At 65.6% G+C, this 57067-nt stretch carries 49 protein-coding genes and 1 pseudogene (2 of these 50 only partly in view); 22 read left to right on the top strand and 28 right to left on the bottom strand.

Features of this window, described 5'->3' with window-relative positions:
* Positions 1-945: the 5' portion of an ABC transporter substrate-binding protein gene (locus tag AC1ROK_RS25815; RefSeq protein ID WP_492852301.1), read on the bottom strand. Its footprint begins 813 nt before the window's first position; the window shows 945 of its 1758 coding nt (coding positions 1-945); it begins with the start codon at positions 943-945; its stop codon lies beyond the left edge, outside the window.
* Between the two features lie 205 nt (positions 946-1150).
* Between AC1ROK_RS25815 and AC1ROK_RS25810 the strand changes: the two genes are divergently transcribed.
* The 3 genes from AC1ROK_RS25810 (at position 1151) to AC1ROK_RS25800 (ending at position 4719) form a co-directional block, all read left to right on the top strand.
* Positions 1151-2065, top strand: a complete 915-nt coding sequence (locus AC1ROK_RS25810; RefSeq protein WP_492852299.1) for a dihydrodipicolinate synthase family protein — start codon at positions 1151-1153, stop codon at positions 2063-2065.
* Positions 2066-2067: 2 nt separating this feature from the next.
* Positions 2068-3837 carry a M24 family metallopeptidase gene (locus tag AC1ROK_RS25805; protein WP_492852297.1) on the top strand — a complete coding sequence of 590 codons (1770 nt, stop codon included), beginning with the start codon at positions 2068-2070 and terminating at the stop codon, positions 3835-3837.
* Between the two features lie 150 nt (positions 3838-3987).
* A complete protein-coding gene (locus AC1ROK_RS25800; protein ID WP_492852370.1) occupies positions 3988-4719 on the top strand; it encodes a GntR family transcriptional regulator in 732 nt (243 codons plus the stop codon).
* A gap of 70 nt (positions 4720-4789) precedes the next feature.
* Here the strand turns inward: AC1ROK_RS25800 and AC1ROK_RS25795 are convergent, their stop codons facing one another.
* Both AC1ROK_RS25795 and AC1ROK_RS25790 read right to left on the bottom strand, forming a co-directional pair.
* Entirely contained in the window at positions 4790-6154 is a 1365-nt protein-coding gene (locus AC1ROK_RS25795; RefSeq protein WP_492852295.1) for a sensor histidine kinase, read from the bottom strand.
* Positions 6151-6822 carry a response regulator transcription factor gene (locus AC1ROK_RS25790; RefSeq protein WP_492852368.1) on the bottom strand — a complete coding sequence of 224 codons (672 nt, stop codon included), beginning with the start codon at positions 6820-6822 and terminating at the stop codon, positions 6151-6153. Before AC1ROK_RS25790 ends, AC1ROK_RS25795 begins: the two co-directional genes overlap by 4 nt.
* 231 nt (positions 6823-7053) lie before the next feature.
* Here AC1ROK_RS25790 and AC1ROK_RS25785 point away from each other — a divergent pair, with 231 nt between their 5' ends.
* The 3 genes from AC1ROK_RS25785 to AC1ROK_RS25775 are packed head-to-tail and all read left to right on the top strand — an operon-like array spanning position 7054 to position 12844.
* Positions 7054-8277 carry an efflux RND transporter periplasmic adaptor subunit gene (locus AC1ROK_RS25785; RefSeq protein WP_492852293.1) on the top strand — a complete coding sequence of 408 codons (1224 nt, stop codon included), beginning with the start codon at positions 7054-7056 and terminating at the stop codon, positions 8275-8277.
* Positions 8278-8280: 3 nt separating this feature from the next.
* Entirely contained in the window at positions 8281-11415 is a 3135-nt protein-coding gene (locus AC1ROK_RS25780; protein ID WP_492852291.1) for an efflux RND transporter permease subunit, read from the top strand.
* Positions 11416-11437: 22 nt separating this feature from the next.
* Positions 11438-12844: an efflux transporter outer membrane subunit gene (locus AC1ROK_RS25775; RefSeq protein WP_492852289.1), complete on the top strand. Its 1407-nt coding sequence runs from the start codon at positions 11438-11440 to the stop codon at positions 12842-12844.
* A 183-nt stretch (positions 12845-13027) separates the two neighbouring features.
* On the opposite strand, the gene AC1ROK_RS25770 is transcribed toward AC1ROK_RS25775, so the two are convergent.
* Complete coding sequence (locus AC1ROK_RS25770; protein WP_492852287.1) at positions 13028-13387, bottom strand: c-type cytochrome domain-containing protein; 360 nt, start codon at positions 13385-13387, stop codon at positions 13028-13030.
* Positions 13388-13674: 287 nt separating this feature from the next.
* Here AC1ROK_RS25770 and AC1ROK_RS25765 point away from each other — a divergent pair, with 287 nt between their 5' ends.
* Entirely contained in the window at positions 13675-14214 is a 540-nt protein-coding gene (locus tag AC1ROK_RS25765; RefSeq protein ID WP_492852285.1) for a hypothetical protein, read from the top strand.
* 73 nt (positions 14215-14287) lie between these two features.
* On the opposite strand, the gene AC1ROK_RS25760 is transcribed toward AC1ROK_RS25765, so the two are convergent.
* From AC1ROK_RS25760 to AC1ROK_RS25710, 11 genes are all read right to left on the bottom strand, one after another.
* A complete protein-coding gene (locus tag AC1ROK_RS25760) occupies positions 14288-14653 on the bottom strand; it encodes a winged helix-turn-helix transcriptional regulator (protein WP_492852283.1) in 366 nt (121 codons plus the stop codon).
* 245 nt (positions 14654-14898) lie between these two features.
* Positions 14899-15243 carry a monovalent cation/H(+) antiporter subunit G gene (gene mnhG, locus AC1ROK_RS25755; RefSeq protein ID WP_492852281.1) on the bottom strand — a complete coding sequence of 115 codons (345 nt, stop codon included), beginning with the start codon at positions 15241-15243 and terminating at the stop codon, positions 14899-14901.
* Positions 15240-15521 carry a K+/H+ antiporter subunit F gene (locus AC1ROK_RS25750; protein WP_492852279.1) on the bottom strand — a complete coding sequence of 94 codons (282 nt, stop codon included), beginning with the start codon at positions 15519-15521 and terminating at the stop codon, positions 15240-15242. Before AC1ROK_RS25750 ends, mnhG begins: the two co-directional genes overlap by 4 nt.
* Positions 15518-16003, bottom strand: a complete 486-nt coding sequence (locus tag AC1ROK_RS25745) for a Na+/H+ antiporter subunit E (RefSeq protein WP_492852277.1) — start codon at positions 16001-16003, stop codon at positions 15518-15520. The genes AC1ROK_RS25750 and AC1ROK_RS25745 overlap by 4 nt, the downstream gene beginning before the upstream one ends.
* The gene (locus tag AC1ROK_RS25740; protein ID WP_492852275.1) at positions 16000-17589 is read right to left on the bottom strand and encodes a monovalent cation/H+ antiporter subunit D; all 1590 of its coding nucleotides are present in this window, start codon (positions 17587-17589) and stop codon (positions 16000-16002) included. Before AC1ROK_RS25740 ends, AC1ROK_RS25745 begins: the two co-directional genes overlap by 4 nt.
* Complete coding sequence (locus AC1ROK_RS25735) at positions 17589-17924, bottom strand: Na+/H+ antiporter subunit C (protein ID WP_055883493.1); 336 nt, start codon at positions 17922-17924, stop codon at positions 17589-17591. The genes AC1ROK_RS25740 and AC1ROK_RS25735 overlap by 1 nt, the downstream gene beginning before the upstream one ends.
* Positions 17915-20794: a monovalent cation/H+ antiporter subunit A gene (locus AC1ROK_RS25730; RefSeq protein ID WP_492852273.1), complete on the bottom strand. Its 2880-nt coding sequence runs from the start codon at positions 20792-20794 to the stop codon at positions 17915-17917. The genes AC1ROK_RS25735 and AC1ROK_RS25730 overlap by 10 nt, the downstream gene beginning before the upstream one ends.
* 188 nt (positions 20795-20982) lie before the next feature.
* Entirely contained in the window at positions 20983-21963 is a 981-nt protein-coding gene (locus AC1ROK_RS25725) for a sugar phosphate isomerase/epimerase family protein (protein ID WP_492852271.1), read from the bottom strand.
* A gap of 44 nt (positions 21964-22007) precedes the next feature.
* Positions 22008-23480 carry an FGGY family carbohydrate kinase gene (locus AC1ROK_RS25720; RefSeq protein WP_492852269.1) on the bottom strand — a complete coding sequence of 491 codons (1473 nt, stop codon included), beginning with the start codon at positions 23478-23480 and terminating at the stop codon, positions 22008-22010.
* Positions 23477-24430, bottom strand: a complete 954-nt coding sequence (locus AC1ROK_RS25715; protein WP_492852267.1) for a transketolase family protein — start codon at positions 24428-24430, stop codon at positions 23477-23479. The genes AC1ROK_RS25720 and AC1ROK_RS25715 overlap by 4 nt, the downstream gene beginning before the upstream one ends.
* Positions 24430-25182, bottom strand: a complete 753-nt coding sequence (locus AC1ROK_RS25710; RefSeq protein ID WP_492852367.1) for a transketolase — start codon at positions 25180-25182, stop codon at positions 24430-24432. The genes AC1ROK_RS25715 and AC1ROK_RS25710 overlap by 1 nt, the downstream gene beginning before the upstream one ends.
* A gap of 307 nt (positions 25183-25489) precedes the next feature.
* Between AC1ROK_RS25710 and AC1ROK_RS25705 the strand changes: the two genes are divergently transcribed.
* The 8 genes from AC1ROK_RS25705 (at position 25490) to AC1ROK_RS25670 (ending at position 35579) form a co-directional block, all read left to right on the top strand.
* A complete protein-coding gene (locus AC1ROK_RS25705) occupies positions 25490-26329 on the top strand; it encodes a DeoR/GlpR family DNA-binding transcription regulator (RefSeq protein ID WP_492852265.1) in 840 nt (279 codons plus the stop codon).
* A 404-nt stretch (positions 26330-26733) separates the two neighbouring features.
* Positions 26734-28641, top strand: coding sequence for an ABC transporter substrate-binding protein (locus AC1ROK_RS25700; protein WP_492852263.1), 1908 nt, complete (start codon positions 26734-26736; stop codon positions 28639-28641).
* 72 nt (positions 28642-28713) lie between these two features.
* The gene (locus tag AC1ROK_RS25695; protein WP_492852261.1) at positions 28714-29715 is read left to right on the top strand and encodes an ABC transporter permease; all 1002 of its coding nucleotides are present in this window, start codon (positions 28714-28716) and stop codon (positions 29713-29715) included.
* Entirely contained in the window at positions 29712-30617 is a 906-nt protein-coding gene (locus tag AC1ROK_RS25690; RefSeq protein WP_492852259.1) for an ABC transporter permease, read from the top strand. Before AC1ROK_RS25695 ends, AC1ROK_RS25690 begins: the two co-directional genes overlap by 4 nt.
* Positions 30614-31525: an ABC transporter ATP-binding protein gene (locus AC1ROK_RS25685; protein WP_492852257.1), complete on the top strand. Its 912-nt coding sequence runs from the start codon at positions 30614-30616 to the stop codon at positions 31523-31525. The genes AC1ROK_RS25690 and AC1ROK_RS25685 overlap by 4 nt, the downstream gene beginning before the upstream one ends.
* The gene (locus tag AC1ROK_RS25680; RefSeq protein ID WP_492852255.1) at positions 31522-32343 is read left to right on the top strand and encodes an ABC transporter ATP-binding protein; all 822 of its coding nucleotides are present in this window, start codon (positions 31522-31524) and stop codon (positions 32341-32343) included. The genes AC1ROK_RS25685 and AC1ROK_RS25680 overlap by 4 nt, the downstream gene beginning before the upstream one ends.
* A gap of 139 nt (positions 32344-32482) precedes the next feature.
* The gene (locus tag AC1ROK_RS25675; protein WP_492852253.1) at positions 32483-34066 is read left to right on the top strand and encodes a DUF5060 domain-containing protein; all 1584 of its coding nucleotides are present in this window, start codon (positions 32483-32485) and stop codon (positions 34064-34066) included.
* A gap of 10 nt (positions 34067-34076) precedes the next feature.
* Entirely contained in the window at positions 34077-35579 is a 1503-nt protein-coding gene (locus AC1ROK_RS25670) for a DUF5060 domain-containing protein (RefSeq protein ID WP_492852251.1), read from the top strand.
* Between the two features lie 261 nt (positions 35580-35840).
* Here AC1ROK_RS25670 and AC1ROK_RS25665 read toward each other — a convergent pair whose 3' ends face one another.
* Positions 35841-36875: an aldo/keto reductase gene (locus AC1ROK_RS25665; RefSeq protein ID WP_492852249.1), complete on the bottom strand. Its 1035-nt coding sequence runs from the start codon at positions 36873-36875 to the stop codon at positions 35841-35843.
* 452 nt (positions 36876-37327) lie between these two features.
* Positions 37328-38335, bottom strand: a complete 1008-nt coding sequence (locus AC1ROK_RS25660) for an N-acetylglucosamine kinase (RefSeq protein WP_492852247.1) — start codon at positions 38333-38335, stop codon at positions 37328-37330.
* Positions 38336-38443: 108 nt separating this feature from the next.
* Between AC1ROK_RS25660 and AC1ROK_RS25655 the strand changes: the two genes are divergently transcribed.
* The 4 genes from AC1ROK_RS25655 to AC1ROK_RS25640 all read left to right on the top strand — a co-directional run bounded on the left by AC1ROK_RS25655 (position 38444) and on the right by AC1ROK_RS25640 (position 43483).
* Positions 38444-39379 (top strand): MurR/RpiR family transcriptional regulator, encoded by a 936-nt coding sequence (locus AC1ROK_RS25655; protein WP_492852245.1) that lies wholly within the window; start codon positions 38444-38446, stop codon positions 39377-39379.
* A 15-nt stretch (positions 39380-39394) separates the two neighbouring features.
* Positions 39395-40144: a sugar isomerase domain-containing protein gene (locus AC1ROK_RS25650; protein WP_492852243.1), complete on the top strand. Its 750-nt coding sequence runs from the start codon at positions 39395-39397 to the stop codon at positions 40142-40144.
* Positions 40145-40208: 64 nt separating this feature from the next.
* Positions 40209-41582 carry an N-acetylglucosamine/diacetylchitobiose ABC transporter substrate-binding protein gene (gene ngcE, locus AC1ROK_RS25645; RefSeq protein WP_492852241.1) on the top strand — a complete coding sequence of 458 codons (1374 nt, stop codon included), beginning with the start codon at positions 40209-40211 and terminating at the stop codon, positions 41580-41582.
* Between the two features lie 11 nt (positions 41583-41593).
* Positions 41594-43483 (top strand): ABC transporter permease, encoded by a 1890-nt coding sequence (locus AC1ROK_RS25640; RefSeq protein WP_492852239.1) that lies wholly within the window; start codon positions 41594-41596, stop codon positions 43481-43483.
* Between the two features lie 124 nt (positions 43484-43607).
* Here AC1ROK_RS25640 and AC1ROK_RS25635 read toward each other — a convergent pair.
* A pseudogene (locus AC1ROK_RS25635) lies at positions 43608-43802 on the bottom strand (IS110 family transposase); the annotation flags it as partial.
* Positions 43803-44050: 248 nt separating this feature from the next.
* Here AC1ROK_RS25635 and AC1ROK_RS25630 point away from each other — a divergent pair.
* The gene (locus AC1ROK_RS25630) at positions 44051-44794 is read left to right on the top strand and encodes an outer membrane protein (RefSeq protein ID WP_492852237.1); all 744 of its coding nucleotides are present in this window, start codon (positions 44051-44053) and stop codon (positions 44792-44794) included.
* A gap of 45 nt (positions 44795-44839) precedes the next feature.
* Here AC1ROK_RS25630 and AC1ROK_RS25625 read toward each other — a convergent pair whose 3' ends face one another.
* The 5 genes from AC1ROK_RS25625 to AC1ROK_RS25605 all read right to left on the bottom strand — a co-directional run bounded on the left by AC1ROK_RS25625 (position 44840) and on the right by AC1ROK_RS25605 (position 50139).
* Positions 44840-45691: a carbohydrate ABC transporter permease gene (locus AC1ROK_RS25625; RefSeq protein WP_492852235.1), complete on the bottom strand. Its 852-nt coding sequence runs from the start codon at positions 45689-45691 to the stop codon at positions 44840-44842.
* Positions 45681-46616 carry a carbohydrate ABC transporter permease gene (locus AC1ROK_RS25620; protein ID WP_492852233.1) on the bottom strand — a complete coding sequence of 312 codons (936 nt, stop codon included), beginning with the start codon at positions 46614-46616 and terminating at the stop codon, positions 45681-45683. The genes AC1ROK_RS25625 and AC1ROK_RS25620 overlap by 11 nt, the downstream gene beginning before the upstream one ends.
* A gap of 87 nt (positions 46617-46703) precedes the next feature.
* The gene (locus tag AC1ROK_RS25615) at positions 46704-47918 is read right to left on the bottom strand and encodes an ABC transporter substrate-binding protein (protein WP_492852231.1); all 1215 of its coding nucleotides are present in this window, start codon (positions 47916-47918) and stop codon (positions 46704-46706) included.
* Positions 47919-48004: 86 nt separating this feature from the next.
* Positions 48005-48787 carry a DUF4037 domain-containing protein gene (locus tag AC1ROK_RS25610; RefSeq protein WP_492852229.1) on the bottom strand — a complete coding sequence of 261 codons (783 nt, stop codon included), beginning with the start codon at positions 48785-48787 and terminating at the stop codon, positions 48005-48007.
* Positions 48788-48816: 29 nt separating this feature from the next.
* Positions 48817-50139, bottom strand: a complete 1323-nt coding sequence (locus tag AC1ROK_RS25605) for an alpha-L-fucosidase (RefSeq protein ID WP_492852227.1) — start codon at positions 50137-50139, stop codon at positions 48817-48819.
* Positions 50140-50351: 212 nt separating this feature from the next.
* Between AC1ROK_RS25605 and AC1ROK_RS25600 the strand changes: the two genes are divergently transcribed.
* A complete protein-coding gene (locus AC1ROK_RS25600; protein WP_492852225.1) occupies positions 50352-51359 on the top strand; it encodes a LacI family DNA-binding transcriptional regulator in 1008 nt (335 codons plus the stop codon).
* A gap of 85 nt (positions 51360-51444) precedes the next feature.
* Here the strand turns inward: AC1ROK_RS25600 and AC1ROK_RS25595 are convergent, their stop codons facing one another.
* A complete protein-coding gene (locus AC1ROK_RS25595) occupies positions 51445-52059 on the bottom strand; it encodes a hypothetical protein (RefSeq protein WP_492852223.1) in 615 nt (204 codons plus the stop codon).
* Positions 52060-52109: 50 nt separating this feature from the next.
* Here AC1ROK_RS25595 and AC1ROK_RS25590 point away from each other — a divergent pair, with 50 nt between their 5' ends.
* Complete coding sequence (locus AC1ROK_RS25590) at positions 52110-53273, top strand: M20 aminoacylase family protein (RefSeq protein WP_492852221.1); 1164 nt, start codon at positions 52110-52112, stop codon at positions 53271-53273.
* Between the two features lie 171 nt (positions 53274-53444).
* Here AC1ROK_RS25590 and AC1ROK_RS25585 read toward each other — a convergent pair whose 3' ends face one another.
* The 4 genes from AC1ROK_RS25585 to AC1ROK_RS25570 all read right to left on the bottom strand — a co-directional run.
* Positions 53445-54200, bottom strand: a complete 756-nt coding sequence (locus AC1ROK_RS25585) for an amino acid ABC transporter ATP-binding protein (protein ID WP_492852219.1) — start codon at positions 54198-54200, stop codon at positions 53445-53447.
* Positions 54200-55036 carry an amino acid ABC transporter permease gene (locus AC1ROK_RS25580; RefSeq protein ID WP_492852217.1) on the bottom strand — a complete coding sequence of 279 codons (837 nt, stop codon included), beginning with the start codon at positions 55034-55036 and terminating at the stop codon, positions 54200-54202. The genes AC1ROK_RS25585 and AC1ROK_RS25580 overlap by 1 nt, the downstream gene beginning before the upstream one ends.
* Complete coding sequence (locus tag AC1ROK_RS25575) at positions 55033-55860, bottom strand: ABC transporter substrate-binding protein (protein ID WP_492852215.1); 828 nt, start codon at positions 55858-55860, stop codon at positions 55033-55035. The genes AC1ROK_RS25580 and AC1ROK_RS25575 overlap by 4 nt, the downstream gene beginning before the upstream one ends.
* A gap of 359 nt (positions 55861-56219) precedes the next feature.
* Positions 56220-57067: the 3' portion of an ABC transporter permease gene (locus AC1ROK_RS25570; RefSeq protein ID WP_492852213.1), read on the bottom strand. Its footprint extends 352 nt past the window's final position; 848 of the gene's 1200 nt are visible here — the last part of the coding sequence; the start codon falls outside the window, past its right edge — the gene reads right to left on this strand; the stop codon is at positions 56220-56222.

The following is a 57067-nucleotide window of genomic DNA, read 5'->3' as shown; positions in this document are numbered from 1 at the left end:
GCCCTGGGCAGTCAGCATCTGCAGGATCGCCGGCGGGATGGTGACGTCATAGGTCATGTCGCCGTCGCCCGATTGCAGCTGCTGCATGATGGCGTCGACGGTGAGGCCGAAGGTGATGTCGATCTGGTCGACATAGGCCTTGCGCAGCGGATCGCTGTCGGCGGTCCAGGCCGGGTTGCGCACCAGCTGCAGTGAGGAATCCGGGGTGTAGGCGCCCGGAGTGTAGGGGCCGCTGGCAATGAAATTGCTGCGGTAATCCGGACCATCCGGCATGTAGTCGAGCACTTCGATCGGCGCCGGGGCGGAGGTGGCGAGCGACAGCATGTAGATGAAGTCGCCGGCGCGCTGCGTCAGCTTGATCACCACGGTCTCATCGTCCGGCGTCTCGATGCCGGTGATGTCGTTGCCCTCGATATAGGCCTTCATCGCCTCGACGGTCGGCTCGACCTTGGAAAAGCCGTCGCAGAACTCGGCCATGCCGGCGACGAGGCTTGAGTAATAGGTCAGCGCCGCCGAGCCGAGCGCCGGGTTGCACATGCGCTTGAAGCCGCGCTCGAGGTCGGCCGAGGTGATCTGGCGCGCGCCCGAGGGGGCGTTCCACTGGGCGCCCTGGCGGATCTTGAAGGTGTAGGTGAGCCCGTCATCGGTCGGCTGCGGCACTTCGGTCGCGAGGTCGCCCTTGGGGGTGATGCGCACCGTTTCGTCGGTCGAAGCCTCGTAGGAGATAAGCTGGCGCGATACGGCGCGCAGGAAATTGTTGGTGGTGACCAAAGCCGCGGAGGTCGGGTCGAAATGGTCGAGATCCTCGGTGCCAAGGATGCGCAACGTGCCGCCGGGCTGGGCGTCCTGCGCCAGGCTTGGCAGGGTCGACAGAGCGGTCGCGACGAGGCCGGCGAGCGCCAGCCGCGGCAGCAGTTTCCGGCGTTTCGGTGTGGTATGCGCCATGGGTTCCCTCCTGATGTGGATGAGCGGCTGCAGAGGGCAGCCGCTCCCGTACCAGCGATAGTCGACAGCCTGTACGCAGCTTGTCAATAGGAATGTCGACAACTTGCCGACAGTCGCTTTTCATCTTATGAGACTGGCAAAGCCGGACGCCGCGCTGCGTCCCGAACGACGAGTGCGGCCGTTGCCCGCGAGACAGGACAAGACGATGCAAAAGAGCGATTTCCGTGGCGTGTTCCCGGCAATCACCACCAAGATGACGGCTGACCAGGAGGTCGATCTGAGCGCGGTGCGCGCGGATGTCGCCTACCAGATCGAATCCGGCGTCGACGGCGTCATCGTCTGTGGTTCGCTCGGTGAGGCCTCGAGCCTGACGCGCGAGGAAAAGCTCGCCATCGCCAAGGCGGCGATCGAAGAAGCAGCGGGCCGCAGGCCCATCCTTCTCACCATCGCCGAGGATTCGACCCGGGCCGGCGCTTCGCTCGCCGCCGAAGCCGAGAAACTCGGCATCGAGGGGCTGATGGTGCTGCCGGCGATGCGCTATCTCGCCGACGATCGCGAAGTGGTGGCGCATTACCGGGCCATCGCCGCCGCCTCGGGCCTGCCGATCATCATCTATAACAACCCGATCGCCTACGGCATCAACGTCACCGAGGCGATGCTGAAGGAAATGGCGGACGAGCCGAAATTCGTCGCCATCAAGGAATCGACCGGCGATACCCGCCGCATCAACGAGACGCTGCGGGCGCTCGGCGATCGCTATCAGCTGCTGACCGGCGTCGATGACCTGGCGCTCGAAAGCCTGATCCTCGGCTGTTCGGGCTGGATCGCCGGGCTGGTGGTGGCTTTCCCGCGGGAAACTGTGGCCATCTACAAGCTGGCGGCACAGGGGCGGATCCCCGAGGCGATGGAGATCTACCGCTGGTTCCTGCCGCTGCTCAGCATGGATATCGGGCCTAAGTTCGTACAGAACATCAAGCTGGTCGAGGCCATTGTCCGCGGCACCTCGCCGGTGACCCGGGCGCCGCGGCTGCCGCTGGTCGGTGCCGAGGAAGCACGAGTCCGTGCCATCACCGAGGCCGGGCTGAAGAGCCGGCCGGATCTCTCCAAGTACGGCTTCTGACCATGACCAGACTTCAGGCGCTTCGGGCCCATCTCGGGGCTCTTGGCATCGACGGGGTAATCGTGCCGCGTTTCGATGCCCATCAGGGCGAATATTGCGCGCCGCATGACGAGCGGTTGCGCTATCTCACCGGCTTCACCGGTTCGGCCGGCATCGCGCTGGTGACATCAGGTGAGGCGGTGATCTTCGTCGATGGCCGCTACCAGGTGCAGGTGCGCCAGGAAGTCGATCTCGAGGCGTTCGAGATCTCGCATTTTTTTGACTTTCCGCTGGAGCGCTGGCTCGGCGAAAAGCTGCCGCGCAACCGGAAGATCGGCTTCAACCCGATGCTGATTCCGTCCGACCTGCATCAGCGGCTCGCGGCAGCGATGCAGCAGGCAGGCGGCGAGCTGGTGCCGCTCGAGGCCGATCCTGTCGACGCGATCTGGCCGGATCAGCCCGAGCCGCCGACCGGGCGGATCAGCAGTTTCGCCAATGCCGGCGAGACGGCCTTGTCGAAGCGCCGCCGCATCGGGGCGCGGCTGGCCGAGCTCGGGGCGGATTTCCTGGTCGAGACGCAGCCGGACAATATCGCCTGGCTGCTCAATGTGCGGGGCAGCGATGTCAAATACACGCCACTGCCGCAGTCCTTCCTGTTGCTCGACAAGAGCGGGGACACCGAGTGGTTCGTCGATGAGCGCAAGCTCCCCAACGATCGGGAGGCCTATGAGCTCGAAGCGGTGACGACGCGTTCGCCGGCCGACCTGCTCGCCGGCATCGCGGCGCGCTCGGGTGGCAAGCGGGCGCTGGTCGATCCGCGTTTCGCCTCGGTGGCGACGGCGCTGGCGGTGACCGGGGCAGGGGGCACGGTGCTCTCGGAGACGAGCCCGATCACCATCGCCAAGGCGATCAAGAACACGACAGAGCTCGACGGCTTCCGCTCGTCACATGTGAGCGACGGCGTAGCGCTCACCGAGTTCCTGAGCTGGCTCGCCGCCAATGTCGCGGCCCGCGAGGCGGCCGGCAAGCCGATCACCGAACTCGAAGCCGAGGACAAGCTGCTGGAGTTCCGCTCCCGGGGCGAGGGCTTCGTCGAGCCGAGCTTCCGCTCGATCTCGGCCGCGGCGGCGAACGCCGCGATGTGCCACTACGCCTCGAGCGAAGCGACCAATGCGCCGCTCAGCACCAAAGGCGTCTACCTGATCGATTCCGGTGGGCAGTATCTCACCGGCACCACCGATGTCACCCGCACCACCGCCTTCGCTCCGGTGTCAAACGAGGTGCGCCGCACCTATACCGCCGTGCTCAAAGGCTTCGTGGCGCTGATGACGGCGCAGTTCCCGGTGACGGCGCGCGGCCACCACCTCGATGCACTGGCGCGACGGCCGCTGTGGGATCTCGGGCTCGACTACGACCACGGCACCGGGCACGGGGTGGGGCACTTCCTTTCGGTGCACGAACACCCGCAGCGCTTCGGCAAGGTGGTGAACAATTATGAGTTCGCCCCCGGCGTGATCATGACCATCGAGCCCGGCTATTACCGCGAAGGCGAGTTCGGGCTCAGGGTCGAGAACCAGGTGGAGACGGTCGGCGCGGCACCGGGGTTCCTGCGTTTCGAGACGCTGACGCTGGCGCCGATCGACCTGTCACTGGCGGATCTCAGTGCGCTGACCCGCGAGGAGGTGGCCTGGCTCGACGGCTATCATGCGCGGGTGCGTGAGGCGCTTTCGAACAAGCTGTCGCCATCGGCGCAGGCCTGGCTCGAGCGCATGACGGCGGCGATCGCTCTGTAGTTCTCGGACGCTGCTCCCCCCTGGAGGACGCAGTAGCGCCGCGGGGGGAGGGGAGCAGCAGGCATAGCCGGAAGCAGCCGTTGCAATCCCCCGTGGAACCGGCTTTCTAGCGCCGATAAGGCTGAATGCAGGAGAATCGTCGTGGCTGCAATGCGCGGGGCGACAAAGAGGGGCAAGGCGCCGCCGAGTGACGGCGAGCCGGTGCGGGTGCGCGGGCAGGGGGCGCAGACCGTCTATGAGAAGCTGCGCCAGTCGATCCTCGATCTGACGCTGGAGCCGGGTAGCGCGCTGGACGAAGTGGGCTTGTCGGCGCAGTTCGACATGTCGCGCACCCCGATCCGCGAAGCGCTGGTGCGACTCTCGGCCGAGGGGCTGGTGACGACGCTGCCCAACCGCAGCACCATCGTCTCCTCGATCGATTTCGTGCGGTTGCCGATCTATTTCGAGGCGCTGACCCTGATGTATCGGGTGACTACGCGCGGCGCCGCGGTACACCGGCGCGACAGCGACATGGTAGCGATCCGCAAGCTCCAGGCCGCCTATGCCGAGGCGGTGCAGCAGCGCGACGCGCTGAAGATGATCCAGTCCAACCGCGATTTCCACGTGGCGATCGCCGCGGCCGGCGGCAACAGCTATTTCACCGGACTGTTCACCCGGCTCTTGGACGAAGGGCGGCGGATTCTGCGGCTCTACTACCAGAGCTTCGACGACACCCTGCCGCGCCAATATGTCGACGAGCACGAGGCAATGGTGGCCGCGGTTGCCGCCGGCGACGCCGAGCTCGCGGATAAGCTGGCCGCCGAACACGCGGCCCAGATCGTGCGGCAGATCCAGAGCTACATCGCGCGGGACACGACCTCGCATATCAGTCTGGCGTCGTAGGGCGCACAAGGCCATCAATCGGGCGCCCTCCCCCGCAAGCGAGAGAGGGACGCCGACTGCAATGTCCGCGTTACCCCTCTGCCAGCGGCAGCGTCATCGAGAATTTTGCGCCGCCGGTGGAGGACTCCGTGACCGCCACGCGGCCTTTGTGGCGCTGGACGATCGAGGCGACGAGGTTGAGGCCGAGGCCGGCGCCGGTGGCCAGCGGCTTGATGCGGTAGAACGGCTCGAAAATGCGCTCGCGGTCGGCTGGGGCGATGCCGGGGCCGTCGTCCATCACCGAGATGGTGCCGTTGGTGCTGACCTCGACGACGATCTGGCCGTGGTTGGCGGCGTGGACGATCGCGTTCTGCACCACATTGGCGAGGGCGCGGGTGAGGCTGCCTTCGTCGCCGCGGATCGTCACCGGCGCATCCGGCGCGTTGAGCCCCAGTTCATAGCCGGCGTTGAGGGCGAGCGGCGCGAGATCGCTGACCACGGTGCCGGCGAGTTCGACCAGGTCGAGCGGCTCCATCGTGGTTTCACCCAGGTCCATGCGCTGCAGGTCGAGCAGCTGGTCGGCGAGGCTCGAGAGGCGGGCGACATCCATCAGCAAACGGGCCTTTTCGGGGAACGGCTCGGCGGTCTCCAGCCGGGTCTGGAGGATGGCGATCGGGGTGCGGAGTTCATGCGCGGAATCGGCGAGGAAGCGCTCGCGCTGCGCATAGGCCTTGTCGAGCCGCGCGAGTCCGCCATTGACCGCGTCGACCAGGGCGCGGACCTCCTGCGGCACGTTCTCCGTGGGCAGTTGCGTGCCACGCGCATCGATGTCGATCAGTTCGGCCTGTTCGGCCGCCTCCTTCAGGCCACGCAGCTCACGCCGGATCACCCGGGGGATGATGATGGCGGCGGCGATGGTGGTGATGGCGAGCAGGGACAGGCTGAACAGGGCCCAGAACCCGGCGACGAACGACACGACGCCGATGGTCCGCCCGCCACCCGACGCGACCATGACATCGCCGATCTGGCTGCGGTGCCGTTCGAGCTGCAGCGCATCCACCGGGGACCCGGCGCGCGGGCGAACGTCGACCGAAGCGAACTCCCAGAGCGCGGTGTTCAGCTCGTCGTAAAACACCGGAATCTTGCCGAGCGAAACCACGGTGCCAGCCTCGGTCGAGGCGAGGAACCAGACCCCGGGCTTGTCGGCGATCAGCTGCTTGAGCTTGGGTGTCATCTCCACCTGGGCGGCGCCGCCGGGAGTGGGGCGGATCGCTTCGGCGAAAATCTCGGGGTTGCCCGGATCGAGCGGCGGCGCCTCGATGTAGCGAAGCGCCGGATAGATGCCGAGCGGGAACACCACGAGGCCGAAGAACAGCAGCAGGGCGACAGCCTGCACCTGGATCATGCGGCGGGTGAGGCGCCGTTCGAGGCGGACGGGTTTGGCTTCGCGGATCATGATTGCCTGAGGAGGTAGCCGACGCCACGCACCGGATGGATTTCGACACTGCTGCCGGCCTCGGCAAGCTTGCGCCTGAGGCGCGAGATATGGGCTTCGAGCGAGTTGGACTGGATCTCGTCGTCCGAACCGTAGACGTCTTCCTCGAGCACGGCGCGGCGCACGGTGCGGCCGGACCGGCGCATCAGGCTTTCGAGCACCAGGTACTCACGGCGCGGCAGATTGACCTTTTCGCCATCGACGAACACATCGCCGTGGTTGAGATCGAGCGACAGGTTGCCCATGCTGAGCGGCGCGGTTTCCACCTGGCTGGGCCGGCGCAGCACGGCGCGCAGCCGTGCCACCAGTTCGTCGACGACGAAGGGTTTGGCCAGATAATCGTCGGCGCCGAGGTTCAGACCCTCGATGCGATGGTTGGCGCCACCCATGGCCGAGAGCACGACGATCGGGGTGTGGGGCCGGCGCTTCCTGATATGGGCGATCAGCGAGGCGCCGTCGCCATCGCCCAACTGCCGGTCAAGGATGACGAGGTCATGTGCCACCGTCTCGATCGCCTCGATGGCGAACTCGATCGAGGGCACGTGATCGGTGATGAAATCGTGCCTCGCGAGCGCGGTGCGCAGCAAGGCCGCCATGTCGGGCTCGTCTTCAACCAGCAATAGCCGCATCGGCACCTCCTTCGTCGTCATCGCCGATCAAGCTTGCCGAAAGCTTGCGCCGGGCGACGATGAGCTGTTGCGCCGGGGCATGGCGCCTGGCGCAACCGGCCCATGCGCGCTGCGCTGGGGCCACGCAAGGTTCATGCAAGCTTGGCGGCGGAAAAGCCATCCCCTCACGCTGCTCGGGTCATCCCGGGGCGACGAGACGTGTTTGGACCCATCACCCCTGAGGAATGCGCCATGGACGAGCCCGCAATCCAGCCCGCCCCGAAGCCCGAGTGGGCGCTGAGCCGGCGCGAACTGAAGAAGCGGGCGCTGCTGGCGGCCGGCATCCAGCCGGCGCGCTTCCCCTGGATGTGGGCCGGCGCCGCCGTGGTGGTGGTCGGCCTCGCGGTGTTCGTCTTGCCGCAGTTCCTTGCCCCGCAGGCCTCGACGCCGACCGAAACCGCCGCATCGGCCGCGGATGTGGTGAAGCGGCTGCTCCGCATCGACGTCGCGACGGTCCAGCCGTCGACCCTGTCGGAAACGCTGAAGGCGACGGGTTCGCTGATGCCGCGACGCTCCATCGCCATCGCCTCGCAGGTCAACGGCACGCTGAAGAGCGTCGACGTGCGGATCGGCGACCAGGTGAAATCAGGCGATGTGCTGGCTACGGTCGATGTCGAAACCTCCCAGATCCAGCTCAGCCAGCAGCGCAGCACTGCCGCGGCGACGCGGGCGCAGCTGGCGCAGGCCGAGAACCAGCTCGAGCGCACCTTGCGGCTCGCCGATAGCGGCCTCACCCCCAGCGCCACGGTGGAATCCGAGAAAGCCTCGATCGAGGCGCTGAAGGCCAACCTCGCAGCGCTCGAGGCGCAGGTCGCCGGCGCCGAGCTGGTGATCCGCAACGCCACCATCACCGCGCCGTTCGACGGCATCGTCGCGGCGCGCTCGATCGAACCCGGCCAGCTGATCACCTCGGGCGCCGCCTTGTTCGACCTCGTCGATCTCTCGATGATGGAAATGACCGCCTATGTGCCGGTGAGCGCCAGCCCGAAACTGTCGCCCGGCCAGCCTGTCACTCTCACGGTCGAGGGACTGCCGGGCCGGAGTTTTGCCGCGACGGTCGAGGGCGTCAGCCCGGTGGCGGCCAAGGGCACCCGCACCGTGCCGGTGCTGATCTCGGTGCCCAACCCCGGGGCAGAGCTGCGCGGCGGCATGTTTGCCTCGGGCAGCATCGTCATCGAGGAAGCGAAGGGAGCGTTTGCCGTGCCCGACGCCGCCCTGCGTGAGGATGCCGAAGGGCGCTATGTGTTGAAGATCGTCGACGGCGCCCTGCTGCGCCAGCCGGTCGAAGTGGCGCGCCAGTGGGCGTCGAGCCGGATGACCGAGCTCGCCTCGGGCCTAGCGGCCGGCGACAGCTATGTGGCCGCCCAGCTCGACGATCTGAAGCCCGGCATGCGCGTCACCGTGGTGGAGAACTGAGCCATGTTCCTCACCAAGATCAGCGTCCGCCACCCGGTTTTCGCCACCATGGTCATGGTGGCGCTGCTGGTGTTCGGCCTCTACTCCTACTCGCGCCTCTCCATCGAGCAGATGCCCAATATCGACCTGCCGGTCGTCGCGGTGGTGGTCAACTATCCCGGCGCCTCTGCGCAATCGGTCGAGAACGACATCATCAAGCCGATCGAAGACGCGGTGAACTCGATCAGCGGCATCGATACGCTGCAATCGATCGCGCAGCAGAACGCTGCGATGATCATCATGATGTTCGACATGGAGGTGAGCTCGGTCGACGCGGTGCAGGAGGTGCGCGACAAGATCGCCGGCATCGAAGCGAACCTGCCCGATAATGCCGACAAGCCGCGGGTGCTGCGGTTCGACCCCAACGCCATGCCGATCATGTCGCTGGCCATCCGCTCCGACACGCTCAGCGCGCGCGAGCTGACCCAGCTGGCCGATGATGTGGTGGTCAACCGGCTGCGCAATATCCCTGGCGTCGGCAGCGCCGATCTCGTCGGCGGTGTGCCGGCGCAGCTCGACGTGCTGGTCGATCCGGACCGGCTCGACGGCTTCGGCGTCAGCATGTCCGAGGTGATCTCGGCGATCCGCCAGAACAATCTCGACCTGCCGGCCGGCACCATCACCGAGGGCGCGGTGTCGCGCGCCATCCAGGTCGAGGGCCGGCTCGAGGATGTCGAGGATTTCCGCAACATCATCGTGTCGCGCACCGGCGGCCAGGCGGTACGGCTCGGCGATGTCGCGACTATCACCCAGGGGCAGGGCGACGAGAAGAGCCTCGCCTTCATCAATGGCGAACGGGCGCTGGCGATCAACATCATCAAGGTGCAGGGCGCCAACACCGTCGGCGTGGCCAAGGCCGTGCACCAGGAGATCGAACGGCTCGCGGAACGCGAGCTGCCCGAGAGCGTCAGCATCGACGTGGTGGCCGACAATGCCGTGCCGGTGGAGCAATCCTTCCACACGGTGCAGAACATGATCGTCGAGGGCGCGGGGCTCGCCGTGCTGATCGTGTTCCTGTTCCTCAACTCATGGCGCTCGACCGTCATCACCGCGCTGACGCTGCCGATCTCGATCATTGGCACCATGACGGTGTTGTTCGCGCTCGGCTTCACCCTCAACATGATGACGCTGATGGCGCTGTCGCTGTCGGTGGGCATCCTGATCGACGACGCGATCGTGGTGCGCGAGAACATCATGCGGCACCTGCATATGGGCAAGAACCATGTGCAGGCGGCGCTCGACGGCACCAACGAGATCGGCCTCGCGGTGCTGGCGACGACGCTCTCGATCGTCGCGGTGTTCCTCCCCGTCGCCTTCATGGACGGCATCATGGGGCGGTTCTTCCTGCAGTTCGGCGTCACCGTCTCGGTGGCGGTGCTGATCTCGCTGTTCGTCGCCTTCACGCTCGACCCGATGATGTCGTCGGTATGGCACGACCCGGATTCCGAACCGGGCGCCAGGCGCGGCCCGCTCGGTCGGGCGGTGGCGAAGTTCGACCATTTCTTCGAGTGGTGCGCCGGCGGCTATCGGGCGCTGCTGCGCTGGTGCCTGAGGCATCGGATGACGACGCTTGGTACGGCCGTGGTGCTGTTCTTCGCCAGTTTCGCTTTGGTGCCCCTGGTCGGCTTCGAGGTGACGCCGGCGACCGACAACAGCGAGTTCCAGGTCGAAGTGGAGACGCCGCAGGGCTCCTCGCTCGACTATACCGGCCAGAAGGTCCGGCAGGTGGAAGCGCTGCTGCGCACCCTGCCCGAAGTGAAGCGCACCTATGCCACCGTGGCCGGTGGGCAGGGCGTCTCGAGCAACAATGCCGGCACCGTCGTCGTCACCATGGTGCCGCCGGGCGAACGCCAGCTGATGCCGCACGAAATGACGGCGCCAGTTCGAGATCTTCTCGCTCAGGTGCCCGGGGTGAAGACCATTGTCGGCGTCTCGAGCGGCTTCGGCAGCCTGAGCAAGCCGATCCAGGTCACCGCCTATGGCGATAGCTTTGCGGTGCTGGGCGATCTGACCGACCAGCTGGCGGCAGAGCTTGCCGAGATCCCCGGCCTCACCGATATCGAAACCTCGCTCGATGCGGCGCAGCCGATCGTCGGCATCCGGGTCAACCGCGAGCTCGCCAGCGAAGCCGGCATCTCGCTGCAGCAGGTGGGCGCGGTGCTGCAGCCGATGCTATCAGGCGAAGAGGTCAGCGAATGGACCTCGCCGGCCGAGGAAACCTACAAGCTGGTGGTGCGGCTGCCGGAAGGCGAGCGCAACAGCGTCGAGCTGCTCTCCAACCTGCCGATCAGCCGCAATGACAGCGCGGTGATCCGGCTCGGCGACATTGCCGCTATCGAAACCTCGACCGGCCCGGCCGAGATCAACCGGCAGGACCTGTCGCGGCAGGTGACGGTCGACGCCAATATCAGCGGCGCCAATATCGGCGAGCTGATGCCCAAGATCCAGGCGGCGATCGACGCGATCGAGATGCCCGCGGGCTACCGGATGTCGATGGGCGGCGATGCCGAGCAACTGGGCGATATCGGCTCGTCCGCCGGTTCGGCGCTGCTGCTCGCGGTGGTGTTCATCTACCTGGTGCTGGCCAGCCAGTTCGGCAGTTTCGTCCAGCCCATCGCCATCATGATGGCGCTGCCGCTGTCGCTGATCGGCGTGCTGGTCGGGCTGCTGATCGGTGGTTCGACGCTCAACATGATGTCGATGATCGGCTTCATCATGCTGATGGGCCTCGTGGTGAAGAACGCCATCCTGCTGGTCGACAATGCCAACCAGCATGTGCGCGAAGGCTGGAACCTATATGATGCGCTGGTCGAGGCCGGGGGCACCCGCTTCCGCCCGATCATCATGACGACGCTCGCCATGGTGTTCGGCATGCTGCCCTTGGCGCTCAGCCTCCACGAGGGGTCGAGCCAGAACGCGCCGATGGCCCATGCAGTGATCGGCGGGCTGATCAGCTCGACGCTGCTGACGCTGGTCGTCGTTCCCGTGATGCTGACCTACACCGACTCGTTGAGCGGACTGGTCAAGCGTGTGCTGCGTCGGCGCAAGTCGGCGCAGCATTCCCCTACGCCCGAGGCGGCTGAGGTCGTCCCGCACTGATCCGATAACCCAAGGACTGATCATGATCACCGCACCGGCTTTGCGGGCGCGCTCCGCGCGCCTGCCCCGACTGCTCGTTGCCGTCAGCATCGCGGCGCTGCTGGCGGGCTGTTCCTCGCTCGCCTACCAGAAACCGCAGATGGCGGTGGCGACGAGCTTCAGCGCTTCGCCGAGCGCCAGGGCTTCGGTCGACAACAGCAACAAGGCGTGGTGGACGGCGTTCCGCGACCAGCGGCTGAGCCGGCTGATCGATCGCGGGCTTGCCCAGAACCTCTCGATCGCCCAGGCGGTGGAGCGGATCAACGAGGCCAATGCCGGGATGATCGCCGTCGGCGCCACCGTGCTGCCCTCGGCCTCGGGCAGCGTCACCGGGCGCGAAAGCGGTGGCTCGGGCGCTTCGAGTTCGTCGGTGACCTATGGTGCCACGGCGTCGTGGATGCTCGACCTGTTCGGGCAATACGGCAATTCGCGCCGCGCCGCCGAGGCCAATCTCGATGCGGCCTACCTCTCGGCCGACACCGCGCGGCTGACCTTCCTGTCGGAACTCACCAACGCCTATATCGACCTGCGCTACTATCAGGAATCGCTGGCGCTGACCCGCTCGAGCCTTGCCACCCGCCAGCAGACGCTCGAGCTGACGCAGTCGCTGCTCAAGAACGGGGCCGGCTCGCAGCTCGATGTGCTGCAGGCGCAGAGCGCGCTCGATGCGGCGTCGCTGCAGCTGCCGAGCCAGGAGCTCGGGTTCGTCCGCAGCCTCAACCGGCTGGCGACGCTCACCGCGCAATCAACGAGCGCGATCGAGAAGGACCTGATCAAGGGCGCGCCGCAGCCCTGGCCGCGGGCCAAGGTGAATGCCGGCGTTCCGGCCGACCTGATCCGGCAGCGCCCGGACATCCAGGCGGCCGAGCGGGCGCTGCTGGCGGCGACCGCCAATGCCGGGATCGCCGAGGCGCAGCTGTATCCGTCGATTACGCTCAGCGGCAATATCCAGCTGGCGGCGTTGGCCGGCGGCAACACCACCAGCTGGGGGTTCGGGCCGACGCTGAACCTGCCGTTCCTCGATGGCGGGCGGGCCAAGGCCAACCACCAGGCGGCGTTGTCGAAAGTGAACCAGGCCTATCTGAGCTGGCAGAGCGCGGTGCGTGGCGCCATCGAGGAGACCGAAAACGCGCTGGCCGCGGTGCGCCGCGACGGCCGCAGCATCGACGCGGCGAGCAAGGTGTCCGACAGCGCGCAGCGGCAGCTCGAGCTGGCGCGCAAAAGCTACCAGGAAGGGCAGGGGCAGATCCTCGACGTGCTCAATGCCGAACGCAGCCTGTTCGACGCCAAAGCCCAGCTGGCCACGTCGACGCGGCAGTATGCCAGCAATTATGTGGCGCTGAATGTCGCGATCGGCGGCGGGATCGGGGCGTTGCCGGCGGGAAAGTAAGGGGTTGGCACTAGCGGTGCGGCGATCCTTCCCCGCGTGGCGGGGGAGGGGGACCAGCGAAGCTGGTGGAGGGGGGAGCCCAAGCTGGCGACTCTTGCCGGGGGGGCCCCTCCACCGCCTCCGGCGGTCCCCCTCCCCCGCCACGCGGGGGAGGATTAGGAGAGGCCGGTGCACGTTCCCCGGCTACCGCTCCGGCATCCCCGCCTCCACCCAGCGGACGAACAGTGCGATCTCTTCATCCGCCAGCGGGTAGCTGAGGAACGGCATGCGTGGGGTGCTGATGCCCTTGAGCCGGCGGATCAGTTCGCTGCCTTCGGGGTCGCCCGGCAGCAGCACCGGGCCATCCTTGCTGCCGGCCATCGCTAGGGCATAGCTGTCGAGGCGGAGGCCGCGCCCGGCGCCCTGGGCGGAATGGCACATCACGCAGTGCTTGGTGACGATGGCGTTGATATCCGCCCAGGTCGGCGGCTGGCCTACGGTCTCTGCCGCTGGTGTCGCCTGGCTGAGGCAGGTCAGGAGTAGAGCGACAAAAGTCCGCTTCATGATGGCGACCAAAGTCAGTGTTCTGGCGGGATGTCGAAATCGAAAGCGCGAACAGCGGGTAGCACATCGTCAGTCGACATATGCGACTTGCAGCATGACGTACTCGGATGGTCTTGGCAAATACCTGCCTTGGCTGATGAATCCGGCCTCAGCTGTTACTGGTGGCGCGTGCTTGCGGCGTGATATGTTGGTCCGGCAGCCGCAGGCCGCACGCCTGTGGCGTCTCGCGTGGGAGGAAGAACATGAGAGGACTAGCTCTTTTTGCACTGGCTGCTTCGTTCTGCCCAATGGTTGCATTGGCCGCCGATGTCAGCCTCGACGACATGCGCAAGGCCGTGGACAAGTACAAGGACGTGAAGGTGGCGCTGGCCGATGGCTACATCCTGCCCGAAAATCACTGCGTGTCTGCCGCCAATTCCGGGTTGCCGGCCGAGCTTGGCGCCATGGGGCTCCACTACATTCACCCGGGCTTGCTCGAGATCACCGGCACCGCGCCCAAGGTCGACGGCAAGAGCACCCATACCGACTGGATGAAGCCGTCGGTGCTGATCTACGAGCCGCAGGCCGATGGCACGCTCGAGCTGGTGGCAGTGGAGAACCTGGTGTTTCAAGCGGCCTGGGATGCGTCGGGCAAGACCGAGGAGCTGGTGCTCAACGGCCGGCATTGGGACCATATGGCCGACGACCCGGCGACCGCCGGCGACGAGGCCCATGGCTTCATGCCGCATTACGACCAGCATGTCTGGCTCTACCGCACCAATCCGGCGGGCGACCTGATGCCGTTCAACCCGGCGGTCACGTGCGACAACGCTGAACACAAGATGTAGACGGAAGCGGAAATCGGCAGTCAGCGCGCCCTCCCCCGCAAGCGGGAGAGGGACGCCGACTGCGCCGGTGGTGCTAGATCCCTACAGAATTCTCCGCCCGTGCCGCAAACTCCCGTCGTGCCGTAACGATGCGGTCGCGGTTGTTCAGGGCGATCGAGCCGAGCCGCTTGACCCCGCCGACCAGTTCTTCGCCCAATTCCGTAAGTTCGTACTCGACCCGCGGCGGAATGGTGGCGAAGGCGGTGCGCTCGACGAAGCCGTCGCGTTCCAGTTCCCTGAGCGTCGCCGCCAACTGCTTCTGGGCCACGCCGCCGACATCGCGGGCGATTTCGCCGAAGCGCAGCCGGCCGGTTTCCAGCGCCACCAGCACCGGCACGGTCCAGCGCGCTCCGGTCAGGTCGAACACGTCGCGGACGATGGTCAGGTCTGGTTTGGTCATTCTGCGGCACCTCGATTCACACCGGAGCACCTTGCGCCAGCAAGCTTGCGACAGGCTTGCAGATGCGGGCAGGGCGGCCACTGATCCTCCGCTATCGCCCCACTCGAGGTGTCATCCCAGCGAAAGCTGGGACCCAACCATCAGTTGGAGCAGGCGGCGAGATGGGTCCCCTGAGGTGGGATGACATCCGGTGGTGCGGGAGGGTGAGTGCCAAAGCACGCCAAGTCGCGCACAGTTGTGGCGAGCTAGTCCTTGTCGGACGGCTTCGCCTCCTTAGCTTCCTCGATGCGATCGCGGAACAGCGTGGCCCGGGCCAGCAGCATGAGCGTCACCGGGGTCGTCACCGTGACGAACAGGAAGATCACCAGCTCGTGGATCACCAGCCGCTGCTGGGTCACCGTGAAGAAGATCGCCGAAGCGAGGAGGATCAGGCCGCCCCCCATGCTGGTGCCCATGGTGGGGGCATGGATGCGGCGGTAGAAATCGGTGAAGCGGACGAGGCCGAGGCACCCGGCCATGGTGAGCCCGGCGCCGACGACGACGCAAACCGAGACCAGGATGGAAAGCCAGAGCGGCAGCGCGTCGATCATTCGATCACCTCGCCGCGCATCAGGAATTTGGCCAGCGCCACCGTGCCGACGAAGCCGAGCAGCCCGATCAGCATGGCGAGTTCGAAATAGATCTGCGAACCGGTGCGGATGCCGAGCGTCACCAGCAGCAGCAGGCCGACGACATAGAGCGCGTCGAGCGCCAGGATCCGGTCCTGGGCGCGCGGGCCGCGCACCATGCGGTAGAGCGTTGCGAGCATGCCGATGCCCAGCATCAGCTGTGCGGCGAAGAGGCTCCAGTCGAGGATCATCTGGCTCATTCGAAAATCTCCAGCAGCAACCGCTCGTAGCGGTGCCTGACGGTCGCCACCCACGCATCCTTGTCGATGAGGTCGAGCACGTGGATCAGCACGGTGTTGCGCTCGCCATCATACTCGAGCCAGGCGCTGCCCGGCGTCGCGGTGAGGAGGCACGCCAGCACCGCCAGCCCGAACTGGTTGGTCAGCTGCAATTCCATCTTGATGAAGCCCGCGGAGGGTTCGGCCCTGGGGTTGATGAGGATCAGCAGCACCGCGATGTTGGAGCGGATGATGTCGATGCCGGCGACCACCACCAGCTGCAACAGGCTGGTGAGGCGCCGGAAACGCACGCGCCCCGGCAGGATGGCGCTGGCAGCGAGCGCGACTGCAACGGCGACAGCGCCACCGAGGAGGATCTGGCCGAAGCCGATCGATTGCTGCAGCACCAGCCACATCAGCAGCAGCAGCGCGGCGAGAACCGGGTAGGGGAACAGCCGCTTCATGGCGCGGCCTCCGTGGGCAGCACCACATCCATATAGCCCTGCGGCGAGTGGATGAACGCCGCCGTCTCGGCAAAGAACGCCATCGCCGGACCGGCGGCCAGCGCCAGGAGCACGCAGAGCGTTAGCAGCATAACGATCGGCGCGAGCTCTGCGGTGCGGACCCGCGGCACGTCGCTGTCGGGCAGCGAGGTCCAGAAGATGTTGATGCCGTTGCGCACCATCGCCACCAGTACCAGGAACCCCGAGCCGATCAGCGCCGCGATGAACCACCAGGTGGCGGCCGTCGGCCCGGCGCCGAGCGCTGCCGAGATCATGGCGAATTTCGACACGAAACCGGAGAGCGGCGGCAAACCGGCCATGATCAGCGCAGCGATGGCAAAGCACCAGCTGACCAGCGTCGCAGCACCGGGCACGGTGCGGCTTACCTCGTCGCTGTCATCGGGCACCTCTTCCTCGTCGCCGTAGATTTCGAGCGACACCGCCAGCACCTGCGCTTCGGCCGGCAGGATCTGGTCGATCACATCCTTGAGCAGGAACAGCGCCCCCGCGGCGAGGGTGGCGACCACCACATAGTAGAGCGCCCCGCTGGTCACCCCGGGCGCGTTGTAGCCGACAGCGAGGAGGAGGGTGCCGGCGGAGACGAGGATCAGGTAGCTCGCCAGCCGGTCGAGCGCCTTGCTCGACAGCGCGCCGATGCTGCCATAGGCGATGGTCGCCAGCCCCAGCACCAGCAGCACGCTCTGCCCGAACGCCAGTTCCGGGCCCGAGGCGTTGGCGAAGACCAGGGTCCAGAGTCTAAGGATGGCGTAGAACCCCACCTTGGTCATCACCGCGAACAGGGCCGCGACGGGCGGGGCGGCCGAGGAATAAGTGCGCGGCAGCCAGAAATGCAGAGGCCAGGAGCCGGCCTTGATCAGGAAGGCGACCCCGAGCACTGCGGCGCCGGCATCGAACAGCCCGCGATCGTCAGGCGCGATCAGCGGCACGGCGCGGGCGATATCGGCCATGTTGAGCGTGCCGGTGGTGGCATAGATCAGCGCCACGCCGATGAGGAACAGGAACGAGGCGACGAGGTTGATGGCGATATAGTGCAGCGCCGCCTTCACCTGGTTGCGGCCGCCGCCATGCAGCGTCAGCCCGTAGGACGCGGCCAGGAGCAGTTCGAAGAAGACGAACAGGTTGAACAGGTCGCCGGTGAGGAAGGCGCCGTTGAGCCCCATGGTCAGGGCATGGAACAGCGGGAAGAAGTTGCTGCCGCGGCTGTGCCAGCGCGCTGAGGCATAGAGGAGGGCCGCGAGCGACAGGATCGAGGTGATCAGCACCATCACCGCCGCCAGCCGGTCGGCGACCAGCACGATGCCGAACGGCACTGGCCAGTTGCCGAGCGGGTAGACTGCCGCGAGGTTCCCATCCGATCGCGCCAGCACCACCAGCAGCAGGATCGAAACCAGCAGCAGCACGACGCTGAAGGCGAGATTGAGCCTTACGCGGCTGATGGGGCGGAGGTTCCCCAGCAGCAGGTTGGCGATGACCGCCGCCATCGGCACGAGGATCGGCAGGATGGCGATGTGGTTGAGCTCGGCCATCAGTCGAGCTTCCCATCGACATGGTCATTGCCGGTCAAGCCGCGGGCGGCCAGCAGCACCACGAGGAACAAAGCCGTCATAGCAAAGCCGATGACGATGGCGGTGAGCACGAGGGCCTGCGGCACCGGGTCGACATAGTCGGCCGGGTTGGCGTTGGCGCCATCGAGGATCGGCGCGGCATCCATGCGCAGCCGGCCCATGGCGAGAATGAACAGGTTCACCGCGTAGGAGATCAGCGACAGCCCGATGATCACCTGGAAGGTGCGGGGGCGCAGGATCAGGTAAACGCCGGAGGCAGCAAGCACGCCGATGGCGGCAGCGAGGATCAGTTCCATTTGGCCAGCCCCTCGCGTTCCTTGGGTTTGGCCGATCCGGCAGGCTTGGGCCGGCGGATCGACTGGTGCGCCAGCGCAATCAGCATCAGCACCGTGGCGCCGACCACCAGGGCGAAGACGCCCAGGTCGAACAGCAACGCGGTGGCCAGCGGGATCTTGCCGATCAGCGGGATCTCGGCATAGGCGAAGGCCGAGGTGAGGAACGGCGCGCCGAGCGCCATCGCCCCGAGCCCGGTCAGCATGGCGAGCCCGAGACCCCAGCCGATCCACAGCACCGGCAGGACGCGCAGCCGCTCTTCGACCCAGCGGGTGCCGTGCGCCATGTATTGCAGGATGAAGGCCAGCGACATGATGATGCCGGCGATGAAGCCGCCGCCGGGCAGGTCGTGGCCGCGCAGCAGCATGTAGATGGCGATCAGGATCACCACCGGGAACAGCCAGCTCATGATCAGCGCCGGGATGCGCAGGAAATCGTCGGCGACGCGCTGCCCCTCGGCGCTGCCATCGAGCAGGCGCTGCTGTTCGGGCCGCTCGGCGCTGTCGACGGCCGGCCGGAAGCGGCGCAACAGGCCGAACACAGTCAGCGCCACGACGCCCAGCACGGTGATCTCGCCCATGGTGTCGAAGCCGCGAAAATCCACTAGCATGACGTTGACCACATTGGTGCCGCCGCCCTGCTTGTAGGCGTTGGCGAGGAAGAACTCCGAGATCCCCGGCGGCGCGCTACGGGTCATGATGGCGTAACTGGCAAGCGCTGCGCCGAGCCCTACCAGCACGGCGAGGCCTACGTCGCGAGCCCGTCGCAGCCGCATCTTCATGGTCAGGTCGTCGGGTACAGGCAGGCGCTTGGGCAACCAGCGCAGGCCGAGCAGGATCAGCACCGTGGTGGCGATTTCGGCGAGGAGCTGGGTCAGCGCCAGGTCGGGGGCCGACAGCCAGGCAAAAGTGATGCAGGTGGCGAGCCCGGCGCCGCCCATCAGGATCATCGCCGCCAGCCGGTGGAACTTCGCCTGCTGCGCGGCGGCGATGGCGCTGATGCCGCCCAGGAGCCAGACGAGGCCGAGCACCGGATCGAAGCTTTGCGGCAGCGGCAGGTTGCCCATACGGGCCCAGCCGGCCGCGACGCCGGCGGCGAGCGCCAGCAGTACGACGATGAAGATCTGCGGTTGCAGCCGCTGCGTGCCGAACAGCTCGATGAAGCTGCGCGCCCATTTGTTGGTGGCATTCAGCAGCAGGCGCTCGAAGATGCGCTGGCCGCGGAAGCGGGTCAGGAAGGGCAGCCCGTCGACATCGCGGAAGCGCCGGTAATAGGGCACGTAGATCACCACGCCGCCGAGCATGGCGAGGAGACTCATCAGCAGCGGCCAGTTGAAGCCGTGCCAGACCGAGAGGCTGTAATAGGGGGTGTCGGCGCCGAGCACCGACTGTACCGCCGCGGCGAGGAACGGTCCGATGGTGATGCCGGGGATGATGCCGACCGCGAGGCAGACCACGACAAGCAGTTCCATCGGCCGGCGCATCAGCGCCGGCGGTTCGTGCGGCACCCGGTCGAGCTCGGTCGGCGGCGGCCCGAAGAATACGCCATGCACGAACTTGATCGAGTAGGCGACGCTCAGCATGCCGGCGATGGTCGCGCCGATCGGCAGCGAGTAGTTGACGAAGATGTCGGGGTGGAACTCCGCCGTCTCGGTGAAGAACATCTCCTTCGAAAGGAAGCCGTTGAGCAGTGGCACCCCGGCCATGGCGCCGCTGGCGATGATGGCGAAGGTGGCCGTGAACGGCATCAGTCGCCACAGGCCGCTGAGCTTGCGCACGTCGCGGGTGCCGGTTTCGTGGTCGATGATGCCCACCACCATGAACAGCGACGCCTTGAAGGTGGCGTGGTTGGCGATGTGGAAGATCGCAGCGACGGCGGCGAGCGGCGTGCCCATGCCGAGCAGCGTGGTGATGAGGCCGAGATGGCTGATGGTCGAATAGGCGAGGAGGCCCTTGAGGTCGCGCTGGAACAAGGCGGCGGCAGCGCCGAAGATCAGCGTGGCGAGCCCGGTATAGGTGACGATGGCGAACCACAGCTCGGAATCCGACATCACCGGCCAGAAGCGGGTGAGGAGGAACACGCCGGCCTTCACCATGGTCGCCGAGTGGAGATAGGCCGAGACCGGGGTCGGCGCCGTCATGGCATTGGGCAGCCAGAACTGGAACGGGAACTGCGCGCTCTTGGTGAAGGCGGCGAGCAGGAACAGGATCAGCGTCACCGGGTAGAGCGGGCTATCGACCAGCGTGCTGCCCGAGGCCAGCACGTCATCGAGCTCGTAGCTGCCCACGATATGGCCGATGAGCAGCATGGCGACGAACAGCGCCAGCCCGCCCATACCGGTGACGATCAGCGCCATGCGGGCGCCATCGCGCGCATCGCCGCGGTGGTACCAGTAGCCGATGAGCAGGAACGAGACGAGGCTGGTCAGCTCCCAGAACACGGCGAGCTGGATGATGTTGCCGGAGAGTACGAGCCCCAGCATCGCCCCCATGAAGGCGAGCAGCAGCGCATAGAAGCGCGCCACCGGATCCTTGGGTGACATGTAGTAGCGCGCATAGAGCACGACGAGCAGGCCGATCAGGGTGATCAGCACGCAGAACAGCCAGGCGAGGCCATCCATGCGCAGCGTCAGGTTGAGCCCGAGCTGCGGGATCCACTCGATGCGATGCACGATGGCGCCGCCTGCGGAAATCTGGGGGAACAGCAGCAGCGTGACGAGGAAGAGCAGGGCCGCGACGCCGCCGGCGACGTATACCGCTCCTGAGGATAATCGACCCTGCAGCGCATAGGCGAGGATGCATGCCAGAAATGGCAAGGCACATAGTGTTCCCAATGCGACGTCAGGCGAAAATCCCGGCAGCGTCCCGTCCTCAGCTCAGTGTGTGCATCGGGTATAGGTGGCGTCGGGGCGGTTGGAAAGTGCCCCATTTGTCGGTGCGGCCACTTGTCCGCGTACTGGCTCGGTACGTGCAGTCGGGGATCCTCCCCCGCGGGGCGGGGGAGGATCGGAGGGGCCGTTCCTTAGAACGCCCCGAACAGCGCCTTCTGGGCGATGCGCAGCGCGGTGATGGCGTCGTGCTCGTCCTGGGCTTTGCGCAGGGCCTTCAAATCCAGCGCCTCGAGGCCGCGATCGACCGCCTTGAGGAAGTCGATGGCGTGGTCGGCGGTCGCAACGCTGTCTTCGCGGAACGGGAACTGGTCGAGCTGCCAGACGCCGTCCCACTTGTTCTTGCGCAGGACATGGAAGAACTCGAACAGCTCGATCGGGTGCAGGCTGCCCGCCACCAGGTCGTCGTCCCAGGAGCGGTAGTTATCGTTGACGTCCATGCCGAACAGCCGGCCGTAGTCGATGGCCATCTGGGCGGAGTCGGCCGCGGATTCGCCGCCGAAGATGGCGTGGCCGAAATCGAGGAGGATGCCGACATTGGGGAGGCCGATCTTCTCGATGCCGAGCAGCGTCCGCGCCAGCGAGTCAAAGCTCATATGCACGCGCGGCTCGCGCGGCTTGTATTCGATGACGAACTTGAGGTCCGGGTTCTCGCTGGCGAGCCTGCCGACGCCGTCGAGCGAGTTCTTCCACAGCGCGCCGTGGTCGACCTGGAACGGATAATCCCAGCCGTCCTGGCCCGGCCACAGTTTGACGTACTCGGCGCCGAACGCCCGCACCACGCCGGCGGCTTCGGTGATCAGTTCGTGGGCGCGCTGGCGGATGCCGGGGTCGGGGTTGGTGAAGGCGCCCTTCCTGAACTCGCGGGTGTAGATCTCGGGGGTGATGCCGATGACGCCGAGCTTGTTGCGCTCGAGCGCCGTCTTGATCTCAGCGTTGCTGAACTCGCCGCCGAAGAACGGGTAGTTGATGTCGACGACGCTCAAATCGCGCACCTTGCCGGCGAGGTCGATGGCCTCGATGACGTTGCGCGGCTCGCCATAGCCGTCGGTGGCGTAGCGGTCGACATAGGTGGCAAAGTGCCAGATGCCGGCTCCGAAGCGCAGCTTGCTCATCTTGGTGTTCTCCCTCGTTTGTTGCTCCGCCCGGGGCGGTTGGTTCAGGTGATGGGGTCCCGCTGCAGCACGCGGCCGACGCCGCTCAGCCAGCCCGAAAGCGCCGCGTTGCGCTGCGCTTCGGACATCTGCGGGGTGAATTGGCGCTGCGCCTTGTTGGCGCGGGTAGTGTTGCGGCCGAGGCCGGTCGCGGCGAGCAGCGCGGCGCCGGCGGCGCTGACTTCCGGCAGCTCGCCGCGCAACACCGGGCGGTCGAGCAGGTCGGCCTGGAACTGCATCAGCATGTCGTTGCGCGCCGCGCCGCCATCGGCGGAGAGCCGGGCCAGAGGCTGGCCGAGGTCGGTTTCCATGGCGGAGAAGACGTCGGCGACCTGGAAGGCGATGGCCTCGACGGCGGCGCGCGCCAGGTGCGCCGGGCTGGTGCCGAGCGAGAGGCCCGAGACGCTGCCGCGCGCCTCCGGATCCCAATAGGGGGCGCCGAGCCCGACCAGGGCCGGCACGAAGGTGACGCCATTGCTGTCGGGCACGGTTGCGGCCAGTGCAGCGACGGCGGCGGGATCGGTGATGCCGAGGAGGCTCCCCATGAAGGCGACGGCCTGGCCCGAGACCGAGATATTGCCCTCGAGCGCATAGGCGACGCCGGCGCTGCTGCTCCAGGCGATGGTCGAGGAGAGGCCGCCGCGGCTCATGATGCGGGCCGCGGTCAGCGTCATCAGCGACGAGCCAGTGCCGTAGGTCGCTTTTACTGTGCCCGGTTCGCGCACGCCGTGGCCGAACAGGGCGGCGTGCGAGTCGCCGATCATGGCGTGGATGGGAGTGCCGGCGGCGAGGGCGGAGACGCCCGCCGCCACGGTGCCGAAAGCGCTGTCCGAAGGGCGGACTTTCGGCAGGAGCTCAAGCGGCACGTTGAAGATGTGGCCGAGCTCTTCGTCCCAGGCCAGCGCCTCGGTGTTGAACAGCTGGGTGCGCGAGGCGTTGGAATGGTCGGTGGCGTGCTCGCCGCCGGTGAGGTTCCACAACAGCCAGGCATCGATGGTGCCGGCGCGCAGCTGGCCTGAGGCGGCAGCCTCGCGGGCGCCGGAGACATGGTCGAGGATCCAGGCAAGCTTGGCTGCCGGGAACAGCGGATCGACGCCGAGCCCGGTGCGCGCTTCGATCAGTTCGGCATGCCCGGCGGCGCGGATGGCGGCGCAGGCGGGGGCTGAGCGGCGGCACTGCCAGAGGATGGCCGGACCGATGGGGGCGCCGGTGCGGCTGTCCCAGACGACGATGGTTTCGCGCTGGTTGGAAATGGCTAGCGCGTCCATATCCGGCCCGACCTTGGCCACCACCTCGGCGATCACCTGCCCGACGCTCTGCCAGATGTCGGTCGCCGATTGTTCGGCCCAGCCCGGTTGCGGATAGCTGACCGCCATCGCGACCGCAGCACTGGCCACCACCCGCCCCTCGGCGTCGAATGCCAGGGCTTTGGTGTTGGTGGTGCCCTGGTCGATGGCGAGGATCAGCCCGTTGCTCATTTGCGAAGGAGCAGCTGGCGCGCCGCGTCGGCAATGCCGGCGGCGTTCAGATGGAAATGCTCGAGCAGCCAGTCGGCCGAGCCGGTGGGCAGGAACCCGGGGAAGCCGAGAATGCGCATCGGCACCGGATCGTGCGTCGCCAGCACTTCGGCCACTGCGCCGCCGAGGCCGCCGCGCACCGAGTGCTCTTCGACGGTGATGACAGCGCCGGTCTTCGCCGCCGCGAGAATGGTCGCCTCGTCGAGCGGGTTGACCGTGGACATGTTGATGACGCGCGCCGCGATGCCGTCGGCGGCGAGGGCTTCGGCGGCGGCGAGGGCCCGGTGCACCATCACGCCATTGGCGATGATGGCGAGGTCGCTGCCGTCACGCAGCGTCTCGGCCTTGCCGATCTCGAACTTCTCGTTGGAGCGCTTGAGGTCGGGCACCGGCATGCGGCTCACCCGGATGAACACCGGGCCATCGAGCGCTGCGGCGGCGCGGATCGCCTGCTCGGTTTCCCAGGGGTCGGAGGGGACGATCAGCGTCAGGTTGTTGAGCAGCCGCAGCCAGGCCATATCCTCGATGGAATGGTGGGTAGGGCCGAGCTCGCCATAGGCGACGCCGCTCGATTGGCCGATCAGCTTCACGTTGACATTGGTATAGGCGATATCGGCCTTGATCTGCTCCATCGCCCGGGCGGTGAGGAAGCAGGCAGCGGCCGAAACGAAGGGGATCTTGCCGCCATTGGCGAGGCCGGCGCCCACCGCAACCACGGTCTGTTCGGCGATGCCGACATTGACCATGCGCTCGGGCCAGCGCTTCCTGAAATTGACCAACTTGGACGAGCCGACGCTGTCGCTCACCACGGTGACGATGCGCGGATCGGCTTCGGCCAGCGCCTCGACGGTTTTCGAGAAGGTGTCGCGGCAATCGTGCCAGCCGGCGGGGGTGGGGGCGGCGGCGCTCATCAGGCGAGTTCCCGCATGGCTTGCTCGTATTGTTCCTTGTTGGGCACGCCGTGGTGCCAGGCGACGTTGTCGTGCATGAAGCTGACGCCCTTGCCCTTGAATGTGTTGGCGATGACGCAGAGCGGCTTGCCGCGGCCCTTGGGCGACTTGCTCAAAACCTCGTAGAGGGCGCGGTGATCGTGCCCATCGACCATTTCGACATGCCAGCCGAAGGCGCGCCACTTGTCGTCGAGCGGGTCGAGGCTGGCGGTTTCCTCGGTGCGGGCGCCCTGCTGCAGCCGGTTGCGGTCGATGATCAGCGTCAGGTTCTCGAGCTTCCGATGGCCGGCGGTAAGCGCCGCCTCCCAGTTGCTGCCTTCCTGCAGCTCGCCGTCGCCGGTGAGCACGAAGGTGCGGAAATCGGCATTGTCGATCTGGCCGGCAATGGCGATGCCGACACTGACCGGCAACCCGTGGCCGAGCGGGCCGGTATTGGTCTCGACGCCGGGCAGGTAGTTGCGGTTGGGGTGGCCGTTGAGCATCGACAGCGGCTGCATGTAGGTGGTGAGCTCTGCTTCGGGAAAGAACCCGGCGGCGGCCAGCACGGCGTAGAAGGCGCCGGTGCAATGGCCCTTGCTCATCACGAAGCGATCGCGGCCAGGGTTGCGTGGATCGGCGGGATCATGACGCAGCACGCCGAAATACAGCGTGGCCAGCACGTCGGCGGCGCTGAAATCGCCACCGGGGTGACCCAGCTGCGCCTCGTAGACCATCTGGAAACTGCGCCGGCGGATCCACAGCGCCTTGTCGCGGATCAGCGCGACCGGATCGTTGCGAAGTTCGGCGGAAGCCGGGAACGTCAAAACTGCCTCCTCCAGCATTCGGGTAGGCCGGCTTGCTGCGCCGCCTCCCATGCATCTTGCTGCGACAACTAACCGATTGTTTGCCGCTCGTCACTATCGAAAATTTGCGAATGGTTTCGTTTGGCATATAGTCGCTAGATATCCGAAGTGTGCGGGTTGCGGAAAACCCAACCGCCACGGTAATTTGCCAGAAGGTCAGCAGAGGCGCGCCTGAGAGATGAACGAGCAGAAGAGCATCCGCCGGCAGGACCGCAAGGCAGGCGGCGGCGTCGACGCCGGCACGCTGAGCGGGCTGTTGGCCGAGCCGCGGCGGCGCAAGATTCTCGAATGGCTGCAGGAAGAGGGCAGCGCCCGGGTGCGCGACCTCTCGGCTGCGTTCGAAGTCAGCGAAGCGACGATCCGGCAGGATCTCGAGCGGCTGGAAGCCGACGGCTACATCACCAGGGAGCATGGCGGCGCCTTTCTCAAGACGCTGCCCCGACAGGTCGAGACGCTGAGCCTGCAACACCTTGAGAATATGGACAAAAAGCGCAGGATCGGGGTGCGGGCCGCATCGCTGGTCGGCGATGGCGAAACGATCATCCTCGATGCCGGCTCGACCACCACCGAGGTCGCCCATGGCCTCTTACAGCGGCGCGAGCTGACGGTGATCACCAATGCGCTCAACATCGCGCTGATCCTCGGCGCGGTGCCGGGCTTTGCCGTGCACATGCCGGGCGGCCAGTTCAAGGCGCCGACCCTGTCGCTCAGCGGCGACAAGTCGGTAGAATATTTCCGCGACATCCTCGCCGGCAAGCTGTTCCTCGCCACCGCCGGCGTGTCGCTCGAGGCGGGACTCACCTATCCGAGCTTTGCCGACCTGCAGCTCAAGCAGGCGATGATCAAGGCGGCGCAGCACGTCTACCTGGTGGCGGATTCGACCAAGATCAACCGCACTTCGTTCACGCGGCTTGGCACTTTGGACGTGATTCACTCGTTTATTACCGATGACGGGATCCGCGATGAGGATGCCCGTGAGTTCGAGCGCCGCGGCATCGAACTGATCGTCGCTCGCTGAAATAGTTTAAACCTGCCAGTCTCTTAGTCTCGCTACTCCAGCGTCAACCGCTGGGGCAGGGCGCTGTCACGTGCTGCCGAGTCGGACCGGATAAGCGCCGCTTACTGGCGATCCCAGTGAGAATCGGCATTGACTTGCCTCCGATACCTCCGTAATCCTCATTAATCGCAAGCAAAGCGAAACAGACAGAACTCGTCTGTTTGCGATGTGCCTCAGGTTGCCGGTTTGCACCTGAGGGCAGGGGAGCAGGTGAGGAGCCCTTCGATCACGGCGGCATGCAGCCGGCCGGCCTGAAGCCGGCTGACAGGCACGGCTGTGCGATGGCCGACCACCGCGAGGTTTAATCCCGGACGCTACGGCCCAGACCCGGGCGGCGATCCAGGGCAACGAGGAGGACACGGACAATGGTACGGCTTGGCCGATACGTGCTGGCCCCGCTGGCGGGCCTGCTGCTGGCAGGCGCCAGCTATGCGCAGGAAATGACCGATGTGGGCACGCCCCGCAACGAGACGCTGATCGTGCAGACCTTCGACGGCAAATCGGCCAACCCCGATGTGCAGAACCCGCTCAACCAGTATGCGATCTGGCGCGGCTTCCGCGAACTGGGCTGGAGCTTTCTGTGGGAGATGGATACGGCCACCGGCCAGTCCTACCCCGAGCTCGCCGCCGGCCCGGTGGAAGTGCTCAACCCCGAGCACACCAAGTTCCGCATCAAGATCCGCCCCGGCGTGTTCTGGAGCGACGGGGTCGAGTTCACCGTCGACGACCTGATCTACACGCTCGATACGTCCTTCAAGTACAAGGACAAGCTGACCTTCGTCGCCCGCACCACCAATTACGTGAAAGAGGGCAGCTGGTCCAAGGTCGACAACTACACCATGGATATCGAGACGGTGAGCCCGGCCTACGATTTCCAGACGGTGCTCGGCGTCTACACCTGGGGCTCGCTGTTCGTGCCGGTGCCCAAGCATATCTTCGAAGGGCAGGGCGACAATGTCGTCACCTTCAAGAACACCAATGCGGTGACGCTCGGGCCCTACAAGATCAAGGAGTTCGACCCCAACGGCTTCTGGCAGCTGTGGGAGTTGCGTGACGATTGGCAGCGTTCGGGCTGGGGGAACCTCGGCACGCCGAAGCCGAAATACGTGCTCTACAAGGATTTCGGCGCCGAGGAGACGCGCACCCTGGCGTTCGTCCAGAACCAGTATGACGTCGACACTTTCATGAGCCCGGATTCGATTGCCGCCGCCAAGGCGCGTAACCCGGCGATCGAAACCTTCTCGCCGACACTGCCCTATCACGACATGAACGATGCCTGCTCGTACGGCATCTATTTCAACCAGCAGAAGTCGCCCTATGACCTGCCCGAGGTGCGCTGGGCGCTGGCGCTCACCGTCAACCTGCAGCAGGTGGCGATCAGCGCGGTGAGCGGGCAGTTCAAGGCGTCGGCGCTGCCGATGGCCGACACTCCGATCACCGACCCGGTATTCTACCAGCCGATGCTGGAATTCCTGAACGGGCTGACCCTCTCCGATGGCTACAAGCCGTTCGACGCCGGGTTCGGCGACGGCATGGTGGCGGCGCTGAAGGCGCAGGGCACTCCGGAAGCGGACCTGCCCACCGGCGATGCGGTGAAGCAGGGCTTTGGCCAGGGCTGGTGGAAGTACGACCCGGCGGAAGCCGAAAAGCTGCTCGGCTCGGTCGGCATCAAGAAGGGCGCGGACGGCTTCTATGCCAAGCCCGATGGTTCGCCGTGGACGCTCGACTTCGTCATCCCGGCCGACTGGAACAAGGTGATGCAGCGCACCGGCTTCTCGATCGCCGACAGCTGGAAGAAGGCGGGGTTCAACGTTACCGCCCGTCAGGCCGACAATGGCGAGTTCACCACGGTGCAGAACACCAACGCCAAGCTCGACCTGATGGTCAACTGGTCGACCTCGTGCACCTACAACTCCAACTGGTTCAACAGCTGGAACTCGTTCAGCGATGCCTTCGTCAAGCCGGCCGACTCCAACGAGCCGCTGCAGGGCAACTATGTCCGCGTCACCGACCCTGAGATCTTCAAGCTGGTGCAGGATTCCAAGAGCCTCGAGATCGGCTCCGAGCCGTTCGTCGCCAATGGCATCGAGATTGCCAAGAAGCTGACCAGCGGGATGCAGCTCATCAACCTGATGAACATCCCGACGACGATCCCGACCAACAACACCTACTGGAAGAACTATCCCAAGCAGTCGAACTTCTACGCTGCGCCCTACACCTGGTGGTCGTCGTTCAAGAAGACGATCGTCAACATCGAACCGACCGGCAAGTAGCGCCGGTCCAGGTGGGGCGGCTCCCTCCCGGCCGCCCCATTCCCTTTTCTCGTTCTCGGAGCAGGTGGGCCAATGGGTGTCCTGCAATACGTGGCCAAGCGTGTTGGCCTCTATTTCGCGGTCCTGTTCATCGGGCTGACGATCACCTTCCTGTTGCCGCGACTGATGCCGGCCAACCCGATCGACGGCTATATCGGCCAGATCCAGGCGCGGGCCAGCGGCGCGCTCACTGCCGATGACATCATCCAGCTGCGCGCCAATCTCGAGCAGCTCTACGGGCTGAAGGGCGACCTGTTCAGCCAGTATCTGAGCTATCTCGAGCGGGTGGTGCTGCATTTCGATTTCGGGCCGAGCTTCACCTATTACCCGCAGCCGGTCAGCCAGATGATCTTCAACGCGCTGCCCTGGACGCTGGGGCTGCTGCTGATCTCGACGCTGATCGCCTGGCTGCTCGGCAACATGGTCGGGCTGGTGGCGGGGTATTTCCACACCAAGAAGGCGGCGACCATTCTCGAGGTGGTGGGGATCCTGCTCTACCCGATCCCCTACTACATCCTCGCGGTCAGCGTGATCCTGCTGCTCGCCTATATCTTCCCGATCTTCCCGCTGTCGCCGACCTTCCCGGTCGGGCAGATGACGCCGCAGAAATTCGGCATGGTGATCTACAACTCGCTGCTGCCGGCGCTGACGCTGGTGCTCGCCGGGTTCGGCTGGAACATCCTTTCGATGAAGGCGCTGGCGGTGGCGACCACCGAGGAGCCCTATGTCACCTATGCGCGGCTGAAGGGCGCCTCGAACTGGACCCGCATGGTGCGCTACGTGTTCCGGAACGCCATGCTGCCGCAGGTGACGGCGCTGGCGCTGTCGCTGGGCACGGTGTTCAACGGCGCGCTGCTCACCGAGATGCTGTTCTCCTATCCGGGCGTCGGGCTGATCATGCGCACCGCGGCGAGCGGCGGCGATTACAACGTGCTTTACGGCGCCATCGCCATCTCGATCATCGCCGTCGCCACGGCCGGCCTCGTCATCGACCTCATCTATCCTCTCCTCGACCCGCGGATCCGCCACAAATGACGACCGAGAGCCCCTCGGCGGCCGGTGCCGCCGCCATTCCGGCCATCCCGGCCACCAAGCGCCGCGACAGTTTCCTGTGGCTGTTCAACGCGCGGCTCGCCATCGGGCTGAGCATCGTCACCATCTTCATCGTCGGCAGTATCGTCCTGCCGTTCTTTGCGCCCGCCGATCCGTCGCTGCAGGCGACGTATTTGAAGAACATGCCGATGTCGGGCGAGCACCTGCTCGGCACCAACGCCATCGGGCAGGACATTTTCTGGTTCCTGGTGTTCGCCATCCGCAATTCGCTGATCCTCGGCGTGCTGGTCGGCATCGGCGTCACCATCATCTCCACCGCGGTGGGGCTCAGCGCCGGCTATATCGGCGGCAATTACGAGCGCGTGGTGATGCTGGTGGTGGACAGCTTCATCACCATCCCGCTGCTGCCGATCCTGATCATCCTCGGCGCGGTGATCCGCGGCAACAGCTCGTTCCTCACCGTGGGTCTGATCATCGTAGTGTTCGGCTGGGCCTGGGGCGCCCGCACCATCCGCTCGATGGCGCTGTCGCTACGCGAGCGCGAGTTCATCAACATGGCGCGATTTTCGGGCGCCAATACCTTCAACATCCTCGTCCGGGAAATCTTCCCGTACGTCTCGGCCTACATGGTGGTGGGGTTCATCAACACGATCCTCTTTGCGGTCAACACCGAGGCGACGCTGGCGGTGATCGGGCTCAGTAAGGTCGAGGTGCCGACGCTCGGCTCGATCATCTTCTGGGCGCTCAACTACAACGCGCTGTTCACCGGTAACTACCCCTGGCTGGTGGCGCCGATCGTCGCCTCGATCCTGCTGTTTCTCGGGTTGTTCCTGACCTCGACCGGCTTCAATGCCGCATTTGCCAACAAGCGGGGTGTCGCATGATCAAGCTCAACGATCTCAGGATCAGCTACCGCATCGGCAACCGGGTGATCGAAGCGGTCAACGGCGTGACGCTGACCATTCCGGACGGTTCGATCGTCGGCATTGCCGGGGAATCCGGCTGCGGCAAGTCCACGCTGATGAAGGCGATCTATGGCGATATCCAGTCGCCGATGTCGCTTAGCGGCGGCAGCATCGAGTACGGCATGAAGGGCGGCGACGGGCTGCCGGTGACCACCCAGACCATCCGCCGGGAGTGGTTCAAGTCAATCTCCTACATTCCGCAGAGCTCGATGAACTCGCTGAACCCGGTGATCCGCATCCGCGACCAGTTCACCGATTTCCCCGGCACCGACAGCAACAAGAAGCGGGTGCTGGAGCGGGCGCGGGCCTATATCGGCAAGCTCGGCCTGCCGGCCGAAGCGATGGAATCCTACCCGCATCAGCTGTCGGGCGGCATGCGGCAGCGGGTGATGATCGCGCTCGCCACCTTCTTCCAGCCCGAGCTGATCATCGCCGACGAACCAACCACGGCGCTCGACGTGGTGGTGCAGAAGGAAATCCTGCTGCTCTTGATGGAAGTGCAGGAGCTGATGGGCAACACCATCCTCGTCGTCTCGCACGACATGGGCGTCCACTATCAGGTCACCCACAAGATGCTGATCATGTATGCCGGCCGGGTGGTCGAATACGGCGATACCGAAAGCGTCTTCGCCGACCCCCAGCACCCCTACACCAAGATGCTGATCGACTCGCTTCCCACCATTGGCGACGACAGCATGCGCGGCGTGCTCGCCAGCATGGCCGGGGCAGGGGGCGACCGGGCCTATCGGGTGGAGCCGGAACTGATCGAGGTAAAGCCGGGGCATTTCATGGCGCGACCCACAGAGAGCGTGGGAGCGGCAGCATGACCGTCATCCTGAAGACCGAAGCCCTGAACAAGGTCTACCGCCAGGGCGGGTTGGTGCGCTCCCGCCAGGTCAAGGCGCTGAACGACGTCAACATCACGGTCGAGAGCGACAAGCCGGTCGTGATCGCGGTGGTCGGGGAATCCGGCTCAGGCAAGACCACGTTGGCCAAAACCCTGCTACGGCTGGAAACCCCGAGCTCGGGGCGGGCCATCGTCTACGACACAGTGGTGACCGGCAAAGGCACGACGCTTTCGAAGCAGCAGTTCCTCGGTCTGGTGCAACCGATCTTCCAGAACCCGTTCGAGGCGTTCAGCCGCTATCGGCCGGTCGATGCGTATCTGCATGAAACGGCGCGGCGCGTCGGCGGCATGGATGGTGCCCAGGCGGAGGCGGCGGTGGCCACGGCGCTCAGCAGCGTCGGGCTGAAATACGGCGAGGTGCGCGGTAAGTACACCAACCAGTTCTCGGGCGGCGAGTTGCAGCGCATTTCGGTGGCGCGGGCGCTGATCCCGCAGCCCAAGCTCATCGTCGCGGACGAGCCGGTGTCGATGATCGACGCGTCGCGGCGGATGATCATCATTAACCTGTTCAAGCAGTTGCGCGACGAGGCCGGCCGGAGCTTTCTCTACATCACCCACGACCTCGCCACCGCCTATTACATCTCGGACTACGTGGCGGTGATGAACAAGGGCGTGGTGGTGGAGTTCGGCCCGGCGCGCCAGGTGATGGGCGATCCGCAGCACGACTACACCAAGCTGCTCTTGAGCTCGATCCCGACGACAAGGAGCCGTTGGCGGCCGCGGAAGGTGGCGGCTTGATCTGCTCCCCTCCCCCTTGAGGGGAGGGGCGGGGGGTGGGGTCCATCTGTGATCACCGCACCACCCCCACCCCCAACCCCTCCCCTCAAGGGGGAGGGGGGCGACAGCGTTCAACTTGTAATTCAATGGATTGTTGCAGATGACCACCACCCCCGCCTCGCTATGGGCCACCTGGGAGCTGAGCCTCACCGGCCCCTCCACGGGTAACCCGTTCCTCGACGTTACGCTCACCGCCACCTTCCGCCAGGGCGAGCGCGAGGTGCGGGTCAATGGCTTCTATGACGGCGACGGCGTCTACAAGCTGCGCTTCCTGCCTGACACCATGGGGACATGGACGTACGAAACCCGCAGCAATGCGCCCCCGCTGGACCACGTCAGCGGCACGTTCGACGTCGGCCCGGCCTTGCCCAAGCATCACGGCCCGGTGCGCGTCGCCAACCGGCACCATTTCCGTTACGCCGATGGCACGCGCTACACCAATATCGGCACCACCGCCTATGTGTGGAACCTGCAGGGCGATGCGCTGGAGGAGGAGACGCTCGCGAGCCTCGCCAAGGCGCCCTTCACCAAGATCCGCATGTGCGTGTTCCCCAAGCACTATCGCTACAATGAGAACGAGCCGGAGCGGTATCCGTTCAAGCTCGTGAGCGCCGGCAAGAGCAAGTGGGACGGCAGCTTTGCCGGGGCCGACAAGTATGGCTGGAAGTTCGACTTTTCTCAGTTTGAGCCGGCCTATTTCCAGCACCTCGAGCAGCGCATCAAGCAGCTGGCGGAGATCGGCGTCGAAGCCGACCTGATCGTCTTCCACCCCTATGACCGCTGGGGTTTTTCGCGCATGTCGCCGGCCGAGGATGACCGGTACCTGCGCTATCTCACGGCGCGGCTCGCGGCCTTCCCCAATGTGTGGTGGTCGATGGCCAATGAATACGACCTGATGCCGCAAAAGACCCCGCAAGACTGGGATCGCTTCATCAACATCACCGCCGACAACGACCCCTTCGGGCACCTGCTGTCGGTGCATAACTGCTTCAAGTTCTACGACCACAACCACCCGCGCATCACCCATGCCTCGATCCAGCGCTCGAGTGCCAACCTGTCGGCGGTGTGGCGCGAGAAATACGGCAAGCCGGTCTCGATCGACGAGTGCTGCTACGAGGGGACGATCGCCGAGCTCTGGGGCAATATCTCCGGCCAGAAGATGGTGCGCCGGTTCTGGGATGGCGTGGTCAATGGCGGCTATGTCACCCATGGCGAGACCTTCAACAATGAGACCAACACCATCTGGTGGGCCAAGGGCGGCAAGCTGATCGGCGAGAGCGTTGCGCGCATCGCCTTCCTCCGCCGCATCATGGAGGAGGGGCCCGAGGGCGGACTCGATCCGATCAAATCCACCGGCGCCTATCGCATCGCGATGCAGGGTGGGCTCGACAATGTGGTGCTGCAGCAGCTGTTCGTGCCACCGGCGGGCGAAGAGGGCTGGGCCCCGGCCATGGCCTGGTGGCCGACCGCCGGGCAGCCGCACCGCTATTACCTGAGCTACATGGGCGAGAACCAGCCGAGCGAGGCGACGGTCGCGGTGCCGCCCGACGAGAACTACAGCGCCACGCTGATCGACACCTGGAACATGACCGAGACGCCGCTGGCGCCGAGCGTCAAGCGTGGCGACGTGCTGCATTTCGAGCCGAAACCCTATCTGGCGCTGCTGTTCAAGCGCATCGACTGAGGATCTCTCCATGACCGCCAAGTACGATATTTTCGAAGCGAGCTTTGCCGGCCCGGCCAGCGGCAACCCCTATCTCGAGGTGAGCTTCGACGCAGTGTTCGCGCAGCATGCGCGCGAAGTGCGGGTACCCGGTTTCTACGATGGAGACGGCACCTATCGCGTCCGCTTCATGCCGGACCATGAGGGCGAGTGGACGTTCCGCACACGGTCGAAAACTGCGGCGCTCGACGGCAAGACCGGCAGTTTTGCCGTCACCGCGGCGCGCCCCGGCCAGCACGGGCCGGTGGCAGTCAAAAACAAGTTCCACTTCGCCCATGCCGACGGCACGCCTTACGTGCCGTTCGGCACCACCTGCTATGCCTGGACGCACCAGCCGCTCGCCATGCAGGCCGAAACGCTGGAGACGCTGGCGCAGGCGAAGTTCAACAAGATCCGCATGGGGGTGTTTCCCAAGGATTATCCGTTCAACACCAACGAACCGCTGCAGGACGTCTATCTGAGTGGCGCCCACGGCAAGCTCGACTTCGACCGGCCCAACCCCAAAGCGTTCCAGCATTTCGAGCAGCAGGTCGGGAAACTCCGCGACATGGGGATCGAGGCCGACCTGATCATCTTCCACCCCTATGACCGCTGGGGCTATTCGAACATGTCGGCGGAGCAGGATTTCCGCTACGTCGCCTATCTGGCGGCCCGGCTCGCGGCCTATTCCAACGTCTGGTGGGCGCTCGCCAACGAATACGATTTCCTGCTCGACACCAAGCCGGTGGCGCAGTGGGACCGCTACTTCCACATCCTCGAAGAGAACGACCCCTACGGCCACCTGAAGTCGATCCACAATGGCGACCAGTCGATGAATTTCGACCATCGCAAGGCCTGGGTCAGCCATGTCTGCATCCAGAACTGGGATGTGAAGCGCACCCCGGAATGGCGCGAGCAGTATGGCAAGCCGGTGGTCAACGACGAGCCGGAATACGAAGGCAATATCTGGCCGAGCTGGGGCAATATCACCGCCCAGGAACTGACCCACCGGTTCTGGACCACGGTAATGCGCGGCGGCTATGCCGGGCATGGCGAGACCTATGCCGACCCCGACGACCTGATCTGGTGGGCCAAGGGCGGCAAGCTCCATGGCGAAGCCTGGAAGCGCATCGGGTTCCTGCGCGCCATCGTCGAGGAAGATGCGACGGACGGGCTGACGCCGATGGGGCACAATGCCTCCTGGCCGTGGAGCCGCATCTCCGGGGCCCGCGACGGCAAGGTCAGCTACATCTATTTCGGCGAGCACCAGCCCAACCAGTGGACCACCGGGCTGCCGAAGGAAGACGGCAATTACCAGGTCGATCTCATCGACACCTGGGCGATGACGGTGACGCCGGCCAAGCGGATTGCCGCTTTGGTGCCGCACCCGACGCGGCACGGCGAGGTGGTGCGGGGCGGCAAGGCCGACGCAGCGTTCGGGGTGGAACTGCCGAGCCGGCCGTACCTGGCGCTGCGGGTGCGGGAGCTGGATTAGTCACGAAGCTTGCAGTCGGCGGCCCTCTCCCGTTTACGGGAGTAAGCGCAAGCGGCATGGGGATAGTTCGGTGTGCACAGATACCCCCCACCCTGTCCCTCCCCCGCAAGGGGGGAGGAGACCAAAACACTGAGGCTGGTGGAGGCGTCTCCCTCCCCCTTGCGGGGAGGGGGACAGGGGTGGGGGTGCTCTTTACGCACCAGCCTGTCGGTTCTGCTGCCACGATACTCGACAGCGGGAGAGGGGCGCCGACTGCGAGCTTTAGTTCGTGGGCACCGGCGCGTTTGCCGCCAGCAGGCCTTGCGCCTTCAGATCCGACCAGAACGCGGCAGGGATCTGCACCGCGAGCGCGGCGACATTCGCCTGCACTTCGGATGGCTTGGCCGCGCCCGGGATCACCGAAACCACGGCCGGATGCGCCAGCGGAAACTGCAGCGCCGCTACCGGCATGCTGACGCTATGGGCTTTGCACACCGCCTCGATGCCGCGAACTTTCGCCTGCACTTCGGGCGAGGCCTTGCCATAGGCGTACATGGCGCCGGCGCCTGAGCCAGTGACGAGGATGCCGGAGGCGAAGGGGGCGCCGATGATGACGCTGATGCCGCGATCGAGGCAGCGTTGCATCGAGGTATCGAGCACACCCTGGTCGAGCAGGGTGTAGGGCATGGCGACGATGGCGAAATCGACGTCGATGGCAGCGAGCATCTCGTCGAGATTGCCGGGGACGTTATTGCCGACGCCGATCGCCTTGATGTCTCCGGCGGCCTTCAGTTCCTGCAGCGCCTTGAGCCCACCGCCATCGGTCAGTTGCTTCAGGTACCCCCTCACCAGTTCGGGGGTGTGGAACATGGTGTCGAGGTCATGGATCACCAGGGAATCCACGGTGTTGAGCGCCAGCCGCTGCAGCACCTGCTCATAAGCCCGCATCACCCCATCATGGGTGTAGTTGAACTCCACTTCGAAGGGCAGGCCGCCGGCCCAGGGCGCGGTGCTGAACGTCGCGGGTTCGGCGGGGCGGTGGAGGATGCGGCCGACCTTGGTGTTGACGATGAACTCGTTACGCGGCCGGGTGCGGAGGAAGCCGCCGAGCCGGTGCTCGGAGAGGCCGCGGCCATACCAGGGCGCCGTGTCGTAAAAGCGCACGCCGGCCTCCCAGGCGGCGGCCAGGGTCGCCTGCGACTCGGCTTCGTCCAGTTTGGCGTAGAGCTCGCCCAGATGCGCGGCGCCGAAACCGAACACCGGCAGCTCCAGTGCGGTGCGCCCGACGCGGCGACGGGTGGAAACAGTGACAGACACGGCGGGGCCCTCCCACAGGCACGGCTTGGCTTGTTTTGGGCAAAGCTGTCAGACAACAATCGCTTGGGCAAGCGGGTAGGGGCGGGTGAGGGGGCCTTCCCCAAGCTTGGTGTTTGCGGCAAGGCCCCCCTCACCCTCACCCTCACCCTCACCCTCACCCTAACCCTCTCCCCCAGAGGGAGAGGGGGCGCTTTAGCCGCGACACCTCAGGATGGGCCCCGGCCTTCGCCGGGGTGACACCGTGGGTGGGGATGGGGTGGTGTTAGTCACGCCCCCATCTGGTGGCGCTGGTGGTCGAGCTGACCCACTGCACTTTCCCCAAACTCGGTGTCATCCCAGCGAAATCTGGGACCCAACTCGCAGCTGGCGCAATTGGAGAAATGGGTCCCAGCTTTCGCTGGGATGACAGCCGGTGGGTGGGGAAGGGCCCTGGCATAGGCCGGGTCGCGCCCCTAGGCCGACACCGCTGGCTTCGCTGCACGTTCCGCCATCGACGCCGCCACGGTCGCGACCGTGCTGTCGTCCACCGCAATGCCGGTCGCCCGCAGCGCCAGCACCACCGCGCCGACCGAGCCGTCGCCGGCGATGCGGACGTCGGGGGTGTGGCCGGCGGCGCGCATCACTTCGGAGACGGCGGCAGGGAGCGTCAGCAGATGCGGGGCGATGCCGCCGCCGAGCGCTACGGGACCGGGCATCCCGGGATCGAAGATCATCTTGAAGTCGGCGAGGAGATAGGCCTCGGACTGCGCCAGCAGCGCAGCGGCGACCGGGTCGGTACGGTTGGCGATGACCAGTGGGGCGAAGCGGGCCAGCTCGATCGGGCGGAGTTTGTAGACCGCGTCGACGAATTGCTGCAGGCAGACCTGCCGGCCGGTGAAGGCTTTTTCCTCGGTGAAGGCGATGCCGAAGGCGCCGAGCAGTGCGGCGGTCAGCGCGGTTTTCGGGCCGCGGCCTTCGAGGTCGGCGGTCACGGCGATCGCCGCATGATGGCCGAGCCAGTAGCCCGAGCCGAGATCGCCGAGCAGCCAGCCGGCGGCATCGACCACCGCTTCGATACTGCCGTTGCGGACCCGCACCGCACCGGCGCCGGTGCCGGCGACGATGCAATAGCCGTCGCGGGCGGCGGTGACCGAGGCGAGCATGGCCTCAAGGTCGCCGGCGAAGACCAGCGGGCCCGAAAGCCCATTTTCACGGAACGCCGCTTCGAGCCGATCCTGCGCGACATGGGCGCGGGGGCCGGCCAGCGCGATCAGCGCCAGCTCGATATCGAGGGGCCCGCCGGCATCGGCGACGGCGGCCTCGACGGCCGAAATGATGGCGGAAGCCGCCTGTTCCGGGGTGTTGGAGGCCGGATTGCCGCCGCGGTTACGGCCCTGGCCGAGGCAACGGCCGGCATGATCGACCAGAGTGGCGCGCGATGTGGAACCGCCCACATCGATGGCGAGCAACGCCTTGTTCATCGCGTTATCGACCCGCTTGCCTTCGTGAAAATTGCTGGATAAGAATTGTTTTCATCCGCACAGCGGCCTTCTTGAGAGTGATTTTCAGGGTATGGGCTCCTAACATAGATGACCGCCATCGCAAAGACGTTCAGCGTTCTGGACCGGATCAGGACTTACCAGTCCCAGATGCCGGGTACGATGGCGAAAATCGCAGCGGTGCTCATTGACGATCCCAAGGCGCCGCTGAACCTCTCGATCACTGATCTGGCCGAGCGGGCCGGGACCTCGGCCGCCAGCGTCACGCGTTTCTGCCGGATGATCGGCTATGGCGGTTACGCGCAACTGCGCGTCGGCATCGCCGAGGATGTCGGCCGCGGCGGCGCCAAGGCGGCGTGGATCGGCGAAATCGGCCGCTCCTTCGGCCCCGACGACTCCCCGGACGAAATCCGCAACGCCCTGCTCAACACCCACGTGCTGTCGCTGCAGACCACGGCGGGGCTGCTCGATATGCCCACCGCGATCCGCGTGGCGCAGGCGATCGTCAACGCCCGGCAGCTCGACGTCTATGGCGTCGGCGGCAGCGCGCTGACGGCGCTCGAGACCGAGGCGCGGCTCTATCGCATCGGGGTCAACGTCCATACCTGGGCCGAGGTGCATAACGGGCTGACCAGCGCCGCCATACTCGATGATCGATGCGTCGCCATCGGCATCTCCAACACCGGCCGCACCGACGAAACCATCCAGATGCTGACCGTCGCCAAGGCGTCGGGCGCCCATACCGTGGCGATCACCGGTAACCCGGATTCGCCGCTCGCCCGGCTCGCCCATGACGTGCTGATCGCCGCTTCGCCCGATGGCTACCTGCAGCCGGCGGACCTGTCGGCGCGGCACTGCCAGCTGTTCGTGGTGGACCTGCTCTACCTGTTGATCGCGCAGTCGAATTTCGACCGCACGACGCGCTTCCTCGCCGCCTCCGGCGCCGCGGTGGCGCCGCGCCGCCGCCCGATGCGGGGTGGCGCCTTGCCTAGCACTGCCGCGCGCCGCGCGACGGCCCAGACCTAACGGAACCGAGTGATTATGACCGACCTGACTACGCAGTTTCATACCGAAGTTTCGACCCGCCTTGCCAAGCTCGCCGGCCCGAACCAGGCGATCGACGACACCATCGCGCTGGTGGCCGACGCCGTGGCGGCCGGCGGCGTGGTGCAGGCCTTCGGCACCGGTCACTCGGAAGCCTTCGCCATGGAAATCGCCGGCCGGGCCGGCGGGCTGATCGCGGCCAACCGCATCCCGCTGCGCGCCCTGGTGCTGCGCGGCGGCAAGGACCTGTCGATCCTCGGTGGCGCGGCGCTGGAGCGCGATCCGAACGTCGCCGAGAACCTGCTCTCGCTCTACGACATCGACAAGAACGACGTGTTCATCATTGCCTCGAACTCGGGCGTCAACGGCTCGATCGTCGGGCTGGCGCTCGCCGCCAAGGCGCGCGGCCACAAGGTGGTGGCGGTGACCAGCTTCGACCACACCAGCAAAGTCACGCCCAAGCATCCGAGCGGCAAGCGCCTCAAGGAAGTAGCAGATATCGCCATCGACAACCTCGCTCCCTTCGGCGACAGTACGCTTGAACTGGAGGGTGGCATGGGCGTCGGCGCAGTCTCCTCGCTCACTGCAGCATTCATTGCTCAGCGCATCACCATCGGTGTGGCGGAAGCGCTGCTCAAGCGCGGCAAGACGCCGCCGCTCTATATTTCGGCAAATATTCCCGGGGGCGACGAGCACAATCGCGCTCTCGAAGATCTTTACGGCAAGCGTATCCGTGGGGAATCCTGAGGGATTTCGGAAACGTTTGGCGTGGGGCCTAACGACTAAATACTTGGAGAAGGGAAGGAACTAAATGTTCAAAAAGACCATCGACCGCCGCAGCTTCTTGCTCGGCACGACGGCTCTGGCGGCGGCAGCGCCGTTCGGCGGGCTGCTCGGTTCGACCAGCGCGTTTGCGCAGGATGCGGCCAATCCGTTTGGCCTCGCCGACGGCTCGACCGTTGACGCCGTGATCTTCAACGGCGGCTACGGTATCGACTATGTCGAGTTCGCCGCCAATCTCGTGCAGAAGAACCACCCGACCGTCACCGTCAAGGTGTCGCCGTCGACCCAGATCGCCCAGGAACTGCAGCCGCGTTTCCTCGGCGGCAACCCGCCGGATCTGATCGACAACTCGGGTGCGCAGGCCATCGGCTTTGCGGCCATCATCGACCAGCTCGAAGACATGAACTCGGTGCTCGACGCGCCGAGCCTCGAAGGCACCAAGATCCGCGACACCCTGGTGGGTGGCGTCGAGAAGCCGGGCACCTTCGGCGACAAGTTCGTCGCGCTGAACTACGTGATGACCGTCTACGGCATCTGGTACTCGGCCTCGCTGTTCGAGGCCAATGGCTGGACCCCGCCGACCACCTGGGCCGAAGCGATCGAGCTCGGCAAGGTTGCCAAGGAAAAGGGCCTCTACCTGTTCGGTTGGGGCAAGGAAGCGGCGACCTACTACCGCACCACCGCGGTCGCCTCGGCGATCAAGGCGGGCGGCGACGAAGTGCGTCTGGCTGTCGACAACTTCACCCCGGGCTTCTGGTCGCATCCGGCGTTCCAGGCCGTCTTCACCGCGCTGCATGAGATCATCTCGGGCGGCATGATGAAGCCGGGTGGCGCGGGCACCCAGTTCACCGCTGCGCAGGCGCAGTGGTCGAACGACCAGTCGTTCCTGCTCTATCCGTCGGGTTCGTGGATCGAGAACGAGATGAAGCCGGCCACCAAGGCGGACTTCAAGATGACCGGCATGCCGGAACTGTCGATCGACGCCAACGACAAGCTGCCCAAGACGGCTCTCCACGCCACTGCCGGCGAGCCGTTCATCATCCCGGCGGGCGCGCTGAACCTTGCCGGTGGCAAGGAGCTGCTCCGCACGATGCTCTCGAAGGAAGCCGCGACGAACTTCGCCAAGACGAAGCTCGCCCCGACCATCGTCAAGGACACCGTGCCGGCCGACGGTTTCGGCTCGACCGCTCTGGTTTCGCAGTCGAAGCTCCTCGCGGACGCCGGCAACGACGTCTTCACCTGGAACTCGTTCGACCTCTACGGCACGAACCAGGACGAGCTCGTCGTCTGGAACAGCTTCCTCGATGGCAAGCTTGACGTGGCAGCCTTCACCGCCGCGCTCGAGGCGATCACCAGCGCCGTCTACAACGATCCCTCCGTCACGAAAGTCGAAGTGAAGTAATGGACAGCACGATGGCGAGGGCACCGGCCACGACAACCCGTCGGTGGAAACTTCCGAGTCTCGAGAGTTCCAGCTTCGCGCTGGTGTTCCTGGGGCTCCCCCTGGCGATCTACGTGATCTTCGTGATCTCGCCATTCGTGCAAGCCTTTTACTACTCGATGACCGATTGGTCAGGCTTTTCGAAGAAGATGAACTTCGTTGGCCTGGCCAATTATTTCACCTTGTGGACCGACCCGGTCTTCACCAAGGCGGTCTACAACTCAATCGTCCTGGTGGTGGTGCTGCCGCCACTGGTCATTATCCTGTCGGTGACGCTGGCGACGCTGGTGACCATTGGCGGGGTGACCCGCGGCGAGATCCAGGGTCTCAAGCATTCCGGCATCTACCGGGTGATCTCGTTCTTCCCCTACACCGTGCCGGCGATCGTCATCGGCATCCTGTGGGCGCAGATGTACGACCCCTCGAGCGGGTTGCTGAACGGTATCCTGACCGCGCTGGGGTTCGATTTCTTCAAGTCCTTCGCCTGGCTCGGCGACGAGCGCACCGCCATGGGCGCCTCGATCTTCGTCATCGCCTGGTCGATGGTCGGCTTCTACATGGTGCTGTTCATCGCGGCGATCAAAGGCATCCCGGCCGAGGTCTACGAGGCGGCGCGCGTCGATGGCGCCGGCCGCTTCCGCACGGCGATCTCGATCACCGTGCCGATGATCCGCGACAATATCCGCACCGCTTACGTCTATCTCGGCATCCTGGCGCTCGACGCCTTCGTCTATATGCAGGCGCTCAACCCGAGCGGTGGGCCGGCCAACTCCACGGTGGTGATTTCGCAGCACCTGCTGAACACCGCCTTCAAGAAGGGCAAGTTCGGCTACGCGACCTCGATGGGCGCGACGCTGGCGATCATCACGCTGATCTTTGCCGCGCTGGTGTTCTTCGTGTTCTGGTGGACCGGCCGTCCGCCCAAGTCGAAGCCGGCAGCCATCGTCGCAGCGCCCGCCATTCGCTCGGCCGCGGTCGCGACGCCGACCAAGCCCGTGGCGCAGTTCGAGCATCCGGTGGCGAGAAAGACCATCTGGACCGACAAGACCGTCGCCACCATTTCGCACATCGCGCTGATCGCCTGGGTGGTGATCATCTGCGCGCCCCTGCTCTGGGTGCTGATGAGCTCGTTCAAGACGACGCAGCAGATCTTCGCGTCGCCCTTCACGCTGCCCACCAGCTTCAACTTCGACAACTACGTGTCGGCGTGGACCTCGGCGTCGATCGGCACCTATTTCTTCAACACGGTGATCGTTGTCGGCTTCGCGCTAGCCATCGTCATGCTGCTGGGCTCGATGTGCGCCTATTACCTGGCGCGCTACGAGTTCAAAGGCAGCAAGATCATCTACTACCTGATGCTGGCCGGGCTGACCTTCCCGATCTTCCTCGCCGTGGTGCCGCTGTTCCAGACGCTGCGCGGCTTCGGGCTGCTCAACACCTTCCCCGGCCTGATCATCACCTATGTGGCGTTCGCGCTGCCGTTCACGGTGTTCTTCCTCTATGCCTTCTTCCGCACCCTGCCGCAGGAGATCGCCGAGGCGGCAATGATCGACGGCGCCGGCCCGTGGCGCATCTTCTTCACCATCATGCTGCCGATGGCCAAACCCGGTATCGCCTCGGTGGCGATCTTCAACTTCCTCGGGCTGTGGAACCAGTTCCTCCTGCCGATCGCCCTCAACACCAACACCGCCAACTACGTGCTGAGCCAGGGCATGGCGTCGTTCGCCTCGCAGGCGGGCTATGCGGTGAACTTCGGCGCGCTGTTCGCCGCTGTGGTGATCACCGTGCTGCCGGTGCTCGTGACCTACATCATCTTCCAGCGCCAGCTGCAGGGCTCGGTGCAGACGGGCATGCTGAAGTAGGCACATCGATTGCAGGGTTCGGAGCGGGGCGTCCTGAGCGGCGCCCCGTTTGTTTTTGGGGTAAGCGCCGGGCTTTGCAGTCGGCGTCCCTCCCCCGCAAGCGGGAAAGCATCTGTGTTTACAGTCAAACAGTTTTGGGTTGGGTGGGCTGCCAGGGCCGGTTCTGCGTGAACAGGGTGTTTGCGAGCACGACGAGCTTTCGCATGATCGCCGTGAGGGCGACCTTTGCTGGCTCGCCGGCGTTGCGCAGGCGCTGGTAGACGGCCTCGAGGTCACGGTTGTACCGGGCGGCGCTGAGGGCGGCCATGTAGAGGGGACGCGTGGTGCACCGACGGCGGATGTCCTACCGCCCGCCCATCCCGGGGCGCATCGGCACGAAGTGACAGGAAGTGCAACTTCGTGACGTTGTTTGGAATTTCACGAAAACATACTGTCTGGAGGCGACCGGAGACGGGCGAAAGCCGGTCTGGCCGGCATCTGTCCTAGTCATATCTCAATCTAACGGTCGGCTCGCCATGTCTTGCGACAATCCTGAGCGCATCCAACAAGAACATATCCAGGTGAGGAATGAATAGAACTATAACCGCCGTCCTATCAATAATTTGTCTTACGAGCGCAGCTCCTGCTGCAGACCTGATACTTGATGTCGACCAGTCTCCGGCGGCCCCCGTAGATTTAGAGCTTTTCGACTGGTCCGGCGCCTATATCGGCGGTCATCTTGGATATGTGAGCGGACAGCAGAGCGACAACCTGCCCCCGCTGCCTGAGGGCGGGAAAGATCCGCTGCCGCAGCGGCCGGTCGAAGACCAGTCGGGTGCCGCGCTGGGCGGGCTCCATGCCGGCCACAATTGGCAGAGCGGCGGTTTCGTCTATGGCCTCGAAGGCGACGTGGACTTCACCGGCCTGAAGCGCGGCAAGAATTTCAACACCTACAACGGCAACATCAGCCTGGGCGGTTCGCTGTTTATGGAGAGTGACTTGCAGGCCTCGTTGCGGGCGCGCGCCGGTCTCGCGATCGACTCGTGGTTGCTTTACGGGGCTGCCGGTATCGCCGTGGCCCGTGCTGAAGTTTCGGCTGTCGGCAACCCGAACTCGATCACCTATCCGCTCGTCTCGGACACCAACACCCATGTCGGATGGACGGTCGGAGCAGGCGTCGAGACGGCGTTCTCCCCCAACTGGATCGGGCGGGTCGAAGCCCGCTACACCGATTTTGGCGCCGAGGCCTACGATCTGGGCGTATTCGGCCATGAGGTCGAGTCGCGTTGGAGCCAGACCTCGGTCAACGTCGGCCTGAGCTACAAGTTCTGACCTCGCCGGAAGGCCCTGCGGAACGCAGGGTCTTTCGCTTTGCCCCTACCTCCCACCCATCCCCGCGTTCAGCGCGATCGAGTTATAGATCAGCTTCTGCAGCAGGATCGCCAGCACGATGCCGGGGAGCATGGAGAGGGCGGCGCCGGCCATGATGTAGTTCCACTGCGTGCCCTGCTGGGTCTGGAAGTGGGTGAGGCCGACCGGCAGGGTGGCGTTTTCCTGGCCGGTCATGACGATCAGCGGCCAGAGGAAGTTGTTCCACTGGGCGATGAAGGTGAAGAGCGAGAGCAGCCCGATGGCCGGCATCGACAGCGGCACGATGATGCTGATGAGGATGCGCAGCCGCGAGGCGCCGTCGATCAGCGCCGCCTCCTCGAGCGAGTCGGGGATCGAGAGGAAGAACTGGCGCAACAGGAACGCCCCGAAGGTGCCGAAGGCGACCGGCAGGATGACGCCCTGGAAGGTGTTGACCATGCCCAGGCTGTTGACGATCAGGAACAGCGGGATGATCAGCATGATCGAGGGCACCATGAGCGTGCCGACATAGCCCAAGAGCAGCGCATCGCGGCCGGGGAATTTCAGCCGGGCGAAGGCATAGCCGGCAAGGCACGAGACCACCACGGTGATCACCGTGACGCTGCCGGCGACGACCATCGAGTTGAGAAAGAAGCGGCCGAACGGCAGCTCCGACCAGGTCTTGGCGAAATTGTCCCACTGGAACTCCTGCGGCAGGATGCGCACCGGGATGGCCAGCACCTCGGCGTTCGAGCGCACCGCGTTCGACACCATCCAGAAGAACGGGAACAGGAACAGCAACGCTACGAGGATCAGCGCACCGTGGTTGAGGATATCGAGCGCCAGGGTGACGCGCCGGGACCGGGCCTTAGTTGTCATAGTGCACCCACTTGCGCTGCAGCCAGAACTGGAGGGCGGTCAGCGCCATGATCAGCGCGAACATCACCCAGGCGATGGAAGAGGCGTAGCCCATCTGGAAATTCTGGAAGCCGCGCTGGTAGATGGCATAGCCCAGCGTGGCGGTGGCGTTGCCGGGGCCGCCGCGGGTCATCACGTAGATCTGGTCGAACACCTGCAGCGAGGTGATGGCGGTCATCACCGTGCCGAAGAACAGGGTGGGGGAGATCAGCGGCAGGCGGATTTTCCAGAAGCGATCCCAGGCGCTGGCGCCATCGATCTTTGCCGCCTCGAGGTAGCTGGGCGGCACCATGTCGAGCGCCGCGTTGAACAGCACGGTGTTGTAGCCGACATTGGCCCAGAGCGAGACGATGATCACCGCCTGCATGGCGAGGGTCTGGTCGGTCAACAGGTTCGGCACGCCCAGCGACAGCGACTTCATGACGAAATCGAAGAAGCCGCCCGGCGCGAAGATCAGCATCCAGACGATGGCGACGGCGATTCCGGGTGTAAATGTGGGGAGGAAAAACACCACCCGGAACCACCGTTGCCCTCGCTTGAGGCTGGCGATCCAGGTCGCGAGCCCCACCGAGATGATGATGTTCAGCACCAGATATTCGACGGTGAAGAACAGCGTGTTGCGTAAGACGGTCCAGAATTGCGGGTCGGCAGTGAACAGCCGGACGTAGTTCTGGATGCCGACAAAAGCGGGTTTGCCGAGCAGCTTCCAGTTGGTGAAGCTCAGCGCCAGGGAGGCGATGATCGGCAGCACCAGAAAGAGCAGCACACCCAAGAGGCTGGGCAGGAGGAAGAAGAAGGCCGTGCGGCCCTCGCGTCGTCCACGGCGCCTCGATTGGCGGGCGGCCGGGGCGCTGGTCGCGACCGCGGTATCCTGGATAAGCGTCATGGGCACCTCCTCCCTCGCGGCGCCTGTGACAGCGCCATTGCAGTAGGTAACGCCCGGCAGGATTCGGGGCCGGCCGGGCGTCGGGACTTACGGCAGCTGGCTCTGGATATCGGCCAGCACCGCGTCCGTGGTGTTGTCGCCGTTGAGCGCCAGCGGGAGATACTGGGTGATCAGGTTCTCGAACTCGTTCCAGCTCTCATTGATGCGGAACGGGGTCGAATGCTCGAAGGAGTATTGCAGCGTCTCGCGGGCGCCGGCGACATCCTTGGCGGCCACGTCGTACCAGAACTTCTGCTCGGCGAGGCGGCCGGGGAGCGCACGACCGGCCGAGGCGAGGATCTCCGCGGCCTTGGGACCGGTCAGCACCTTCAGCGCCTTATAGGCCTCGTCCTTGTGCTGGCTGGCGGCCGAGATGCCCCAGCCCGAGCCGGCAGTGATGTAGCGCGACGGGCCTTCGCCGCGCGGCAGCGGCGCGACGCCGACCTTGAAGCCGACTGAGGCCTGCGTGGTCAGCAGCGACCAGGGACCGTCGATCACCATGGCGGCGTTGCCGGCGGCAAAGCGCCCGCTGCCGGTCTGGGCGCCGGCACCCGAGGCAAAGACCGGCGAGGCCTTGGCGACCGCGACGAGGTCGACGAGCTTGCCGACTGCCGCGGCATAGCCGGGGTTGGTCAGGTCGAACTGGTTGGCATCGTTGAAATACTCGGCCCCGAGGGCGACCGGCTGGGCGATGAAATCGAAGGCCTGCACGGCGTAGCCGAAATTGTCGCCGCTGGTCAGCTTCTCGGCGGCGGCCTTGAAATCGTCGAAGGTCCAGTCGGGCTTGGGTTCGGCAATGCCGGCCTCGGCGAACTTGTCGCGGTTGTAGAACATCAGCCACGGGCCGACGTCATAGGGCAGGGCGTATTGCACGCCATCCTGCGACAGGCCGCTGATGATCGAGGGTTCGAACACCGACTTGTCGAAGTTGTCGGCGGCGATGAACGGATCGAGCGGCTCGAGCACACCGTAGAAGCTGGGCATGCGCATCGACTGCATGGCGACGAGGTCGGCGATCTGGCCGGACGAGGCCAGCACCGGCAGGCGGGTCCAGTAATCGGTCCAGCCGGAGAATTGCGGCGTCACCTTGATGTTGGGGTATTCGGCCGTCACCAGGTCGGCGAGGCTCTGGAACAGCGGGGTATCCTTCTCGTCACCCCACATCTGCCAGGTCAGGTTCACCTGCTCTTGGGCGAAGCTGGCGGTGGACAGGATGGCGGTGCCGGCGAGCGCCAGGGCAGCCAAAGCGTGCGTAAACTTCACGATGTGTCTCCTCAATCACAAGTAGTCGTTGGGTCTTCGGTTTCTTGGTCTTCCGGAGTCCTCGGCTCCGGCGTCACCACGGCCGGTCAGGCCGCGATCAGCACCTCCAGATCAGCGATCATGGAAATGAGTTCGGTGCGCTGGCGGTGGAAGGCGTCGGGGTCGCGCCCCGGCTCCAGGATCGCCGCCATGCGGGAGGTGAAATCGGGCGGCAGCAGTGGCAGGTCTGCCGCCATCGGCAGGTTCCAGCCATCGCCCGGGTAATAGGCGCGGTTGAGCGCGAACACGACCTGCAGGATCGCGTTGGCAAGCTTGCCGGTGATGCCGACGAGGAAGACCAGGTCGCGCCGGTCGACCTTGCTCTCGTAATGATAGTCGGCAGCCCAGTAGTTCAGGATCTCGCGGTACTGCTTGAGCACGGACGCGCGCAGCGGTTCCGGATAGCAGGCGAGCCGGTCCTTCCAGTCGGCGAGCCGGCTTTCCGGATCACTGACGATCTGCTGGCTCGAAAGATCGGTCGGCAGGTGGTAACCCCAGATGGTCCACTCGAAGCTCTTGGGGATGGCGGTGCCGCTGAGCCAGGCGCCGAGATCACTCTCGACGCCGGCATAGCTGCGCATCCACACCCCATCCATGCGGATGCCCTGCGACTGCCAATCGGCCATGGCCGCCTCGAAGCGGTTCCATTGCGCGGTCTGCTTCAGGTCTTGCCGGTAGGCATGGGCGTAGACGCGGAAGTCGTAGTCCGACTGCCGGTCGGACCGGCCCTTGCCGCGCGACCCGGCGAGCGCCACGGCGCCGGCGCCGTCCTCGGCGAGGTCGGCGACGAGCGGAGCTATCGCCGCGATCAGTTCGGCTTCGTGCGCCATCGCGTCACCAGATGCTGCCGGATCCCCTTTCAATCCTTGAGGATCAGTTCGACCACCGGGGTCACCACATCGGGCTTCAGCACCGGCAGTTCGAGCGTCAGCATGCCGTCGCCGACGGCGACGCCGATGTTGGAATCGACCTCGGCATCGGGGTCGAGCCAGTGGATCTCGCTCGCGTCGTGCAGGAACTGCGCATATTTCACCTTGCGCCCCAGCCCCGGGATATGGACGTGGCGGAACGGCCAGGTCTGGAGGTGGAGGTAGAGCCGGTTGCCCTTCTGGGTGAAGCGGGTGCCGGCCGGCGCCTGGTATTCGGACGGTCCGGCGCCATAGATCGAGCGGCCGTTGACATGCAGCCACTCGCCATAGGTCTCGAGCGCGGTGACGGCGCGCTTGTCGAAGGTGCCGCGGGCCGTGGGCCCGACATTCATCAACAGGTTCCCGCCGAGCGCCACGGTATCGATCAGGATGTTGATCAGCTGGCCGGCGTCCTTCCAGGTGTTCTCGTCGCGGTGATAACCCCACGAGCCCGAGAAGGTGTGGCAGACTTCCCAGCGCACCGGCTTGCCGTTGATGGTGGGTGCGACGCGCGGCGTATACTGCTCGGGCGTGGCGAGATCCTTGGGGAAGTTGCCGTCGGTGGGCAGGTCCAGCCGGTCGCCGACGATGATGTTGGGCTGCAGCTCGCGCACCAGCCCGATCAGTTCTTCGGACTGCCAGTCCGCGCGGCCCTTGCCGGGCATGCCCTTGTACTCGCGCTTGGGATAGCTGAAGTCGAACCAGATCACCGAGATTTCGCCGAACCCGGTGAGCAGCTCGCGCACCTGATTATGCATGTACTCGGCATACTTTTTGACATCGCGGCTCTTGTTCATCTCGAGCGCATCGGGGTGGTTGCGCAGTGGATGGATGCCGTCGATCGGGAATTCCGGATGGTGCCAGTCGATCAGCGAATAGTAGAAGCCGACCTTCAGCCCCTCGGCGCGGAACGCCTCGACATAGGGCTTCAGCAGGTCCTTGCCGTAAGGGGTGTTGGTCGCCTTGTAGTCGGTGAACTTCGAATCCCACAGGCAGAAGCCTTCGTGGTGCTTGGCGGTCAGCACCACATACTTCATCCCGGCCTCGCGCGCCCGGCGCGCCCATTCCTTGGGGTCATAGAGGTCGGGGTCGAAGTTCTCGAAATATTTCCGATAGGTTTCCGGCGCGATTTCCTCGCGGTGCTGCACCCATTCGTGGCGCGCGGCGAGGGCGTAAAGGCCGAAGTGAATGAACATGCCGAAGCGGTCGTTGCTGAACCAGGCCTTGCCCGCCGACGAGTCGAGGCCACCGCTGACGGTGAGTGCGCTATCCAATCTATCCTCCTTGGTCCGGTTATCGAACCGGTTCGATTTTCATCCTGATGTCGACCGTGCGATGAGTCAAGGCGGATTCTGGAACAGGGCGGTTCGGTGGATTTCAGTTGCGTGAAGCCCTGCAACTGCTAGGTATTGCAACAGAATTGTCCGCCGAGCGTCCCACCAACCTGGCTCCCATCCCGGATAGAAGCGGTTCGAGAACAAGACTGATGGCCACCATTCGTGACGTAGCGAGGCTCGCTGAAGTCTCGGTCTCGACCGTGTCGCTGGCGCTCAGCAATCCGGGCCGGGTGAGCCAGAAAACGCTGGAGCGGATCCGCAGCGCCGTGGCGGCGGTGGGCTATGTCGCCGACCCGCTGGCGCAGAGTCTCGCGCGTGGACGCTCGAAGATGATCGGGCTCGTCGTCGGCAATGTCGGCAACCCGTTCTTCGGCGATATCCGTCGTGAGCTCGAGAATTATGCGCTCGAGCACGAGCATTTCGTGCTCATCGCCGATTCCTCGGGCAAGCTGGAGCGCGAGCAGGCGCTGGTCGAGCACCTGATCGGGCTGAAGATCGCCGGGCTCGCGCTGGCGCCATCGAGCTTCGGGCCGGACTATGTGCGCTTCGTCGAGAGCCTCAAAGTGCCGATGGTCTGCTTCGACCAGAAGGTCGCGGGGATCGAGCGCGATTTCGTCGGCTCGGACAATTACCTCGCCGGCGCCATGCTGACCGAGCATCTGTTGCAGCTTGGGCACCGGCGCATCGCCTTCATCGCCGGCCCGCAGCACATGCACACGGCCTCGGAGCGTTATCGCGGCTTCGTCGAGACCATGGCCAGCGCCGGGGTGGAGGTGAACCCCAACTACGTGGTCGACGGCCAGTTCACCCGCTCGGCCGGCTACGAGGCGGCGATGCGGCTGCTGATTCAGCCGGAGCGCCCGACCGCCATCCTCGGCGCCAACAATGCGGTGGCGCTGGCGGCGCTGCAGGCGATGCAGGAGCTGGGCTTCAACTGCCCGGGCGACATCTCGCTCTGCATGATCGACGACGTGCAGTGGAGCAACGTCATCACCCCGCGCATCACCATGGTGGTGCAGGACACGCTGAAGCTCGGCGGCATCATCGCGCGGCGATTGCTGCACCGGATCACCACACCGGATGCGGCGGCGGAACCACCACAGGATTTCGTGCTGTCGCCGAAATTCGTGCCGGGGAATTCGTGCCGGCGGGTGTGACGGGTTGTTCGCGGTACTTGCGCTGGTGGTGCCACACCGCCCCCTCCCAGGAGGCGAGGGGACGATGGGGCACCGCCAGTGCAGATCAAGCCGGCCGGATCAGCGCTTCGCTGCCGATCGGGGTGAAGCCGAGGCTGAGGAAGGCCCGTAGCGAGCGGGCGTTGCCGGGCGAAACCGCGGCGAACAGCAGTTCCCCCTCGGGCACGAGGCCCACCGCTTCCTTGATCAGCGAGGTGCCGAAGCCGCGATTGTGGGTGTCGGCTTCGACGCTCAGTTCGCGCCGCCCGGCGAGGCCGGCGCCGATGGTGATGAGGCCGCGCTCATCGCCATAGACGCGGACATCGGCGCGATATTGCCGGGCGTACTTCACCCGCGGGTGATCGTCGGCGTCGGTACGGAGCGGCAGGCTCGAGCGACCGGTGCCGCGGGTATAGAGCATCGCATCGATGACGCCGATGAAGCCGTTTGGTCCGGCCAGCCAGCGCAGGAAATCCGGCGCCATCGAGGCGCCGAAACCATCCGGGCCCTGGCGCAGCACCTCGTCGGGCGAGCGCGCGGTGGCGACGACGGCGTGGCCGGTGAAGGCCACCGAGCATTCCCAGCCGCCGGCCAGCGGCGGCAGCACCGTGACGCCGCCATCGACGGGCGGGAAGCGCCCTTCGGCGGCGCCGGTGAGGAGATCGAGCAGGGGGTGGTGCATCGCGTAAGCTGTTCTATCGGGGTCGGAAGTCTGCGATACAGGCGCTCGCCATGAAAGTCACTCCGCCGATTTCCGCCCCGAACGACATCGCCGATTTCATCGCCCTGCGCCGCCGGCTGCACGCCGCGCCGGAGCTGAGCCGCGAGGAATTCGCCACCAGCGCGCTGGTCGCCGAACTGCTCACCGGCTGGGGCTATGAGGTGGCGACCGGCATTGGTGGCGCCGGTGTGGTGGCAACGCTTACGGCCGGGGCAGGGGAGCGCACGATCGGGCTCCGCGCCGATATGGACGCGCTGCCGATCAGCGAAGCGACCGGCCTTCCGTATGCCAGCGCCAATCCGGGCGTGATGCATGCCTGTGGGCATGACGGGCACACCACCATCCTGCTTGCTGCGGCGAAACAACTGGCGGAGACGCGCAATTTCTCCGGCACGGTGCGGCTGATCTTCCAGCCGGCCGAGGAGGTCGGTGGTGCCGTGCAAATGATCGAGGATGGGCTGTTCGAGCGCTTCCCGGTCGATGCGCTGTTCGGCATGCATAACTGGCCGGGCGTGGCGGAGGGCGAGTTCCGTTTCGTCGACGGGCCGGCGATGGCGGCGGTCGACTGGATCATCATCACCATCAAGGGCAAGGGCGGGCACGGCGCCATGCCGCATGAGGCGGTGGATCCGATCGTCGCCGCCTCGTCGCTGGTGCTGGCGCTGCAATCGATCGTCTCGCGAAACATCGACCCCCTGGAAAGGGCGGTGATCACCGTCGGGATGATGCATGGCGGCTCGATGCCCAATGTGATCCCCGACAGCGTCGAGTTGCAGCTCAACACCCGCGCCTTCACCGAGGCGGTGCGCGACCGGATCCGCGAACGGATCAAGCTGCTGGCTGAGGCCCAGGCGGCGAGTTTCGGCGCGGTCGCCGAGGTAGTGCATCCACCTGGCTTTCCGGCGCTCTTCAACCACCACGACGAGACGATGTTCGCCCGGCAGACGGCGATCCGGCATTTCGGCGAGAGTAAGGTCGGGACGCTGAAACCGCTGCTGGTGAGCGAGGACTTTGCCTTCATGCTGCAGAAGCAGCGGGGGAGCTACCTGTTCGTCGGGAATGGGGCGAGCGCGGATCTGCATAGCCCGAAGTATGATTTCAATGATGCGGTGATCGAGCCGGCATCGCGGTATTGGGTGGCGCTGGTGGAGGATTTTTTGGCGGCGAATGGGTAGGGGCGATCGTCTAACCACAACGCTCGCCCAAAGCTCGGTGTCATCCCTGCGAAAGCAGGGACCCAACTCACCGCCGGCACCAGCTGATAGATGGGTCCCTGCTTTCGCAGGGATGACACCCGGTGGGTGGGCGCGATTGGGGCTTGGCCCAAAACGCGAGCAGCGCTTGCCCTAAACCGTCGCCTCCAGCCGTCCCGCTGCGATAATCCGTTCCAGGAACTTCTGTGTCCGCGGATTCTCCGGTTTCGAGAACAGCTGGTGCGGGTTGCCTTGTTCGACGATGCGGCCGCCGTCGAGGAAGCAGACGCGGTCGGCGACGTCGCGGGCGAAGCCCATTTCGTGGGTGACGATCACCATGGTCATGCCGCTGGTCTTCAAATCGCGGATGATCTTCAGCACTTCGCCGATCAGCTCGGGGTCGAGCGCCGCGGTCACCTCGTCGAGCAGCAGCACGTCGGGTTCGGTGGCGAGCGAGCGGACGATGGCGACGCGCTGCTGCTGGCCGCCCGAGAGCTGCTCGGGATAGGCGCGGGCATATTGGCCGAGGCCGAACAGTTCGAGCAGTTTCAGCCCGGCCGCCTCGGCCTCGCGGCGATCGCGGCCATGCACGCGGACCGGCGCCAGCGTGATGTTTTCGAGCACGCTCATGTGCGGGAAGAGGTTATAGGCCTGGAAGACGATGCCGACGCGCTTGTAGAGCCCGGTGCGGCCGAAACTCTCGTCGTAGATGTCGACGCCGTCGAGCCTGACGGTGCCTTCGTCGAACTCGGTGAGCCCGTTGATGCAGCGGAGCAGGGTGGATTTGCCGGAGCCGGAGGCGCCTATCAGGCACACCACTTCGTGCGGCGCGATCGAGAGATCCACCGCGTCCAGCACCTGGCGCTCGCCATAGAACTTGGTGAGCTGTTCGATCTCGATGCGGTTCATTACCGGGCACCCTGGAGGCGGCGTCGGCGGTCGCGGCGCTGCAGGTGATCGGTCAGGCGCGCCAGGGGAATGGTGGCGAGCAGGAACAGGATCGCGGCGACGACGAGCGAGGAATAGTTGAAGGTGCGGGCGGTGTAGATCTGCGCCTCGCGCACCGCATCGCGGACGCCGAGCACCGAGAGCAGGGCCACATCCTTCTGCAGCGCGACGACGAGATTCAGCATGGCCGGCACGACATTGCGCAAGGCCTGCGGCAGGATGGCGTAGCGCAAGGTCTGCCACTGGGTGAGGCCGAGCGCCTTGGCCGCCATGCCCTGGCCCTCGTGCACCGCCTCGATGCCGGAGCGATAGACCTCGGTGGCATAGGCCGAATAGCTGAGGATCAGCGCCACGCCGCCCCAGAACAGCCCTTCCTTGGGCAGGCCCGGCAGGTTCAGCGCCGGAATGCCGAAGCCGAACAGCAGCACCAGCAGGAGCGCCGGCAGGCCGCGGAACAGATCGACATAGACGATGGCGAAGACGCGCAGCGGCGCGAACCAGGGGCCACTCATGGCGCGGAAAATCGCCAGCACCAGCGCCCAGATGCCGATGCAGACGAGGCTGATCAGCCAGATCTGCAAGGAAACGAGGAAGCCGCGGGCGACGCCCGGCGCTGCCTCAATCATGGCGTCGATGGAAAAGAACTGGCTCTGGATGCGCGGCCATTGCTCGGCCGAGCCGACGAAATAGGCGATGGCGCCGAACACCACGACGACGCTGACCAAACTAATAAGGACCGGCGCGAGCCGGTCCTTGAGAGCGATCTGCCGGCGTCCCTTGCCGGGTCGTCGTGTCATTGGCTGATCACCGGGATGGTTGGGTCGGCGACCAGGTATTTGGTGACGAGCTCGTCAATGGTGCCCTTTTCCTTGAGCTTGGCGAGACCCTCGTTGATCCACGGCACGATCGGGTTCTCGTAAGCAAAGAGCAGGCCGAGGCCTTCGTCCTTGGGATCCTTGGGGAGGAGCGCAGTGATCTTGGCCTCCGGGACCTGCACGGCGGTGGCATAAAGCGCCGTCGGCAGCGCCGCGACGGTGGCGTCGATCTGGCCACCCTGCAGCGCCTGGAACACGCCCGCCTGGTCGTCGAACACGGCGGCATCGGCAATGCCGAGCACGTTGGTCACGTAGTCGAAATCGGTGGTGCCGACGGCAACGCCCCACTTGGCCGCCTTCAGGTCGGCGAAGCTCTTGGCGCCGGCGACGGTCGAGGTCGGCAGGGCGATCACCGCCTTGTCGGACTGGTAGTAGATATCGGAGAAGGTTGCGACCTTGGCGCGATCCGGGGTGACCGAGATCTGCTGGATCGAGAAATCATAGGCCTTCGGGCCAGGCGCGATGGCACCGTCGAAGGTCACGTCGACCCACACCACGTCTTCCTTCTTGAAGCCGAGCTCGGCCGCCAGCGCGTAAACCAGCGCCGCCTCGAAGCCTTCGCCGGCTTCCGGATTGTTGTCGAGCACCCATGGCGGATAGCTCGGCTCGGAGGTCGAGACGGTGAGCTTGCCGGGCGTGAACAGCCGCGGGTCGTTGGGAGTCTTTTCCTGCGCCAGCACCGGCGTGACGACCATCGCCATCACAGCCAGCAGCGCAATTGTCAGAACATTGTGCTTTTGAGCCATCTTCACTCTCGTGTTTCCGCCCGGCGGCAAGCCGAAATGCCCCGTCCACCAAGCCCCGCCGGGGAATTTACCGACAATCCGGCGCGACGCCAGCCATAGAATTGCAGAGATTCGGAATGACAGGAAAGTTCATTGCATTTGCAATGAGTTGCGGGGAATGGGGGGCATTTGGCGTGGGATAGTTCGGTGCGCACAGAGCACCCCCCACCCTGTCCCTCCCCCGCAAGGGGGGAGGAGACGCCCACACGGGCGTCAGTGTCTTGGTCTCCCTCCCCCTTGCGGGGAGGGGACAGGGGTGGGGGTATTCTTCCCGCACCGGCCTGTCAGCCGGGTTGCGATCAGGTACGATGCCTGGCCGCTCACCCGACGCTCAGCGCCTCGGTCGGCGCCAGCCGCGCGGCACGGATCGCCGGGTAGAGCCCGGCTACGCCGCCGATCAGCAGCGTGGCCGCCATGCCGCCGGCCGGCACCCATATCGGGATATCGACCGGCCAGCCCATGACGTGGGCGTAGCCGACCGTCACCAGCGCGCCGATCAGGACGCCGCTGCCGCCGCCGAGCAGGGCCAGGAGCAGCGCCTCGCCGAAAAACTGCATGCGGATATGGCCGCGCGTCGCGCCCTGCGAGCGGCGGAGGCCGATTTCGGCGCGCCGCTCCAGCACGGAGATCACCATGGTGTTGGCGACACCGATGCCGCCGACCAAGAGCGCCACGGCGCCGAGCCCGAGCAGCAGGCCGGTGAAGGCGACGTCGGCCGCCGCCTCGGCGGCCAATGCGTCGGAGGGGCGGGAGACATCGACCTCGTTGGGCGCTTCGGGGTTGGCGGTGGGGGCGAGGATGTTGCGGACGGCTTCCACTGCGGCGGGATCGGTACGAAGATAGAGCGTGGTGATATCGCCCTCGAAATCGAGGTAGCGCTCGCCGGCGGGCCAGCCGATCAGTGCGCTCAGATCGAGCATGGGCGCCAGCGAAACCGGCGCGAGAATGCCGACCACGGTGAACCAGCGGCCGCCGAGCCACACCTGTTGGCCGATCAACCCGCAGCCGATGCCGAGCCGGGCGGCAGCGCGGGCGCCGAGCACCACGGCGGGGTAGTTCGCCGTGGCAGCGTTGAGCCAGGAGCCGACGGCGACCTGCGCGCTCAGGGTTTCGAGCAGATTGAGCTTGGCCGCGTAGACAGCGAGGCCGCCCGACTGGCTCGCGGGGA

The sequence above is a fragment of the Devosia sp. GW821-FHT12F11 genome, assembly GCF_058806655.1.
This window is presented reverse-complemented; position numbering and strand designations above follow the sequence as displayed.

Coding starts and splice junctions, on each gene's coding strand:
- AC1ROK_RS25810 (WP_492852299.1), top strand. CDS start 1,151: ATGCAAAAGAGCGATTTCCGTGGCGTGTTCCCGGCAATCACCACCAAG.
- AC1ROK_RS25805 (WP_492852297.1), top strand. CDS start 2,068: ATGACCAGACTTCAGGCGCTTCGGGCCCATCTCGGGGCTCTTGGCATC.
- AC1ROK_RS25800 (WP_492852370.1), top strand. CDS start 3,988: ATGCGCGGGGCGACAAAGAGGGGCAAGGCGCCGCCGAGTGACGGCGAG.
- AC1ROK_RS25795 (WP_492852295.1), bottom strand. CDS start 6,154: ATGATCCGCGAAGCCAAACCCGTCCGCCTCGAACGGCGCCTCACCCGC.
- AC1ROK_RS25790 (WP_492852368.1), bottom strand. CDS start 6,822: ATGCGGCTATTGCTGGTTGAAGACGAGCCCGACATGGCGGCCTTGCTG.
- AC1ROK_RS25785 (WP_492852293.1), top strand. CDS start 7,054: ATGGACGAGCCCGCAATCCAGCCCGCCCCGAAGCCCGAGTGGGCGCTG.
- AC1ROK_RS25780 (WP_492852291.1), top strand. CDS start 8,281: ATGTTCCTCACCAAGATCAGCGTCCGCCACCCGGTTTTCGCCACCATG.
- AC1ROK_RS25775 (WP_492852289.1), top strand. CDS start 11,438: ATGATCACCGCACCGGCTTTGCGGGCGCGCTCCGCGCGCCTGCCCCGA.
- AC1ROK_RS25770 (WP_492852287.1), bottom strand. CDS start 13,387: ATGAAGCGGACTTTTGTCGCTCTACTCCTGACCTGCCTCAGCCAGGCG.
- AC1ROK_RS25765 (WP_492852285.1), top strand. CDS start 13,675: ATGGTTGCATTGGCCGCCGATGTCAGCCTCGACGACATGCGCAAGGCC.
- AC1ROK_RS25760 (WP_492852283.1), bottom strand. CDS start 14,653: ATGACCAAACCAGACCTGACCATCGTCCGCGACGTGTTCGACCTGACC.
- mnhG (WP_492852281.1), bottom strand. CDS start 15,243: ATGATCGACGCGCTGCCGCTCTGGCTTTCCATCCTGGTCTCGGTTTGC.
- AC1ROK_RS25750 (WP_492852279.1), bottom strand. CDS start 15,521: ATGAGCCAGATGATCCTCGACTGGAGCCTCTTCGCCGCACAGCTGATG.
- AC1ROK_RS25745 (WP_492852277.1), bottom strand. CDS start 16,003: ATGAAGCGGCTGTTCCCCTACCCGGTTCTCGCCGCGCTGCTGCTGCTG.
- AC1ROK_RS25740 (WP_492852275.1), bottom strand. CDS start 17,589: ATGGCCGAGCTCAACCACATCGCCATCCTGCCGATCCTCGTGCCGATG.
- AC1ROK_RS25735 (WP_055883493.1), bottom strand. CDS start 17,924: ATGGAACTGATCCTCGCTGCCGCCATCGGCGTGCTTGCTGCCTCCGGC.
- AC1ROK_RS25725 (WP_492852271.1), bottom strand. CDS start 21,963: ATGAGCAAGCTGCGCTTCGGAGCCGGCATCTGGCACTTTGCCACCTAT.
- AC1ROK_RS25720 (WP_492852269.1), bottom strand. CDS start 23,480: ATGAGCAACGGGCTGATCCTCGCCATCGACCAGGGCACCACCAACACC.
- AC1ROK_RS25715 (WP_492852267.1), bottom strand. CDS start 24,430: ATGAGCGCCGCCGCCCCCACCCCCGCCGGCTGGCACGATTGCCGCGAC.
- AC1ROK_RS25710 (WP_492852367.1), bottom strand. CDS start 25,182: ATGGTCTACGAGGCGCAGCTGGGTCACCCCGGTGGCGATTTCAGCGCC.
- AC1ROK_RS25705 (WP_492852265.1), top strand. CDS start 25,490: ATGAACGAGCAGAAGAGCATCCGCCGGCAGGACCGCAAGGCAGGCGGC.
- AC1ROK_RS25700 (WP_492852263.1), top strand. CDS start 26,734: ATGGTACGGCTTGGCCGATACGTGCTGGCCCCGCTGGCGGGCCTGCTG.
- AC1ROK_RS25695 (WP_492852261.1), top strand. CDS start 28,714: ATGGGTGTCCTGCAATACGTGGCCAAGCGTGTTGGCCTCTATTTCGCG.
- AC1ROK_RS25690 (WP_492852259.1), top strand. CDS start 29,712: ATGACGACCGAGAGCCCCTCGGCGGCCGGTGCCGCCGCCATTCCGGCC.
- AC1ROK_RS25685 (WP_492852257.1), top strand. CDS start 30,614: ATGATCAAGCTCAACGATCTCAGGATCAGCTACCGCATCGGCAACCGG.
- AC1ROK_RS25680 (WP_492852255.1), top strand. CDS start 31,522: ATGACCGTCATCCTGAAGACCGAAGCCCTGAACAAGGTCTACCGCCAG.
- AC1ROK_RS25675 (WP_492852253.1), top strand. CDS start 32,483: ATGACCACCACCCCCGCCTCGCTATGGGCCACCTGGGAGCTGAGCCTC.
- AC1ROK_RS25670 (WP_492852251.1), top strand. CDS start 34,077: ATGACCGCCAAGTACGATATTTTCGAAGCGAGCTTTGCCGGCCCGGCC.
- AC1ROK_RS25660 (WP_492852247.1), bottom strand. CDS start 38,335: ATGAACAAGGCGTTGCTCGCCATCGATGTGGGCGGTTCCACATCGCGC.
- AC1ROK_RS25655 (WP_492852245.1), top strand. CDS start 38,444: ATGACCGCCATCGCAAAGACGTTCAGCGTTCTGGACCGGATCAGGACT.
- AC1ROK_RS25650 (WP_492852243.1), top strand. CDS start 39,395: ATGACCGACCTGACTACGCAGTTTCATACCGAAGTTTCGACCCGCCTT.
- ngcE (WP_492852241.1), top strand. CDS start 40,209: ATGTTCAAAAAGACCATCGACCGCCGCAGCTTCTTGCTCGGCACGACG.
- AC1ROK_RS25640 (WP_492852239.1), top strand. CDS start 41,594: ATGGCGAGGGCACCGGCCACGACAACCCGTCGGTGGAAACTTCCGAGT.
- AC1ROK_RS25630 (WP_492852237.1), top strand. CDS start 44,051: ATGAATAGAACTATAACCGCCGTCCTATCAATAATTTGTCTTACGAGC.
- AC1ROK_RS25625 (WP_492852235.1), bottom strand. CDS start 45,691: ATGACAACTAAGGCCCGGTCCCGGCGCGTCACCCTGGCGCTCGATATC.
- AC1ROK_RS25620 (WP_492852233.1), bottom strand. CDS start 46,616: ATGACGCTTATCCAGGATACCGCGGTCGCGACCAGCGCCCCGGCCGCC.
- AC1ROK_RS25610 (WP_492852229.1), bottom strand. CDS start 48,787: ATGGCGCACGAAGCCGAACTGATCGCGGCGATAGCTCCGCTCGTCGCC.
- AC1ROK_RS25600 (WP_492852225.1), top strand. CDS start 50,352: ATGGCCACCATTCGTGACGTAGCGAGGCTCGCTGAAGTCTCGGTCTCG.
- AC1ROK_RS25595 (WP_492852223.1), bottom strand. CDS start 52,059: ATGCACCACCCCCTGCTCGATCTCCTCACCGGCGCCGCCGAAGGGCGC.
- AC1ROK_RS25590 (WP_492852221.1), top strand. CDS start 52,110: ATGAAAGTCACTCCGCCGATTTCCGCCCCGAACGACATCGCCGATTTC.
- AC1ROK_RS25585 (WP_492852219.1), bottom strand. CDS start 54,200: ATGAACCGCATCGAGATCGAACAGCTCACCAAGTTCTATGGCGAGCGC.
- AC1ROK_RS25580 (WP_492852217.1), bottom strand. CDS start 55,036: ATGACACGACGACCCGGCAAGGGACGCCGGCAGATCGCTCTCAAGGAC.
- AC1ROK_RS25575 (WP_492852215.1), bottom strand. CDS start 55,860: ATGGCTCAAAAGCACAATGTTCTGACAATTGCGCTGCTGGCTGTGATG.